Annotated in this window: 44 protein-coding genes, 1 tRNA gene and 8 pseudogenes (1 of these 53 running past the window's edge); 25 read left to right on the top strand and 28 right to left on the bottom strand. The window is 71.0% G+C overall.

Going from position 1 to position 57443, the window contains the following annotated elements; translation table 11 throughout:
- A protein-coding gene (locus tag ACFW6P_RS21185) for a hypothetical protein (RefSeq protein ID WP_386356581.1) crosses the window boundary here: on the top strand, positions 1-1218 show its 3' portion. The gene continues 429 nt to the left of window position 1, outside the view; 1218 of the gene's 1647 nt are visible here — the last part of the coding sequence; its start codon lies off the left edge, out of view; the stop codon is at positions 1216-1218.
- A 20-nt stretch (positions 1219-1238) separates the two neighbouring features.
- Here the strand turns inward: ACFW6P_RS21185 and ACFW6P_RS21180 are convergent, their stop codons facing one another.
- Positions 1239-1433 carry a DUF397 domain-containing protein gene (locus ACFW6P_RS21180; RefSeq protein WP_386424359.1) on the bottom strand — a complete coding sequence of 65 codons (195 nt, stop codon included), beginning with the start codon at positions 1431-1433 and terminating at the stop codon, positions 1239-1241.
- Positions 1430-2230, bottom strand: coding sequence for a helix-turn-helix domain-containing protein (locus ACFW6P_RS21175; protein ID WP_386424372.1), 801 nt, complete (start codon positions 2228-2230; stop codon positions 1430-1432). Before ACFW6P_RS21175 ends, ACFW6P_RS21180 begins: the two co-directional genes overlap by 4 nt.
- A gap of 187 nt (positions 2231-2417) precedes the next feature.
- Between ACFW6P_RS21175 and ACFW6P_RS21170 the strand changes: the two genes are divergently transcribed.
- The 3 genes from ACFW6P_RS21170 (at position 2418) to ACFW6P_RS21160 (ending at position 6946) form a co-directional block, all read left to right on the top strand.
- On the top strand, positions 2418-2846 hold the full coding sequence (locus ACFW6P_RS21170) for an ATP-binding protein (protein ID WP_386424358.1): 429 nt from the start codon (positions 2418-2420) through the stop codon (positions 2844-2846).
- A gap of 103 nt (positions 2847-2949) precedes the next feature.
- The gene (locus tag ACFW6P_RS21165; RefSeq protein WP_386356591.1) at positions 2950-3768 is read left to right on the top strand and encodes a hypothetical protein; all 819 of its coding nucleotides are present in this window, start codon (positions 2950-2952) and stop codon (positions 3766-3768) included.
- Entirely contained in the window at positions 3761-6946 is a 3186-nt protein-coding gene (locus ACFW6P_RS21160) for a DEAD/DEAH box helicase (protein ID WP_386424357.1), read from the top strand. Before ACFW6P_RS21165 ends, ACFW6P_RS21160 begins: the two co-directional genes overlap by 8 nt.
- Before the next feature lies 1 nt (position 6947).
- Here the strand turns inward: ACFW6P_RS21160 and ACFW6P_RS21155 are convergent, their stop codons facing one another.
- The gene (locus ACFW6P_RS21155; RefSeq protein WP_386356596.1) at positions 6948-7139 is read right to left on the bottom strand and encodes a hypothetical protein; all 192 of its coding nucleotides are present in this window, start codon (positions 7137-7139) and stop codon (positions 6948-6950) included.
- 233 nt (positions 7140-7372) lie between these two features.
- On the opposite strand from ACFW6P_RS21155, the gene ACFW6P_RS21150 reads away from it, so the two are divergent.
- The 7 genes from ACFW6P_RS21150 to ACFW6P_RS21120 all read left to right on the top strand — a co-directional run bounded on the left by ACFW6P_RS21150 (position 7373) and on the right by ACFW6P_RS21120 (position 13531).
- Positions 7373-7519 (top strand): hypothetical protein, encoded by a 147-nt coding sequence (locus ACFW6P_RS21150; RefSeq protein WP_386424356.1) that lies wholly within the window; start codon positions 7373-7375, stop codon positions 7517-7519.
- Between the two features lie 165 nt (positions 7520-7684).
- A complete protein-coding gene (locus tag ACFW6P_RS21145; protein ID WP_386424354.1) occupies positions 7685-8062 on the top strand; it encodes a DUF4357 domain-containing protein in 378 nt (125 codons plus the stop codon).
- Positions 8063-8132: 70 nt separating this feature from the next.
- Positions 8133-8642: a hypothetical protein gene (locus ACFW6P_RS21140; RefSeq protein WP_386356605.1), complete on the top strand. Its 510-nt coding sequence runs from the start codon at positions 8133-8135 to the stop codon at positions 8640-8642.
- Positions 8643-8724: 82 nt separating this feature from the next.
- On the top strand, positions 8725-10017 hold the full coding sequence (locus tag ACFW6P_RS21135) for a hypothetical protein (protein ID WP_386424352.1): 1293 nt from the start codon (positions 8725-8727) through the stop codon (positions 10015-10017).
- Positions 10018-10114: 97 nt separating this feature from the next.
- Positions 10115-11422, top strand: a complete 1308-nt coding sequence (locus ACFW6P_RS21130) for a hypothetical protein (RefSeq protein WP_386356611.1) — start codon at positions 10115-10117, stop codon at positions 11420-11422.
- Positions 11423-11460: 38 nt separating this feature from the next.
- Positions 11461-12225: an McrB family protein gene (locus tag ACFW6P_RS21125; RefSeq protein ID WP_386356614.1), complete on the top strand. Its 765-nt coding sequence runs from the start codon at positions 11461-11463 to the stop codon at positions 12223-12225.
- Entirely contained in the window at positions 12218-13531 is a 1314-nt protein-coding gene (locus tag ACFW6P_RS21120) for an McrC family protein (protein WP_386356616.1), read from the top strand. The genes ACFW6P_RS21125 and ACFW6P_RS21120 overlap by 8 nt, the downstream gene beginning before the upstream one ends.
- A gap of 8 nt (positions 13532-13539) precedes the next feature.
- Here ACFW6P_RS21120 and ACFW6P_RS21115 read toward each other — a convergent pair whose 3' ends face one another.
- The 7 genes from ACFW6P_RS21115 to ACFW6P_RS21085 all read right to left on the bottom strand — a co-directional run bounded on the left by ACFW6P_RS21115 (position 13540) and on the right by ACFW6P_RS21085 (position 20912).
- Positions 13540-14481, bottom strand: a complete 942-nt coding sequence (locus ACFW6P_RS21115; protein WP_386356619.1) for a hypothetical protein — start codon at positions 14479-14481, stop codon at positions 13540-13542.
- A gap of 16 nt (positions 14482-14497) precedes the next feature.
- The gene (locus ACFW6P_RS21110; RefSeq protein WP_386356622.1) at positions 14498-15607 is read right to left on the bottom strand and encodes a DUF3696 domain-containing protein; all 1110 of its coding nucleotides are present in this window, start codon (positions 15605-15607) and stop codon (positions 14498-14500) included.
- Positions 15604-16767, bottom strand: coding sequence for a DUF262 domain-containing protein (locus ACFW6P_RS21105; protein ID WP_386356625.1), 1164 nt, complete (start codon positions 16765-16767; stop codon positions 15604-15606). Before ACFW6P_RS21105 ends, ACFW6P_RS21110 begins: the two co-directional genes overlap by 4 nt.
- On the bottom strand, positions 16764-17882 hold the full coding sequence (locus tag ACFW6P_RS21100; RefSeq protein WP_386356627.1) for an ATP-binding domain-containing protein: 1119 nt from the start codon (positions 17880-17882) through the stop codon (positions 16764-16766). The genes ACFW6P_RS21105 and ACFW6P_RS21100 overlap by 4 nt, the downstream gene beginning before the upstream one ends.
- A gap of 47 nt (positions 17883-17929) precedes the next feature.
- Positions 17930-19126 carry a DrmB family protein gene (drmB, locus tag ACFW6P_RS21095; RefSeq protein ID WP_386356630.1) on the bottom strand — a complete coding sequence of 399 codons (1197 nt, stop codon included), beginning with the start codon at positions 19124-19126 and terminating at the stop codon, positions 17930-17932.
- 625 nt (positions 19127-19751) lie between these two features.
- The gene (locus ACFW6P_RS21090) at positions 19752-20288 is read right to left on the bottom strand and encodes a hypothetical protein (RefSeq protein ID WP_386356633.1); all 537 of its coding nucleotides are present in this window, start codon (positions 20286-20288) and stop codon (positions 19752-19754) included.
- Between the two features lie 539 nt (positions 20289-20827).
- Positions 20828-20912, bottom strand: a tRNA-Leu gene (locus tag ACFW6P_RS21085).
- Positions 20913-21054: 142 nt separating this feature from the next.
- Here ACFW6P_RS21085 and ACFW6P_RS21080 point away from each other — a divergent pair.
- A pseudogene (locus ACFW6P_RS21080) lies at positions 21055-22212 on the top strand (DUF2254 domain-containing protein); the annotation flags it as partial.
- A gap of 235 nt (positions 22213-22447) precedes the next feature.
- Here ACFW6P_RS21080 and ACFW6P_RS21075 read toward each other — a convergent pair.
- The 9 genes and pseudogenes from ACFW6P_RS21075 to ACFW6P_RS21035 form a co-directional block, all read right to left on the bottom strand.
- The gene (locus ACFW6P_RS21075) at positions 22448-23446 is read right to left on the bottom strand and encodes a sugar phosphate isomerase/epimerase family protein (RefSeq protein WP_386356636.1); all 999 of its coding nucleotides are present in this window, start codon (positions 23444-23446) and stop codon (positions 22448-22450) included.
- A gap of 13 nt (positions 23447-23459) precedes the next feature.
- Positions 23460-24668: a Gfo/Idh/MocA family protein gene (locus tag ACFW6P_RS21070; RefSeq protein WP_386356639.1), complete on the bottom strand. Its 1209-nt coding sequence runs from the start codon at positions 24666-24668 to the stop codon at positions 23460-23462.
- A gap of 56 nt (positions 24669-24724) precedes the next feature.
- Positions 24725-25771, bottom strand: a complete 1047-nt coding sequence (locus ACFW6P_RS21065; protein WP_386356642.1) for a substrate-binding domain-containing protein — start codon at positions 25769-25771, stop codon at positions 24725-24727.
- Positions 25772-25788: 17 nt separating this feature from the next.
- The gene (locus ACFW6P_RS21060; RefSeq protein WP_386356645.1) at positions 25789-26808 is read right to left on the bottom strand and encodes an ABC transporter permease; all 1020 of its coding nucleotides are present in this window, start codon (positions 26806-26808) and stop codon (positions 25789-25791) included.
- A complete protein-coding gene (locus ACFW6P_RS21055; protein WP_386356648.1) occupies positions 26805-28322 on the bottom strand; it encodes a sugar ABC transporter ATP-binding protein in 1518 nt (505 codons plus the stop codon). Before ACFW6P_RS21055 ends, ACFW6P_RS21060 begins: the two co-directional genes overlap by 4 nt.
- 145 nt (positions 28323-28467) lie before the next feature.
- Positions 28468-29649, bottom strand: coding sequence for an ROK family protein (locus tag ACFW6P_RS21050; RefSeq protein WP_386356651.1), 1182 nt, complete (start codon positions 29647-29649; stop codon positions 28468-28470).
- A 324-nt stretch (positions 29650-29973) separates the two neighbouring features.
- A pseudogene (locus tag ACFW6P_RS21045) lies at positions 29974-30388 on the bottom strand (FCD domain-containing protein); the annotation flags it as partial.
- Between the two features lie 3 nt (positions 30389-30391).
- Entirely contained in the window at positions 30392-31330 is a 939-nt protein-coding gene (locus tag ACFW6P_RS21040) for a beta-ketoacyl-ACP synthase III (RefSeq protein ID WP_386356654.1), read from the bottom strand.
- A gap of 263 nt (positions 31331-31593) precedes the next feature.
- Positions 31594-32103, bottom strand: a pseudogene (locus ACFW6P_RS21035) (MFS transporter); the annotation flags it as partial.
- On the opposite strand from ACFW6P_RS21035, the pseudogene ACFW6P_RS21030 reads away from it, so the two are divergent.
- Positions 32104-32546, top strand: a pseudogene (locus ACFW6P_RS21030) (Fe-S-binding domain-containing protein); the annotation flags it as partial. It lies immediately after the preceding pseudogene.
- 7 nt (positions 32547-32553) lie between these two features.
- Complete coding sequence (gene fdhD, locus ACFW6P_RS21025; protein ID WP_386356657.1) at positions 32554-33402, top strand: formate dehydrogenase accessory sulfurtransferase FdhD; 849 nt, start codon at positions 32554-32556, stop codon at positions 33400-33402.
- A 112-nt stretch (positions 33403-33514) separates the two neighbouring features.
- Here fdhD and ACFW6P_RS21020 read toward each other — a convergent pair.
- Positions 33515-33733: pseudogene (locus tag ACFW6P_RS21020) on the bottom strand (MarR family winged helix-turn-helix transcriptional regulator); the annotation flags it as partial.
- A 2-nt stretch (positions 33734-33735) separates the two neighbouring features.
- Here ACFW6P_RS21020 and ACFW6P_RS21015 point away from each other — a divergent pair.
- The 3 genes and pseudogenes from ACFW6P_RS21015 to ACFW6P_RS21005 form a co-directional block, all read left to right on the top strand.
- Positions 33736-34062, top strand: a pseudogene (locus ACFW6P_RS21015) (zinc-binding dehydrogenase); the annotation flags it as partial.
- A gap of 163 nt (positions 34063-34225) precedes the next feature.
- Entirely contained in the window at positions 34226-36094 is a 1869-nt protein-coding gene (locus tag ACFW6P_RS21010) for an exo-alpha-sialidase (RefSeq protein ID WP_386356660.1), read from the top strand.
- An 11-nt stretch (positions 36095-36105) separates the two neighbouring features.
- Entirely contained in the window at positions 36106-37344 is a 1239-nt protein-coding gene (locus ACFW6P_RS21005) for a DUF4185 domain-containing protein (protein ID WP_386356663.1), read from the top strand.
- Here ACFW6P_RS21005 and ACFW6P_RS21000 read toward each other — a convergent pair.
- Positions 37280-38350: a bile acid:sodium symporter family protein gene (locus ACFW6P_RS21000; protein WP_386356678.1), complete on the bottom strand. Its 1071-nt coding sequence runs from the start codon at positions 38348-38350 to the stop codon at positions 37280-37282. The genes ACFW6P_RS21005 and ACFW6P_RS21000 overlap by 65 nt on opposite strands.
- A gap of 161 nt (positions 38351-38511) precedes the next feature.
- Between ACFW6P_RS21000 and ACFW6P_RS20995 the strand changes: the two genes are divergently transcribed.
- The 3 genes from ACFW6P_RS20995 to ACFW6P_RS20985 all read left to right on the top strand — a co-directional run bounded on the left by ACFW6P_RS20995 (position 38512) and on the right by ACFW6P_RS20985 (position 42480).
- A complete protein-coding gene (locus ACFW6P_RS20995; RefSeq protein WP_386356665.1) occupies positions 38512-39390 on the top strand; it encodes a LysR substrate-binding domain-containing protein in 879 nt (292 codons plus the stop codon).
- Positions 39391-39703: 313 nt separating this feature from the next.
- Positions 39704-41530 carry an AMP-dependent synthetase/ligase gene (locus ACFW6P_RS20990; protein WP_386356667.1) on the top strand — a complete coding sequence of 609 codons (1827 nt, stop codon included), beginning with the start codon at positions 39704-39706 and terminating at the stop codon, positions 41528-41530.
- A gap of 158 nt (positions 41531-41688) precedes the next feature.
- Positions 41689-42480 carry an aldo/keto reductase gene (locus ACFW6P_RS20985; protein ID WP_386356681.1) on the top strand — a complete coding sequence of 264 codons (792 nt, stop codon included), beginning with the start codon at positions 41689-41691 and terminating at the stop codon, positions 42478-42480.
- A 112-nt stretch (positions 42481-42592) separates the two neighbouring features.
- Here ACFW6P_RS20985 and ACFW6P_RS20980 read toward each other — a convergent pair whose 3' ends face one another.
- Positions 42593-43498 carry a class I SAM-dependent methyltransferase gene (locus ACFW6P_RS20980; protein WP_386356670.1) on the bottom strand — a complete coding sequence of 302 codons (906 nt, stop codon included), beginning with the start codon at positions 43496-43498 and terminating at the stop codon, positions 42593-42595.
- A gap of 149 nt (positions 43499-43647) precedes the next feature.
- Positions 43648-45372 (bottom strand): glycoside hydrolase family 6 protein, encoded by a 1725-nt coding sequence (locus tag ACFW6P_RS20975; protein ID WP_386424351.1) that lies wholly within the window; start codon positions 45370-45372, stop codon positions 43648-43650.
- Positions 45373-45769: 397 nt separating this feature from the next.
- On the opposite strand from ACFW6P_RS20975, the gene ACFW6P_RS20970 reads away from it, so the two are divergent.
- Both ACFW6P_RS20970 and ACFW6P_RS20965 read left to right on the top strand, forming a co-directional pair.
- The gene (locus ACFW6P_RS20970; protein ID WP_386424349.1) at positions 45770-48688 is read left to right on the top strand and encodes a glycoside hydrolase family 48 protein; all 2919 of its coding nucleotides are present in this window, start codon (positions 45770-45772) and stop codon (positions 48686-48688) included.
- A gap of 382 nt (positions 48689-49070) precedes the next feature.
- Positions 49071-49533 (top strand): annotated as a pseudogene (locus ACFW6P_RS20965) (hypothetical protein).
- 22 nt (positions 49534-49555) lie between these two features.
- Here ACFW6P_RS20965 and ACFW6P_RS20960 read toward each other — a convergent pair.
- Together ACFW6P_RS20960 and ACFW6P_RS20955 are read right to left on the bottom strand one after the other, a co-directional pair.
- Positions 49556-50299, bottom strand: coding sequence for a class I SAM-dependent methyltransferase (locus ACFW6P_RS20960; RefSeq protein WP_386359959.1), 744 nt, complete (start codon positions 50297-50299; stop codon positions 49556-49558).
- 4 nt (positions 50300-50303) lie between these two features.
- Positions 50304-50609 carry a 4a-hydroxytetrahydrobiopterin dehydratase gene (locus ACFW6P_RS20955; RefSeq protein WP_386359956.1) on the bottom strand — a complete coding sequence of 102 codons (306 nt, stop codon included), beginning with the start codon at positions 50607-50609 and terminating at the stop codon, positions 50304-50306.
- Positions 50610-50739: 130 nt separating this feature from the next.
- Between ACFW6P_RS20955 and ACFW6P_RS20950 the strand changes: the two are divergent.
- The 3 genes and pseudogenes from ACFW6P_RS20950 to ACFW6P_RS20940 all read left to right on the top strand — a co-directional run.
- Positions 50740-51175 (top strand): annotated as a pseudogene (locus ACFW6P_RS20950) (helix-turn-helix domain-containing protein); the annotation flags it as partial.
- 51 nt (positions 51176-51226) lie between these two features.
- Positions 51227-52090, top strand: a complete 864-nt coding sequence (locus tag ACFW6P_RS20945; RefSeq protein WP_386359951.1) for a helix-turn-helix domain-containing protein — start codon at positions 51227-51229, stop codon at positions 52088-52090.
- Positions 52091-52433: 343 nt separating this feature from the next.
- The gene (locus ACFW6P_RS20940) at positions 52434-52916 is read left to right on the top strand and encodes a nitrate reductase molybdenum cofactor assembly chaperone (protein ID WP_386424347.1); all 483 of its coding nucleotides are present in this window, start codon (positions 52434-52436) and stop codon (positions 52914-52916) included.
- A gap of 34 nt (positions 52917-52950) precedes the next feature.
- On the opposite strand, the gene dnaK is transcribed toward ACFW6P_RS20940, so the two are convergent.
- The 3 genes from dnaK to ACFW6P_RS20925 form a co-directional block, all read right to left on the bottom strand.
- Entirely contained in the window at positions 52951-54822 is a 1872-nt protein-coding gene (gene dnaK, locus ACFW6P_RS20935; RefSeq protein ID WP_386359945.1) for a molecular chaperone DnaK, read from the bottom strand.
- Between the two features lie 67 nt (positions 54823-54889).
- Positions 54890-55630, bottom strand: a complete 741-nt coding sequence (locus ACFW6P_RS20930) for a glycerophosphodiester phosphodiesterase family protein (RefSeq protein ID WP_386424345.1) — start codon at positions 55628-55630, stop codon at positions 54890-54892.
- A complete protein-coding gene (locus ACFW6P_RS20925; RefSeq protein WP_386424343.1) occupies positions 55627-57027 on the bottom strand; it encodes a hypothetical protein in 1401 nt (466 codons plus the stop codon). Before ACFW6P_RS20925 ends, ACFW6P_RS20930 begins: the two co-directional genes overlap by 4 nt.
- Positions 57028-57443 lie beyond the last annotated feature (416 nt).

Below are 57443 nucleotides of genomic sequence, written 5' to 3'. Positions count from 1 at the left end.
GTTCCGAAGTTCATCGAACAGGACGACGTGGAGGAGGTGATCGAGGAACTCTGCGAACAGGACCGCAGACTGCCGGTCGTCGTGGCAAGTGTTCCGTATGGGCAGGATGCGGAAGCCTGGACGAAGCGGGTCGTCGAACCGGTCTTCCGGCACCTCAGCGGTCTCGCCGTCATGTACGTCCTCCGGCCGGAGGCCCAGCAGTCCTTCAACACGGCCCTGGAACACCATCCCGTCTTCGGGGGCGGCGTTCGCACATACCTTCCCGGCATGGACCCGGCCTGGCAGCCCGACGCCCAGCGTCACCCCGTGATGTCCCGGTCCACCATCGAGGCGAACGTCAGACGAGCGGCGGCGATCCTCGCCTCTCTGCCTCAGCGCCTGGCGCTGAGCCACCCCCTCCCGGAACCGCTGGACACCCTGCCGTTCCAGCGCAGCCGCCCCCGCCCAGTCGTCGATACGTCCAGCCTGGAAGAGCTTCGCAAGGAGCTGCGCAAGGTCGACACCCAGCGCCAGGAGGCGGAGCAGCGCGAGGAGTCGAAGGACCAGCAGATCCGTGAGTTCCGCCTTCGTGTCAAGGAGGCGGATGACCGGGACTTCGAGCAGATCGTCGAGAACGACCAGCTCTACCGGGATTTCCAGGACGCCCACCGCAAGGTCCGCTTCCTGCAGAAGAAGCTCGAAGAGGCCGGCCTCCACGCGCTGGCCCACACACCGCCCCCGGAGCCCGAGGACCAGCCGGCCACCTTCGCAGAGATCCTCGACCGCATGGACGAGTTCACCCACCTGCGATTCACCGGGAACTCCAAGAAGACCAAGGATCTGGACGCCCAGTGCATCGTCAACTGGGTGACCGTCGCCTGGGACGCGTTGCGCACGCTGAACGACTACGCCGCCGCGTCCGCCGCGGGAACGACGGGCGGCGACTTCCGCCACTGGTGCGACAACCTTCCGGACGGATCCTCGAACCGCTTCCCGTCCGCCAAGGTCAAGATGAAGGAGTCCGAGACGGTCGGGAACAACGCGAAGTGGCGTCGCCAGCGCACGTTCCCCGTGCCGACGTCCGTCGCCAAGGAGGGCAAGCTCTTCATGCAGGCCCACCTGCGGATCGGCGGGGGCAACACGGTGTCGCCCCGGCTCTACTTCCATGACGACGGAGCCGGCACGGGGCTCGTCTACGTGGGGTACATCGGAGAGCACCCCGACAACACACAGACCTGAGCCGACGACCCGCGGGTGGGTCAGCGTTCGACGGCGAACCGTACGAACGCGGCCCACTCCGTGGCGGAGACGGTGAGTTCAGCGCGAGCGGGCACCTTGGAGTCGCGGACGTGGATGGCGCCGGGCGTGACGGCGACTTCGAGGCATGCACCGCCCTCGTTGCCGCTGTAGCTGCTCTTGAACCAGGTGAGGGGAGCGGATTCCGCAGTACTCATAGCTCTGCCACCATCTTTTCGATCAAGGCAAGGGACTCCTGCATCGTAAGCGCCTGTGCCCTGATGCTGCCGTACTGTGCGGCCAGGATACGGACTGCCTCAGCATCCGTGATCAGTCGGCTGGAGCTCTGCGCTTCGGTGTACCCAAGTTCGGTCTTCCCCTTGGGAGTCAGCAGGATGAAAGAGCCGCCCATCCCTGCGTGCTGAGTGCGATCGTTCGGCATCACTTGCAGCTCTACATTGCGCAGCTGAGCCAGTCGAAGCAGCTGCTCCAACTGCTCTCTGTGGACTTCTCGACCTCCGAGAGGACGCGTCAGCACGCGCTCCTCGATGACCGACGTGATCATCGGCAACGGCCAGTGGAGCAGGATCTCCTGTCGCGCCAACCGAGAGACAACCCGCTGCTCGATCGTCTCCTCGTCCAGGAGCGGCTTGCGCATCTCGTACAGCGCGCGAATCCTGCGCTCGGTCTGGAACAACCCCGGGATGTCATGGCAGTTGTAGTCGTTGATCTCAACCGCCTCCCGCTCCAACCGCGCATAGTCCCGGAACCAGGCAGGATGCCGGACCCGCGCCTTCGCCTTGGCCCTCTCCACGTCCTCGATCGTGGTCCGGAGCAGCCCACCCGCCCCCAGCAGCTCATCGGCCGCCTCCAGGAACTCCCGCTGCGGCGTCCGCCTCCCCCGCTCCAGCGAGGAGACGAGGTCCTCGCTGTACCCGAGCCGATCCCCCAGCTCCCGCTGCGTAAGCCCGGCCCGCTCCCGGAGCAGCTTGACCTGCTTGCCCACCGCCCGCATCAGGTCACCGCTCAACTCCCCCTCGTCGTAAACCCCCTGCGCCTCCACCACCGCCTCGGACACGACTGCCCCCTTCCTCAGGTCACGACCGACACCCCGCACATGACACCTTCCATGCCGGTACAGGCACCCTCCGTACTGAGGGATGTGCTGGTCAGAGTAGAGCGGGCCGACCACGCTCGGTGACGTGAAGACGCAGATCTCCTCCTTTCGATTCAGCCAGCTCCTCAGCCCCACCCCGCGCGGCGCCCGCCTGGCCCGTCTGCTGACCGTGCAGCAGCTCGACGCGTGGGGCTGGCCGCCGGCCTGCGCGGTGAGCGAGTCGGCCGCACTCGTCGTCGCCGAGCTGAGCGCCAACGCCGTGACCCACGGGGGCGCGCAGGGCCGCGGGTTCCGGCTCACGCTCACCGTCGAGACGCCCGACGCCGACACGCTCCGCGTCGAGGTCACCGACGCCCGGGGCGACCGCGCGCCCCGGCCCCGTACGACCGCCCCCGACCCCACCGCAGAATCCGGCCGCGGCCTGCTCCTCGTCGAAGCCCTGACCACCCGCTGGGGATGCGATCCCTACCCGCCCTCCGGGAAGACCGTGTGGGCATGTCTCCCGCTCTCCTGACGGGGAATGCGAGACAGTCCGTCCACAGACGGACACACACCGTGGACAACTCCCCGGGGAGGTGGAGAGAATTCCGATCACACTGTGGGGAGGGGACGTACGGGTGAGGGAGAACAGCGCGTTAGACGGTGCGGTGCCGCGCATCTCGCAGGGCATCGAGGTGTACGCCGGCAAGGACGGGGCCGTGTCGTGGAGCGGCGTCGAGCTGACGGCCGACGTGATGCGGGAGTTACGTGGGGGGCCGTGGGCCGAGCGGGTCGGTGATCTCGCCGCCACCCGCGACTTCCTGACCGAGTTACGGGGCCTCGCCACGACGGACATGGAGACCGACACCCTCAAGGCCCTCCTGGCGAGCGAACCGGAACCCCTCCCCTGGCAGGTCGGCGAGGCCCTCGCCGAGGTGCTGCTGGAGCACTGGCACGGGGCACTGTGGCTGTGGGACGGCGCCCGTGACCGGCGTACGCGCAAGGCGAGCCTCCCGGGCGCCGACCTGGTCGGTCTGTGCGTGGCGGACGGCTCGGCGCGGCTGCTGTTCGGCGAGGTCAAGTCGTCCTCTGAGGAGTCCAGCCCGCCGGGCGTCATGATGGGCTCGGACGGCATGATCCACCAGCTCAAGAAGCTGTCCGCGAAGGACGACCATCTCACGCTCATGAAGTGGCTGCGCTTCCGGTGCCTGACCCCCGAACACCAGGAGGCCTACCGGACGGCGGCCGGCCGCTGGGTGAAGTCGAAGGGCAAGGACATCCAGCTCTTCGGCTGCCTGGTGCGCGACACCGCCCCGGAGCCGAAGGATCTGAGCAACCGGGCCAAGGATCTGGCCAAGACGGTCGTGGAGCCGATGCATGCTCTGCTCACGGCCTGGTACCTCCCCGTGGCCATGTCTTCATGGCCCGACCACGTGGGGGTGCTCGACCATGGCTGACCTGGGCTGGCTGGACGACGTACTCGACCCGGCCCTCGTGGCCGAGGCCGGTGAGCGGGCGCACCGCGTACTCATCGGGTCCGCGCTGCGCGCGGTGGAGGGGGAGGTCCCGCCGGGCCCCGAGGAGGGGTACGAGGCGGTCGGTTTCGCGGTGGACGCCCTGGACCTGCTGGCCTGGGACGCGATCGCCGAGGACCCGAAGGCGGCGTCGACGCGGCGGCTGTGCGGGCAGATGTTCGCGCTGGCGCGGGCCCGGCTGCCCGCCTGGGACTCGCCGGAGGCCCGGCTGGAGCTGCTGCGCACGGCGTGCCTGGGCTGGATCGCGGACGAGACACCGCTCGCCGCCCGGCTGCTGGCGGACGTGGAGCTGCCGTCCGAGCCGCGGTTGGCCGACGACTGGGAGTCCCGGGTGCGGCGCGGCACCGCCGACGCGTGGCTGCTGCTGCTGCGCAAGCGCGGGTGGGACGACCTCGACGCGCTGGACCAGCTCCTGGTGCGGCTGCGGTGGGAGCAGGAGGGGCTGGAGGAGCCATACCTCTCGGCGGCGGGTGACGACGCGCGTCCCGCCGCCTGGTCGCTGGCGGCGCACTATCACCTGCTGAAGACGGCGGAGCTGCTCGCCGAGTACCTGGCGACGGGTGCGCTGATGCGGGGGCGGAGGTCGAGCCGTCACTACGGGGTGCGCGAACGCGTGCAGTCGCACTGCGACCGCGCGCTGGAGGCGGCCGTGGCCTCGGCCGACCCGGACCTGGAAGTCCTCGTCCGGCTGCTGACCGCGACCGCCGACCAGATCATCGACAACAGCCTGTGGACGGTGGCCCGCGCGGTCAGCCCGGAGGTGAACGCCTTCGTGGCCTCGCTGGTCGACCGGGACCGGCCGCGCCCGATCTTCGAGGTGCTGCCGCCGCAGCGGGTGGCCCTCGCGGAACAGGGTCTGATCCGCACGGCGCACCGCAGTGTGGTGGTCAGTCTCCCGACGAGTGCGGGCAAGACGCTGATCGCCCAGTTCCGCATCCTCCAGGCGCTCAACGCCTACGACAAGCAGCAGGGCTGGGTCGCCTACGTCGCCCCGAACCGGGCGCTGGTGAACCAGGTGACGCGGCGGCTGCGCCGCGACTTCGCGGTGCTCGGCATCGGGGTGGAACGGGTCAGTCCCGCCCTGGAGTTCGACGGCCTGGAGGAGGACATGCTCACGGACCGCGGCGAGGGGCGGTTCCGGGTGCTGGTGTCGACTCCGGAGAAGCTGGACCTGCTGCTGCGGTCGGGATGGCAGGAGAGGATCGGGCGTCCGCTCTGCCTGGTGGTGGCCGACGAGGCTCATCAACTGGGCGAGGGCAAACGCGCGATCAAACTGGAACTGTTGCTGGCGACCGTCAACCGGGAGGCTCTGGACGCCGGTTTCCTGCTGCTGACGCCGTTCATCGACAACGGGGACGTCATCGCCGAATGGCTGGACAGCGGCAGCCGGCAGTCTGTCGGGCTGTCCGTGGACTGGGCGCCGAACGACCGCATCCTCGCGCTCGCCCTGCGCGAGCGCACTCCAGGCGCCGGCGGTTTCCGGGTCGCCCTGGAGACCCTGGTCACCAGCCGCAGAACACTCAGCGTGCCCGACACCCTGCCGCTGGACGGCAACCGGCCGCTCGGACTGACCTGGTCGCAGGCGGGCAGCCCGACCAAGCTGGCCGCCGCTACGGCGTCCGTGCTGGCCGAGCGGGGTCAGACCATCACCCTGGCCGGACGGCCGGACTACGCCTGGTCGATCGCCAAGCTGCTCGCCGGTGGCCGGGAGGACGTGCTGGACCCCGGCGAGGATCTGCGGGCCGTCCAGGACGTGGTGGCGGAGGAGTTCGGCCCCGGCTTCCCACTGGTGGGGCTGCTGGCCAAGGGCATCGGAATCCACCACCGCGGCCTGCCCGACGACATCCGCACCCTCACCGAGTACCTGATGGAGGCCGGTGACCTGACCCACCTGGTCTCCACCACCACCATCGCCCAAGGCGTCAACTTCCCCGTGGCGAACGTCGTCCTCGCCTCCCACCAGTTCCCGTACGGGGAGGACATCCCGGCCCCGGACTTCTGGAACCTGGCCGGTCGCGCCGGCCGGGTCGAGCAGGGCGAGGTGGGGCTGATCGCGCTGGCGGCCACGGACGAGGTGCGGGCCGGGAAACTGCGGGCGTTCGTCGGCCGCCAGGTGACGGAGCTGAACTCCACCCTCGTCGAGATGGTGCGTACGGCCATGGACAGCTACGGTCACCTGGACCTGCGCACCCTCGCCCATCTCCCCCAGTGGTCGGCGTTCGTGCAGTACCTGGCCCACACCTACCGGCAGATCGGGGACGCCGAGGAGTTCGCGGAGGAGATCGAGCAGATCCTTCGCGGCACCCTGGGCTTCCAGGACCTGCGGCGAACGGACCGCGGCTGGGCGGCGGAACTGACACGCAGCGTGCGGACGTACGCGGAGCGGTTGTTCGGGCAGCCGCTGGCCCTTGTCGACAGTACGGGTTTCTCGTGGGAGAGCGTCTCGGCGACCCTGGGCCGGCTGAGCGACGCGCACCTCGGACGCGACGTGTGGGAGCAACCCCTCTTCGAGGGCGACCGCCGCCCGTTGGCCAAGCTCATCGGCGTCATGCTGGAGGTTCCGGAACTCAGGGACAACCTGGTCGAGGTGACCAACGAGCACGAGGGCCGCAGCGGGGATTTCGTCGCCCGCGTCATGCAGGACTGGGTGAACGGCGCGTCGATGCGGCAGCTCGCCGACGACCACTTCGCTAAGGCCGGCACGAGGGACGAGCTCAAGGCGATCACCAAGTGCTGCCAGCGCCTGTTCGGCGAGCTGGCTCCCACGGTCTCCTGGGGCCTGTCGGCGCTGCAGTCCCTCACCTTGGGCCGGGACTTCGCCATCATGCCGGCCGAGGTCCAGCGCGAGCTGCGCAACATCCCGTCGTACGCCTACTACGGCGTCCGGACCGAGGACGCCATCGCGATGCGGCTCGCGGGCGTACCGCGGTCGGCGGCGCCCCGCCTGGCCGCGACGCTCGCCTCCGAGGGCCTGACAAGCGGCCCCGCGGCGGCCCGCACCCGCCTCGCCGCGCTGCCCGAGACGGCCTGGCGGTCGGCTCTGGGTGCCAAGGGACCGGCCTACCGGACGGTCTGGCGGATCCTCGACGGCGTGCAGTGACTCACCGGACGCAGGACGCCCACAGCACGTACGCCCGACGAGCCTCCACGAGCAGTGCGGCCGTGGCGTCCGGAGTGCCGAAGGAGTCCACCGCCCTCGCGGTCACCGTGCGCAGGTGACCGGCGGCGATCCGGGTCCGCTCCCGCCGGACCTCGTGCTGGCGCGAGGCGAGCGCCTGGTCCCGCTCCCACATGTCCTCCAGCGTGCTGTCCCCGGGTCCTCCACGTCGTGCACCGTGGGAATCCGCGGCAAGTCGTCCGAGGTGAGGCGCGGAACAGCCTGTGCGCCGACGGCGTCGGCCAGTTCGCCCTCCTCGTCCGCGTCCGCGCCGAAGAGAATGCGCCGCACCACGGTGCGGTCCGCCTCCGACCTGGCCACCTCGGCCGCGAGCGCGTCCAGCCGGCCGAGGAGCACCGGGACGGCCGCGTGCTCGCGGCGGCGCAGCAACGCGTCGAGCTCGCGAATCGCCTCGTCACCGGATTCCTGCGCGTGATCGAGCAGTCGGTTGCACCGGCCGATCTCGTCGAATGCGCGCTGTGCGGTGCGCACCGCCTGCTCGAGGTTCCGCAGTGACTCGTCCAGGTCGTCGTCCCCGCGCTCGCCCGGAACCTCCGCATCGGGCGTTGTGCCGTACGTCGTGGTCACGTCGTTCCCCCTTGTGCTCGTTCCCGCGGCTGATCATAGGGAGCACCGAACAGCACCTTGACCTCATAACGCAGTTTGAACATTATTAGCACTATGCCGTCTATTGAACTCGATGAGCAGACTCACGAGAAGGTCGTCTTCGCCGCGCGTCTCATGGCGTGCACGCCGTCCGAAGTGGTCCGGCGGCTGGTGGAGTCATGGAGCACCCCCGAGGAGCCCGACGAAAAGCCGGACGGCGTCCGTGTCCACGCGGTGTACCGGGGCGAGCGGATCCAGGCACTCTTCCATCCGGACACGCGCACCCTGACCGTCACCCAGGGGCCGCAGGCCGGTAGGTCCTTCTCCTCGCCCAGCGCCGCCGCCATGGCGGTGATCCAGGAACTCAACCCAGACCGGTCCCCCAACACGAACGGCTGGCTGTTCTGGCGTGTCACGAGCAGTGGCGACGAACTGAAGTCCCTACGCAGGTAGCCGGACTCGCACAGCAGCCGATTCGCCGCAGCCCATCGCCAGGACCGCCTCCCACCAAGGACACACCTTCATGACCACCTCGGACGCACCCGCCACCCACCTGCTGATCATCAACGCCCACGAGCCCCTCGCCTGGGTCCTGGAAAACCAGCGGATGGCCTTTCCCGCCGGCCGCACCCAGCAGTCCCTCTCCCTCCGAAAGGGCGACGAGATCCTCCTGTACACCACACGCGGCTGCTTCGGGAACCCGACCCGGGACCTCGGACGCGTGATCGGCCTGGCCACCATCACCAGCGAGGTTCGCACCCTGGACACCCCCGTCCTCTTCCAGGAGCGCCGTTTCACCGAGGGGTGTCGGCTGCGCGTCCACGGTCTCACGCCCTTCCGTGAGGGCGTCGTCCTGCGCGATCTCGTCAGCGACCTCCGGGTCTTCCCCGACCCCGCTCACTGGAGCTTCCGCATGCGCCGGGCCTCGCTCCCCCTGCCGGACACCGACGCGGCGCTGATCAAGCGGGAACTTCAGCCGCTCCTGAAGCCCTACGGTTCCATGGTGGGCGACTACTCCCTCAAACGCCGTTGACGAAGCGGCCTACGCTACGACGAGGCGCCACGACACCGCCGCCCGTCGAGCGCGCGGCCCGCCCCGACAGGAGTTGAGTCCCTTGCCCTTCCCGCCCCGTGACATGGTCGCCGCCTTAGGCATACACATGCACTTCCAGACCCTGGAACGGACCATGCGCGAACGCCACCCCGAACTGGCCGAACGAGTCCGCTTCCACGACTCCGAGGGGTTGATGCTCCTCACGGTCCTCCTGTCCGGGGCTCAGTCGGTCGGCCTGGCCTTCGTACGCATGGGGCACAGCATCGTCTGGGGGGTGATGGATCCCGTCCTGAACAGCGAGCCGTCCCTCTGGCCGCTGAATACTCCCGACGATGTGCTCGTAGACGCCTTGCACGCCCATGCCTCGGCGCATCTCACCGGACAGCAACTCTCGTCCCCCTGGCGATGGAACGAGAGCGAGCCGTCTGAGATGACCGAGCTGGCCGACCTCCTGGACATGCGGGGTGTACGCGTGCGGCGGGTGGTCGCCGGGAACGGGTACTTCGCCTACGGGCCACGCCATGCGCCGAAGCTCGACATCTTCGGCGCGCGCGAGGGAGCTTTCCTGGAAGCCGAGTTTCCCGAGGCCTTCGTGCGCGTTTCACTCAAGCCCACTCTCGGATGGCTGGTGGACGTGCACATACCGCGATGGGGCGGGTGGGGCCGTGTCGATCTCGCGTGGTGCCTTCGCAGCACGTCCTCCCCCACACCGGGCGTGCCGCGCGCGGAAGCATCCCTGGAGGAGCTCGCCGACTTGTTGTGCAAAGGGCCGGACGCGTGGGACACGGAGCCACCGTGGGCGCCACCGGAACCCACCGCCCCCGCCTCTCAAAGACCCGGATCCGCCGTGCAGGACAGCCTCTTCGCAGTCCTGCCCGTGCAGAACGACGTACCCGAGTGGATGGAGGAGTTCTCCGATCTCCTGGACGGGCTCGAGGAGATCGCGCACGAACGCCGCCCGTACCCGCTGACCCCCTGGGAAATCAGAGGAGCGGTTCTCCATCAACTCACCATGCTCGGTTTCTCGGACCTCGTGGAAGGCGAGGCCGACATCCCGATCGAGTCCGACGTGTTCCACATCGAATGGCGCAGCACCGGCAAGAACGTGTCGGCTCCCGAGGTCCAGCGGCTGAACGGCATGGCCGCGGCGTCCGGCGAGGAGCTGCCCAAGCGTCTGATCCTCATCACGGGCGGTGGTCTGACCCGCCCGGCGGCGGAGTTCGCCGACAAGGCCAAGGCGTACACCTTTCATCTGGACCGGACGACAGGCAGGCTGACCCCCCTCAACTCCCTTGCCCTGGACGCGTCGCTGCCCGCCGATGTGCCTGGCACACGGGTGCTCGAACCCTGGTGACACCACAGCCGGGGCGGAACGGGTCACCACCGGGACTCCCCGGCGCCGGCCAGGGACTTCCCGAGGCCAGCCCTCCTGGTGCCGATGATCCGGCATCATGACCTTCATGGCGGACGAACCGGACCTGCAGGCGGCGGCAGCGCAATTCGACCGAAGCACCGTGACGGAGGCCGAGACGGCAGCCGATGACGAACGCAAGCAGGTACTGTCGCAGTTCCCTCTGGATGGGTGGGCGGCGATGCCGTTGTCGCGCTACGCCCTGGGGCGGCCGGCACCGCCCGCGGATGGACCGACGTACTGCAGGCTGATCGAGTTCGGTACCCCGAACCTCGGCAGCATCAAGGGTGGCAGCGCCGCAAAGCACATCATGTACCACCACAACTCCGGCGAGTGGCGACTGGCCGCCCCCTTGCGCGGGATGGAGCCGCAGGAAGCCTGGCAGGAACTGCGCGGACAGTTCGTGCGAGCCTTCGAGGCCGTGAGCGCCGGGGACTTCGACGCAGTGGACGATCTGGAGGTACTGCGCTTCGGACCGACACTGGTGACCAAGTCACTGGCCACCTACTTTCCCGAGCATTTTCTGCCCATCTACGCAGCCGAACACCTGCGCCGGTTCATCACTCTGCTGGGAGGCTCGCCACAGACCGACGCGCCGGCCTGGCGAAGGAACCGTCGTCTGCTAGAACTCGTCCGCTCGCGGCCGGAGTTCGACGGATGGAGCGGACAGGAGGTCATGCGCTTCCTGTACCTGAGATTCGATCCGCGCCCGCGGCAGAACACCATCTGGAAGATCGCACCCGGTGAGCGCGGCCGACTGTGGGAGGAATGCCGTGACGGCGCGGTGATTCGCGTCGGATGGGACGAGCTCGGTGACCTTGGTCAGTACCAGAGCGATACCGAGCTCAAGCAGGCGCTCGACGCGCGTTGGCCGCGCAGCAGCGGAGGCAGCCTGACGCTCGCCCGACGTCTGCTCGCCTTCCGGGACCTGGAGCCGGGGGACCGGATCGTCGCCAACCGCGGAACGGACGAGGTCCTCGCGACCGGCACCGTCAACGGGAGTTACCGCTTCGAGCCCGACCATGTCGAATACCGGCACGTCGTTCCGGTGACGTGGGACGTTTCGCACGCGCGGAAACTGTCGGAACCGCAACACGGTTGGCGGTCCACGTTCGCCAAGGTCGACGCGGCTCTCTTCGCGCAGATCTCTGCGGGTCTCACAGCCCCGGGTACACGAACCGCGCAGCCTCACACCGGTGATCCCGTCCCGCTGCCCGAGGACATCGAGAGCGTGCTGACGGCACTGGACCGCAAGGGACAGGTGATCCTGTACGGGCCCCGGGAACGGGTAAGACCCGGCTTGCGCTCGGCACCGCCCTCGCCCTCATCGGCCGGACGGATGCCCTGAGCTCTCCACCTGAGCAGCGTGCCGCCGCCCAAGCGAAGATGTTGCGGACCGGTCGCGTCCACATGGTCACCTTCCATCCCTCCTACGGATACGAGGACTTCGTCGAGGGCTTCAAACCGGACATGAACGTCACGGGCCCCGGACTGACGCTCGCGCTCACCAACGGTGTGTTCCACACACTGTGTGCCCAGGCCTCCGCCCACCCGGACGAGAAGTTCCTCCTGATCATCGACGAGATCAACCGAGGTGACCTGCCGCGCATCTTCGGCGAGTTGGTGACACTCCTCGAACTCGACAAGCGCGGACTGCCCCTCACCCTGCCCGTCAGTCGACGCACGTTCTCCGTACCGCCGAACGTGCGGATCATCGGGACCATGAACACGGCGGACCGCAGCATCAGCCATCTGGACGCGGCCGTACGCCGACGATTCTCCTTCCTTCCGGTCGGCCCCGACCCGGATGTCGTGTCCGGCACCGTCGGCCCACTGGATCTGGCACAGTTCTTCGAGTCCCTCAACACCCGCATCGCCCGGCATCTCGACTCCGACCACCAGATCGGACATGCCTACCTACTCCGCGGCGCCGAGCCGATCGCCACCGAAGACGATCTGGCTGCCGCCTTTCGCCATGAGGTGATCCCGCTGCTGGAGGACTACTGCCTCGGTCGCGCCGACCTGCTGCACCGCATTCTCGGCGGTCTCGTCGACGCAGACACCGGACGCCCCGCACTGATGTCGCCGCAAGACCTCGTCGCCGCGCTGGCGAGCGAATTCACCAGTGGCACACCGAGCCCCGATGCCTGATCGCTCCGAGGTACGAATCGGGGAGTACGGCTCAGCCCTGCTGAGGGACTCACAACTCACGCCCCGTGATGTCAACCGTCTGCGTGCCCTGCAGGCGCACGGTCGTCTCAGCCTGGAACAGACTCCGACAGGATGGCGGCTCAAGGCCGGTGCGACGGTCGGCCTACTGGTCCTCGACCGCATCCGTCTGGTCATGCAGCCCAAGTTCGCCATTCCCGGCGATCGGCTCATGGGCTGGCTCGCGTACGCCCTCGGTGCACCGGCTCCACTCCCGGTGACGTCGCGGCACTGGGCCACCGGCCCGGAAGGCTACGCCGACCTTGTGGCCGCGGCCCTACTGGAGCAGTGCCAGCAACTGCTGCGGGAGGGGCTGCGCCGGGACTACGTACGCCGCCAGAACCTGGAACCGGTCCTGCGAGGCCGCCTGGACGTCGCGGCCCAGACGACCCTCCGTTACGGACAACTGGACAAGCTGCACGTCCGTACCTTCGGCCGGGAGACGGACATCTGGGACAACCGTGTCCTGGGAACCGCCCTGCAAGTGGCCTGCGTCCTGACCACGAGTCCCGACTTGGCCCGCGACCTCCACACCGTCGCCGACGCGTTCCCGAATGCCACGCCTCCCGAGGCCGCCCTTCGGGCCCTGGACCGCACCCGGTACACCCGGTTGAACGCCCGCTACCGCGCCGCACACACCTGGGCCCGGCTGTTGCTACGCGGGGGCGGCGTGACGGACGTCCTCACCGACCACGGCACCGCGGCGGACGGCCTCCTGCTCGCCATGCCCGCCCTCTGGGAGGCCGTCGTCCGGCGCCTGGTCACCGATGCCGCCGGCGATCACGGCGGGCACGCCGTTGCCGGCGGCGGCGCAGCAGGCATCACCGTACGGGGCGACCTCGGTATCGGCTCGGCCTTCCGACCGGACGTCCTACTCGGCCTCCCCGACCGGGACCCGACCGCACGCACGCTGCTGCCGGTGGACGCGAAGTACAAGCGCTACGACCACCACAGCGTCAGCGCCGCAGATGTTCACCAGCTCCTCACCTACAGCGCCGGCTACACTCCGAGCGACGACAGGCGTGCCGTGATCGTCCACCCCCGCACCGGCGGGCATTCGTACCGCGTTCTCCAGGTCGACAGCCCGCGTGGACGCCTCGGAGATGTCCACGTCCTCGGCGTTGACACTCACACACACCCCCAGCAGGCTACGGCATGGTTGGGATCAGTGCTGCCGCTGACGAACGGTGACGGCCTTCCCTCCGACACCCCTGGGCAAGCACGAGGAAGGTGCCGGGGCGGACCATGAAACGCCGGTCACTCCGTGTCGAGATGGTCCACGAAGATACCGATCAGTACCCGGCCGCCGAGACGCTGCTCGGGCAGGCTGAAGTGCACCCGGTTGCGATGCGGGTCCTTCTTCGCGTGCCATTCGCAGTGGTAGGTCTCCCCCTCGTGCAGCACGTCCCGCTGCTTCATGATCTTGGGTTTCGACCGCGTCCGAGGGCTCTCCGGAGACAGCACGAGCCCGTGCCGGCCCAGTTCCGCCTGGACATACGCAGGTTGACCGCCATGCTTGGCCACGGCTTCCACGAAGTGGTCGTGCACCACGGACAGCACTTGGACGACCCAGTCCCGCATCTCCGAGTACTTCCCGTCGAACTTGCGGAAGGAGAGGGAGTCGGCGAGGACCAGTTGCGGAAACGCCTCCCGCGCCCGGTCGAAGAAGTCCGGCTCGGCCACGCTCTCACGGGCGAACATGGAACGCCAGAAGGAGGTCAGCGCCGACGGCTCCGCCAAGAAGAAGACCTTCACCTCCGCCGTTGCGCTGTTCGCCTGGTCCACGGCGGAGACGGGCTGCCAGTCTCGGCGCTCCACAGCCGGGAAGACGAGGCAAGCGACATGCCGCTGACGAACCGTGTGCCACCAGGCATACCCGATCGACCAGGCGAACTCCTGCCTGCTTTCCCCGAGTTCCACGTGATCGGGCAGGCCGGGTAGGGCTGTGTCCCAAGCCGGGCAGCGGTCCATCATGCGAGCCATTCTCACGCGGGCGTCGCGGCCAGCGCGCGGCGTACCCGCCTCGTAGAGGACGTGGAACAACTCGCGCCCGTCCGCGCACTCAGCTTCGGTCCACCACGGCGAGACTGCAACCTCATGCCGCTCTCGTAACTCCGCGAGGGTGTCGCTGAACTTCTCCATCAGATCTGTGAGCTCTTGCTCCGTCAGACCTCGGAAATTAAACGACGTCTCGTCCACAACGAACCGGTACCATTCATCGCCCCCTACGTCTGGCACGTGCCAGCCTCCCCAAATCCTGCTCGATCTGGTCGAAAAAGCCGAGGGGCCAGTTCGTCAGCTCACCCCGCTCGGTGAACCCGATCGGAACCGAGGCGGTCTCCTCGGCGCCGAAGAAGTGGACGACGCCGTCCTCCGGAGCCAGTACCCCATCGTCCGCCACGCCGAGTCGAGCACCATTTAGCACATGGTCGCTGTGCGTCTCGACGATCACCTGGGCGCCCGTGCCCGCCACCCGGGCCAGGAACCGTCCCAGCTTGGACTGGCCTCCCGGGTGCAGATGAGCCTCGGGATTCTCCACGATCAGCAGATCCCCCGGCCGGGCCAGCAGTCCGGCGACGATCACGGGCAGGGCGTAGGAGAAGCCGAAGCCCATGTTGGTCGGACGGATCGGCTCACTCAGCAGACCCGGCTCCTGGAACCGGATCGTGCTCGCGGTGATGCCGGGCGGCCACTGAGCGGTGATCTTGATCGGGCGGATGATGTCGGAAGCCCAGGTCTCGACCTGGGTTCGCAGGATGGTCACACCATGCGTCGCCTCGGTGTCCGGGTGGAGCAGCGCCTCGGGGACCTGATCGCTGTCGTGCAACGCCAGGATCTGCGCCGTGTATTCGCCCTGCACGCCCACGCCGATGGCATTGGGATGCTCCGCGGACACCCCGAGCTGGTCTCTGGGCCCCAGCCGCTCGGCACACAGGTACGAGAACTCGCTTCCCCAACCGCGCAGTTCTGGCAAGACCAGCTCGAAGTCGAGAACCTCCAGATAGAGAGCCTGATCGTCCGGCACAGCGAGACGGTACGCGACGGAATCGCCGCCATCGTTGTCAAGGCGGATCTCGATCACCGAGTCCGGCGCATCGGGATGCAGTACCTCGTGCGCCTCGCCCAGAGCCAGCCCGTACGGCCCATTGAGCTGCACCACACTGCTGCCGCTGTGCATGTCCGCCAATTGGCGGGCCAGCAGCAGAGCTTGAATGGCCGTGCTCTTCCCAGTGCCGTTGAGGCCCGTCAGGACGGTGAGCGGACGCAGCGTGAACGAGGCGTCGGCAAAACGCTTGAAGTGACGCACGCCCAGAAAGGAGATCACTCGCCGGCCTCCACCGCCTGCTCCGTGAGCCGGAAGCGGTACATGACGCGCCTGACGTCACCGGTAGACGATGTGATGGCTTCGAGGTACCTGAAGTCGCTCGTCATCAGGCTGCGGGCCTGTGACACGATCGCGCCCTTCCTGCGCTCCAAATCCTCAGCGTCGTAACGGGCAAGCGTGAGAGACCAGGTTTCGAAGAGGGGACGGTTGATCGGGTTCCGCCACGAAACCTCTTCCGGCCACTTCCTGAAGGCGTGATCACCGAAGACCAGACGGGCGTTTGTCATGGCCTTGCTAAAGTCCGCCTGCATGCGTGCAGCCTTGTCGTCGTCGACCTCGCCGACCGAGTCAAGCAGGCGGGTCGCCCGATGCAGAAAGGGATCCATAGCGGCGTCCTCCACATACCCCTCCAGGCCCATCAACCAGAAGGCCGCGAAACGCAGCGCCATTTCCCGGTCGTTCATCCGGATGTGGTTCCGGATGCTCGTCGCCTGGTAGAACGCGTCCGTCGACGTCATTTCCTTGAGGATACGACGGCTCCGGGGACGGCTCATGCAGTGCCGGATTTCCTGCGCGTTCAGCGGCGTGCCCAGAGTGTTGATCCGCCGGAAGATGTCATACATGACCTCTGGGGGGGTCGTCGGATCGATCACGTGCGCCATGATCTGCGCATTGTTGATACGCCGCTTCCAGGGCGCGGGAAGTTCATCGAACACCTTTCCTTCGACGTGAGCCAGATATTCGAGACCCCTGAGCGCGAACCCCGACTTCTCATCGCCACGGACGAAGTCATGAATGGTCGAGAGACGTTGCAGGCCGTCCACCACGCGCAGGAGCCCGTCCGCGTCCTCGGCGAAGTAGAACGCGGGCAGTGGAATCTGCAGCAGCACCGACTCGATCAGCTGGGATTTCTGGACGGGCTTCCAAACACGGCCCCGCTGGAAGTCCGGAGCGAGCTCGAGCGACGCGTCGTCGATCATGTCGAGCGCGTTGCGCAGCGAGAACTGCTTTGTGTTGACCCTGATCTGCTCCGGATTCCACGGCCTGTCGATCTCCGGCGGTTCCTCGTCCGCCTCGGTCTCGACCTCGACGTCCATACCTTTGTCGAGGAAGTACTCCTCATGAGCCGTCTGCGCCTTCTGGATCTCCGGGGTGGTCATGAGGCGATCGTATCCGTGCCCTGGCCCCGGACCAGCTCCGTCACTGGAACGTGCGCCACCGGCGGCGGCTCCTTCTCCCCGGTGTATCCCAGGAACAGCCGGGTGCGGGCCCGGGTGACCAGGACGTAGTAAAGCATCCGCAGACCCGCGCCGGTCGGGTCGTCACCCGCGTCGAGATGGGTGTCGGGCACGAACACCGTGTCGAACTCCAGGCCCTTGGCGCTCCTCCGGTTCAGGACGGTCACGCCGGGGCTGGTCAGGTCCAGCGTGCGGTAACGGCCGGCTCCCTCACCGACGTAGGTCTGGAGACGTGAGCGTGGTATGAGTCGCTCCAGACGCTCGGTCAGATCCATCTGGTTCCGGGTGTGGCGGAGGATCACGCCGACGCGGTCGTCAGGACGGATACCGGCGTGCTCGGCGATGTGTGCCGCCACCTGGTGCGCGTTGCCGTAGCGGCGCAGAGACGGCGTCGGGCCCGCACGGGCCGGGAGGGTCGGCCGGGCCCCGCCGACGTGAAAGCGGGCGGCCAGGGCTGCCACCTGGCGGGTCGTGCGGTGGGTTGCGGTCAGATCGTGGCGATTCGGGCCGGTGAGCAGAGAACCGATCTCGGCGAGCGTGGACTGGGTGTCCGTGATGCGCTGGCACTCGTCGGCGAAGACGGTCGTACGGGCGCCGATCAGCCGACACAACCGATAGAAGTCCAGCGGCAGGTCCTGCCCCTCGTCGATCACCAGGAGCGGTCCGGTGCCGTGGGATCGGGACGCGGCCACCTGGAAGACGGCCGCCCAGTCGAACCAGCCGTCGTCCGTCTGTGGTGCGGGGCGACCCGTCAGGGCGCGGTGCCAAGCGTGCAGCCAGCGGTGGACGGTCGACACGTCCAGGCCCTCCTCCGGACCGAGGGCCGTGGCCAGCGGCTCGAGTGACTGGCGGAGCAGGTTGGAGCGGGTCAGGAGAGTGACCGGCTGTCCGGTCAGGGCGAGCATCACCGCGCGCTGCACCGCGAGAACGCTCTTAGCCGATCCCGGTGGCCCGGTGACCAGGTGATGGCCGTCGAAGGGAAGGGAGGCCAGCACGTCCCGCTGGTCGGGAGCTAGCGAGAGGAAGTCCACTACCACCGGCCCTCACTCCTCCTGGTCCACCGCGGTCGCGCGGGCGGAGGTGATCACGTCCTCGAAGAAGCCGGAACCCCGCCGCCACCGACCACGAGCACCCGGTCCAGCAGGGTGTTACCCATCTCGCAACTGGTCTCCGGCAGCAGGGCGCAGGCGTGGCAGGCGCCCCGGTTGAGGTTGCCGAAGCCCTGCCCGGAGTGCTCGGCGCACAGCGGGTCGGCGGAGCACCAGGCCGCGGCCTCGATCATGCGCAGCAGGATCTCGGCGAGGTGCGGCGGCTCGCCCTGCTGGACCAGGCCACCAAGGGTGCCGGCCGCGTCACCGGCCGCCGTGTAGACGAGCAGCCCGGCCTGGTCGCGATCGGCGCGGGCGTAGACACGCTCGCGCAGACTCGCCGTGGTGTAACCGGACTCGAAGGACAGCTGCCGGATGAGCAGGTGCGCGAGCGTGTGGAGCAGGACGAATCGAGGGGCCATCACCGTGCCGGTGTGTGCCTCCAGCCGGTCCTTCTGGAAGCTGCGGTCCAGATCGGCACAGATGCCGAGCACCCTGTTGCGTACGGCGCCGCACCGCTCCCAGTCGGCGAGACGCCCGGCGTCGAGGGTGAGGAAGACGCCCTCGCCGTAGACCTCGACTGCCGGGAGCCAGCGCAGGCGGCGCGAGGTGTCGGCGGGCACGAAGGTGGCGTCGGGGGCGACCCGAGTGAACCCCTGCAGCGCCCGCACCTCTCGCAGCCGGTCGACGAGCACGACGTTGCCGATCCGCTCACGCAGGGTCGCCCACAGCGCCTGGTTCTCTCTGGACAGCCCCAGGTCGGTGTGCCGGACCACGAAGTCGCGGGTGGCCTCGGACGCGGGCGCGGTGAGCGCCGCCCATTCCTCGCTGCTGAGGTCCGGGTAGACCGGCTTGTCCAGCGCGGTGGCGGTGGTGACGGGTGTGCCGGCTTCCTCGGCCAGGAAAGTGCCGATGAGCGCGTCGTCGGCCTGGGTCTCCTGCTTGATCATCTGGCGCAGGGCCGGCGCGTTCGGGCCGTCCGGCGCGCTGCACAGGGCCAGCCACAGAGTGCTGGCCCGCACCCGCTCGGCAGCCTCGCCCTCCCAGGCCGGGGACCCCTCGGCCTCGGGAATGTCCAGTGCGGAGTGCACCACGGAGTAGTAGAGGTTTCCGGCGGTGCGCTGCACGACCTGGACGGTCTCGCGGCAGTCGACCCGCTCCGTCGCGCGCTGCCAGGGTTGCGTCCGGACCAACGCAGGCCGTGCGTGCCGAGGATGTCGAGGAGGTCCTGGGCGCCTCGGCACTTCGGCGCCGTGCAGACGACCGAGAGAGCCTCCAGGCCGGCGGCGCGCTGTTCGACGCAAAAACTCAACTGTGCCCGGGAGTTGCGGGCCTCCCGGGACGGGCATGCCTGACGGTCCTCCCGGTCGAGCCGGGAGTGCGCCCAGAACCACCAGTCGACGTCGGAGAGGTGTCTCGCCTTGCAGATCTGCACGAACCGCATCGGGACGAGCGGGCGCCTCGGTGAGCACTGGGGGCACTGCGGAGGCGTGCCCGGGGTCTCGTCGGCGATGCGCCAGCGCCGCATGCGCCAGCGCCGCATGCGGCGGCAGCTGCCACAGAAGAGCCACGTCGGAAACCGGATGTACGGGGCTCCGGGCGCGTCCTGGTTGTCGTAGCGGTCGTTCAGGGTCGGCGGGGCCGCGAAGAAACCGCTCACTCGCAGCCGTGCGGCCAGCCGGGGTGAGTCAACTGGCTGCCGTTTACGCGGCCAGTCCCCGATGCCCGTGGCGACGAACGATTCGCCCTGGATGTCCAGAACAGCCCCGACCCCGAACGGCAGCACGGTCTGCGCCTGGCGCACCCTCAGTTTGCGGCTCACCGGTCGGCTCCCTTCACCGTGACCTGGCATTCGCGGTCGACCGTGCGCAGGGAGTGCGGGGTCTGCCACAGGCCGCCGTACTGCTCGAAGTTCTTCAGCAGGTTCAGGTGCCCCTTGCCCTGGCCGCGGTAGTGCAGGGGCTTGTCGGCGTCCCGGGCCTCCTGGGCGAGCTGCTGCCATGCGGCGAGCAGCCCGTCGAGTTCGTCCTGCACCTCCTGCGCGGCACGCGGGTCGCTCGCCCGCACCCAGGCGACGAGCTCCTCGGCGAGCAGCACGGCCTTCGGCAGGTGGTCCAGCAGCTCACCCGCCTGGTCTTCCGCCGCGAGTCCGAGACGGTGCCGGATGAGCACCACCAGTACGGCATGCAGAGCGCGCCGACGGGCCGGGTCCGACCACGGCGTGACACTGGTCGGCTCGACGTGCCGGTACAGCGAGCGGTGGTAGACGCCGAAGGTCTCGTAGTGCGACCGGTCGCGCGGACGGGTGGCGTTGAAGAAAGTGACGACGAGACCGGGCACCTTGTCGCGTCCCACGCGGCTGGTGGCCTGAAGGTATCGGCAACGGCAACCTCAAGAAGTCCGCCCTCGACAGCATCGACAATCCCCAGCTCCGCCTGCCGCACGGACGCGTCGCGCAGACCCTGCTCAACGCCGTCATCATCTTCGTGGCGAACCTCAGAGCCATCCGACGGTTCCTCCGCGACCAGGGCATCCAGCCCCGCAAAGCCGGCACGCAGAGCGCCGCAACCCAACCGGGTGAGCCCTCCGACTCGCCCCAGGCGCGACCGCTTCCGACCGAGCAGGTCGAGCCCCCGCCACGAGAGTGACACACCTCCGCCGCGCTCTGCCCCCTGAAAACCCCACATGCCTGCGCCACGGCTACCAGCCGTCGCGCAGGCATGTCCTGTTTCCGCAGGTGAGAGGCGCAGTACCTGGACCGCCACCGCCTCACCCCCTCATCGAGCCGATCACGAGGCCTGAAGGCCCCAGAAACGACGAATTACCGGTGAGTCACACGACTCGACCGGTAATTCGTGAACGCTTCGGGACGATCTCGTGAACGTCCCTGTCTGTGTCCGAGGGGGGACTTGAACCCCCACGCCCGATAAAGGGCACTAGCACCTCAAGCTAGCGCGTCTGCCATTCCGCCACCCGGACGAGGTGTCCGCCGCCTTGCCAAGACTGCTCCCGGCGGCGACAGGGACAACCATACCAAGCTTTCGGAGCGCCTTTCACCTGCGTTTCCTTCCGTGGGGCGGGGGTCCGGGACCTCACGCGCGGATGCCCCTAGGGTCGCACCATGAGCGACTGGACGGTGACGCAGAGCCTTCCCGCGAGGCGCCGCCCGCGTGCCTTGTCGCCCCTGCGCGAGCACCCGCGGGACACGTTCTGGTTCGCGCCGACCGCCGCGACGGTGAGCGTCTTCGTGGTCTGGCTGGGGGCGCAGGCGCTCGACACGGCTGACGTCGAGGCACTGCGCGAGGACGGCGACCACAGGACACTGGAGGAGCTGCTGCGGTTCGCGGAGGACGCGAAGGCCGTGGTGAACGCGGCCGGCTCGGCGATGATGACCTTCATCGGTGTGGTCTTCAGCATCTCGCTGGTGGCCGTGCAGATGGCGAGCGGGCAGTTCGCCCCGCGCGTGGTGCGGCTCTTCGTCCGCAGCCGGATCACCAAGGCGACCTTCGCGGTCTTCCTGGCGCCGTTCGTGCTGACCCTGCTGGTCCCGACGCCCTTCGACACCGCGGACGACCCCCGGAGGGCGACGACACCGCCTCTGGTGCAGTCGGTCCTCACGCTCTGCATGGCCGCGCTGAGCCCGCTGCTCTTCGTGCTGCACGTGAACACCACCCCGCGGCTGATGCGGATCAGCCATGTGATCGCGCGGATCGCCACGGAGTCCTTCCGGGTGGTCGCCCCGCTGCCCGCGCCGGACGACCGGCCGGGCGCGCCGGGCCTGGGTCCCGTCACCGCGTGGGTGCCGCACGAGGGCGGGGCGGGAGTGCTGCGGGACGTGAACATCGCTCGGCTGGCGCGGGTGGCCCGTACGCACGGGGTCGCGCTGCGGCTGAAGCCTCGGATCGGGGACTTCGTGGTGCCGGGCACCCCGGTGCTCGCGGTCCACGGCGGGACCGCCCCGCCGCGTGGCGCGCTGCGCCGCACCGCCTCGGCCGGGGTGGAGCGGACCTACCACCAGGACCTCGGTTTCGGCCTGCGGCAGTTGTCCGACATCGCGCTGGCGCCCTGCCGCCCGCGATCAACGATCCGACGACGGCGGTCCAGACGCTGGACCGCGTCGTGCCGTTCCTCGCCGCGCTGAGCCGGCATCCGCTGGACCGCCCTGCACCGGGACCGGGACCGGGACCGGGCCGGGACGGTCCGGCTGATGCAGCCGGTGCCCGGGTGGGGCGAGTTGGTGGATCTGGGGTTCACGGAGGTGCGCGGGTGCGCCGTGGGCCGTACGGGTGGGTGCGAGAACGTGCGGTGCGGGCGCCGGGGTGCGCCGTTACCCCGGAGGGGTACATGACCTGAACACCTCAAGGACGGTAACCGTCTCCCTCCGGGGCGAACACCCTCTGGGCCGGCATCGCTTGCACTTTCTCCCATCACAGGACAAAGCCGGGTCCGGGCAGTCCGGAGAGGGGACCGGCGAGGGTGCCGGTCCCCTCTCCGGACTGCGCCGAGTCACGGCCTCAGCTGTTGAACGCGGCGTCGAAGGACGCGCTGGGCGGCTCGAAGTCGAAGGCCTTCAGCCTGGTCAGCGCCTCGGGCGCGCCCTGGAGCCGGTCCATGCCGGCGTCCTCCCACTCGACCGAGACCGGTCCCCGGTAGTCGATGGAGCGCAGCATCCGGAAGACGTCCTCCCAGGGGACGTCCCCGTGCCCGGCGGAGACGAAGTCCCAGCCGCGCCGCGGGTCGCCCCAGGGCAGGTGGGAGCCGAGCCGGCCGTTGCGCCCGTCGAGGCGTTTGCGGGCCTCCTTGCAGTCGACGTGGTAGATGCGGTCACGGAAGTCCCAGAGGAAACCGACCGGGTCGAGGTCCTGCCACACGAAGTGGGAGGGGTCGAAGTTGAGGCCGAAGGCGGGGCGGCGGCCGACGGCTTCGAGGGCCTTCTGGGTCGTCCAGTAGTCATAGGCGATCTCGCTGGGGTGGACCTCGTGCGCGAACCTCACGCCTTCGCTGTCGAAGACGTCGAGGACGGGGTTCCAGCGGTCGGCGAAGTCCTGGTAACCGCGTTCGATCATCGTGTCGGGCGCGGGCGGGAACATGGCGACCAGGTGCCAGATGGCGGAGCCGGTGAAGCCGACGACGGTGTCGACACCGAAGGCGGCGGCGGCGCGGGCGGTGTCCTTCATGCGCTGCGCGGCCCGCTGCCGGACTCCTTCCGCGTCCCCGTCGCCCCACACCGCGTCCGGCAGGATCGCTCGGTGCCGTTCGTCGATGATGGCGTCGCAGACGGCCTGGCCGACCAGGTGGTTGGAGACGGCCCAGCACTTCAGGCCGTACTTGTCGAGCAGGGCCCGGCGGCCGTCCAGATAGCCGGGCTCGGAGAGCGCCTTGTCGACTTCGAAGTGGTCGCCCCAGCAGGCGAGTTCGAGTCCGTCGTAGCCGAAGTCGCGGGCGAGTCGGCAGACCTCCTCCAGGGGCAGGTCCGCCCACTGGCCGGTGAACAGGGTGAAGGTGCGCGGCATCCTCAGGGCCTCCTCAGACCGCGATCGGCGTGTAGACGGAGTTCTTCCCGGCGCTCTCCTCGACCGCGGCGAGCACGCGCTGCACCTGCAGCCCGTCGGCGAAGGACGGCTCGGGGCGGCGGCCCTCGGCGACGGCGAGGACGAGGTCGCGGGCTTGGTGGACGAAGGTGTGCTCGTAGCCGAGGCCGTGGCCCGGCGGCCACCAGGCGTCGAGGTAGGGGTGGTCGGGTTCGGTGACGAGGATGCGGCGGAACCCCGCCTCCGTGCCCGGCTCGGTGCCGTCGTGGAAGGACAGCTCGTTGAGCCGCTCCAGGTCGAAGGCGAGCGAGCCGCGCTCCCCGTTGAGTTCGATGCGCAGGGCGTTCTTGCGGCCGGTGGCGTAGCGGGTCGCCTCGAAGGAGGCCAGGGCGCCGGAAGGGAAGCGGGCCGTGAACAGGGCGGCGTCGTCCACGGTGACCTCGCCGGCGCCGGCTGTCGGGACGGCGGACAGCCCGCTGGTGGCGCCGGTGGGCAGGGGCCGTTCCCGTACGAAGGTCTCGGTCAGCGCGGAGACGCCCGACAGCCGCTCCCCCGTCAGGTACTGCGCGAGGTCGATGATGTGCGCCCCCAGGTCCCCCAGCGAGCCCGAACCGGCCTGCTCCCTGCGCAGCCGCCAGGTCAGCGGGAAGTCGGGGTCGACCAGCCAGTCCTGGAGGTACGACACGCGCACGTGCCGCAGCCTGCCGATGCGCCCCTCGGCGACCATGCGGCGGGCCAGGACGGTGGCAGGCACCCGGCGGTAGTTGAAGCCGACCATCGCGGCCTGGCCGCGGCGGTGGGCCTCCTCGGCCGCCAGGGCCATGGCGGTGGCCTCCTCGACGGTGTTGGCGAGGGGCTTCTCGCACAGCACGTGCTTGCCGGCGGCGAGGGCGGCCAGCGCGATCTCGGCGTGGCTGTCGCCGGGGGTGCAGATGTCGACGAGGTCGACGTCGTCCCGCTCCACGAGGGTCCGCCAGTCGGTCTCGACGGACGCCCAGCCGTGCCGGTCGGCCGCCACCCGTGCGGCCGACCGGTCCCGGCCGCAGATCACCGCCTGCACGGGGGTCAGCGGCAGGTCGAAGACGCGGCCGGCGGTGCGCCATCCCTGGGAGTGGGCGGCGCCCATGAAGGCGTAGCCCACCATCCCCACGCGCAGGGGCGGCTTCCCTGCCTCGGTCCCTTCCGGCTGCGCTTGCTGTCCCATACGGGTGTCCTCCTCGTCCTGGTCGGGGTGGCGCACGTGCGGGATTACGGGCGGTATCACTTGAAGCCGGTGGGCATGTACTGGTCGACGTTGGTCTTGTCGACGACGGCCGAGTACAGCGTGATCGAGGCGGGGATCTCGAACTCGGCCATGCCGCCGACCCCCTTGCCCTGGCCGAGGGCGCGGGCCAGGTCGATCGCGGAGGCGGCCATGGTGGGCGGGTAGAGCACGGTCGCCTTGAGCACGCCGTCGTCCCGCTTGATGGCCTGGAAGGCGGACAGGGCCCCGGCGCCGCCGACCATCAGGAAGTCGTCGCGGCCGGCCTGCTCGATGGCGCGCAGCGCGCCGACGCCCTGGTCGTCGTCGTGGTTCCACAGCGCGTCGACCTTCGACTGGGCCTGGAGCAGCTGGGCCATCTTGGCCTGCCCGGACTCGACGGTGAACTCGGCGGCCTGGCGGGCGACCTTCTTGATGTTGGGGTAGTTCTTCAGGGCGTCGTCGAAGCCCTTGGTGCGCTGCTTGGTGAGCTCCAGGTTGTCCAGCCCGGCGAGTTCGATGACGCGGGCGTCGGACTTGCCCTTGAGCTTCTCGCCGATGTAGTGCCCGGCGTTGAGGCCCATGCCGTAGTTGTCGCCGCCGATCCAGCAGCGATAGGCCTGCGGGGTGTTGAAGATGCGGTCGAGGTTGACGACGGGGATGCCCGCGCGCATCGCCTCCAGGCCGACCTGGGTGAGGGCCTTGCCGTCGGCGGGGAGCACGACCAGGACGTCGACCTTCTTGTTGATGAGGGTCTCGATCTGGCCGACCTGCTGGGCGGTGTCGTTGGAGCCCTCGGTGATCTCCAGGGTGACGTCGGAGTACTTTCCGGCGCGGCTCTTGGCGTTGTCGTTGATGGCGTTGAGCCAGCCGTGGTCGGCCTGCGGTCCGGCGAAGCCGATGGAGACCCGCTTGCCGGGCTTGTCGTCGGCGGCCGGCTGGTTGTCGCCGGCCGGCCCGCCCCCGGACTCGGACGGCTCGTTGCCGGTGCACCCCGTGAGGAGGGCACCGGCGGAGACGGCGGCGGCCCCGAAGAGCAGCCCTCTGCGGCTCGTGATCTCTGACATGGCGGGGAACCCTTTCCTCAGGTCGTGCTCGCGGTACGGCGCTGGACCAGCACGGCGGCGACGATGATCGCGCCCTTGGCGATCTGCTGGACGTCGCTCTGCAGGTTGTTCAGGGCGAAGATGTTGGTGATCGTGGTGAAGATCAGGACGCCGAGGACGGAGCCGGTGATGGTGCCCCGGCCGCCGGTGAGGAGGGTGCCGCCGATGATGGCGGCGGCGATGGCGTCGAGTTCGTAGAGGTTTCCGTTGGTGTTCTGGCCGGAGCCGGACAGGGCGATCAGCAGGAAGGCGGCGATGCCGCAGCACAGCCCGGACAGCAGGTACAGGTAGAGCCGCTGGCGGCGGACGTCGATGCCGGCGAGCCGGGCGGCCTCCGGGTTGCCGCCGACCGCGACCGTGCGGCGGCCGAAGGTGGTGCGGTTGAGCACCAGCCAGCCGATGACCGTCACGACCGCGAAGACCAGCACCAGGGACGGGACGCCGAGCACGTAGGCGTCGCGCTCCCCCAGGTCGAGCACGGACGGCACGGTGACGATCTGCGTCCTGCCGTCGGTGATCTGCAGGGCGAGACCGCGGGCGGAGGCCAGCATGGCGAGGGTGGCGATGAACGGCACCATCGCGCCGTAGGCGATGAGCACCCCGTTGACCAGGCCGCAGCCGACGCCGACGACGACCGCCGTGAAGAGGATCCCGGCGAAGCCGAACTCCTGGGTGGCGACGGTGGTGGCCCACACGGAGGCAAGGGCGACGATCGCGCCGACGGAGAGGTCGATGCCGCCGGAGACGATGACGAAGGTCATGCCGACGGTGACCACGCCGATCACGGACGCCTGGGTGAGGACGAGTTGCAGGTTGCGGGTGTCGAGGAACTCGTCGGGCTTGGTGACGCCGCCGATGAGGACCAGCGCGGCGAGCACGCCGAGCAGGGAGACGGTGCGGATGTCGGCGCGGGCCATCAGGCCGCGCCAGGCGGGGGGCTGGGCCTGGGGCACCTTGCCGGTGCTGGTGTCCCGCGGCGGGGAGACGGGCTGCGTCATGACGCCGGGCTTCCTTCCATGACCAGGTCGAGTACGCGGTGTTCGTCGAGTTCGCGCGCGGGTGCCGTGTGGACGACACGGCCCTCGCGCAGCACCAGGACGCGGTCGGCGAGGCCGAGCACCTCGGGCACCTCGCTGGAGACCAGGAGCACCGCGAGGCCCTCGTCGGCCAGCCGGCGGATGACCGCGTAGAGCTCGGCGCGGGCGCCGACGTCGACGCCCCGGGTCGGTTCGTCGAGCAGCAGCACCTTGCAGCCGCGCAGCAGCCAGCGGGCGAGCACGGCCTTCTGCTGGTTGCCGCCGGACAGGGTGCGCACGGGCACCGCCGGGTTGTCGGGCCTCAGCGACAGCTCGCGGGTGGCGGCCCGGGCGGCGGCCCGTTCGGCACGCCGGTCGATCCAGCCGCCGCGAGCGAAACGGGACATGGAGGAGACCGACACGTTGCGGGTGACGGACTCCGGCATCAGCAGGGCCTGCGCCTTGCGCTCCTCGGGGGCGAGCCCGAGCCCGGCCCGGACGGCCGCACGGACACTACCCGGCCTCAACGGCTTTCCGTCGACCAGTACCTGACCGGACGTCGGTTTGCGCGCCCCGTAGACGGTCTCCAGGATCTCGGAGCGGCCCGAGCCGACGAGTCCGGCGAGACCGACGATCTCACCCGGCCGCACCTCCAGGTCGAGCGGCTCGAACTCGCCCTGGCGTGCCAGCCCTTGGACCTTCAGTACGGGTTCGCCGGGCGGCGGGGAGACGGGCCGGTCGGGGAAGACGTACTCGACGTTGCGGCCCGTCATCAGCGCGACGACCTCGCGGGTCGGGGTCGACTCGGCCGGGAGCCCGTTCGCCACGGCGCGGCCGTCCTTCAGCACGGTCACCCGGTCCCCGATGCGGCGGATCTCCTCCAGGCGGTGCGAGATGTAGACGACGGCGACCCCCGCGGCGGTCAGGTCGGCGACGATGCGGAAGAGGTTGTCCACCTCGTCCGGGTCGAGGGCGGCGGACGGCTCGTCCATCACGATCAGCCGTACGTCGTGGGAGAGCGCCCTGGCCATCGACACGATCTGCTGCTGGGCCGCCGACAGCTGACCGACGAGCCGGGCCGGGTCGATCCCGGCGTGCCCGAGCCGAGTCAGCAGCGCCGCTGCGGACGCCTTGGCGGCCTTGCCGCGCACGACGAATCCGGCGGCGGTCGGCTCGTGTCCCAGGTGTACGTTCTCGGCGACCGACAGATGCTCCACCAGGTCGAGTTCCTGGTAGATGGTGGCGATGCCGAGGCGCATGGCGGCGGTCGGCGAACGGAGGGCGACCTCCTCGCCACGCCAGCGGAGGCGGCCGCTGTCGGGCTGGTGTGCTCCGGCCAGGACCTTGATCAGGGTCGACTTCCCGGCGCCGTTCTGGCCGAGGAGGCAGTGCACCTCGCCGGCCTGGACGTCGAGGTCCACACCGTCGAGGGCCCGGACTCCGGGGAACGACTTGGTGATGCCGGACATGCTGAGCAGCGGTGATTCTGGTGCCATGAGGTCCCCTTGGCGGACGTGCGGGCCGGTTCAGGGCAGGGCAGGGCGTCGAGCTGGTGAGGCGCGCTGGTGCGGGTGAGCCGTACTGGGTGCGAGCCGTACTGGTGCGGGTGAGCCGTGCTGTCGAGCAGGACCGCGCGTCGGACTACGCGGGCGAGAACAGGTGGTCGCTGATGAGCCGGGCCGCGCCGGTGACACCGGCGGCGGGCCCCAGTTCGCCCAGGACGATGGGCAGGTTGCCGGTCGCCAGGGGCAGCGACTGACGGTAGACCTGGGTGCGGATCGCGGCGAGCAGGGGGTGGCCGAGGCCGGTCACCCCGCCGCCGATCACCACCAGGCCCGGGTTGAAGAAGCTGACCAGGCCGGCGATGACCTGGCCGGTGCGGTTGCCGCCCTCGCGGATCAGCTGCAGGGCGGTGGCGTCACCGGCGGCGGCCGCGGCGGCGACGTCGACGGCGCTCAGGGCGCCGTTCTTCTCCAGCCGCGAGGCCAGCTCCGCCGAAAGCCCCTGCTGGGCGGCCTCCATGGCGTCGCGGGCGAGGGCCGCCCCGCTGAAGTGGGCCTCCAGGCAGCCCCGGTTGCCGCAGGCGCACGGGCGGCCGTCGGGTACGGCCTGGATGTGCCCGATGTCGCCGGCGCTGCCCGTCGTACCGCGGTAGACCTCACCGCCGACGACGATGCCGCAGCCGATGCCGGTACCGATCTTGACGCAGAGGAAGTCGCCGACCGTGCGGGCGACGCCCGCGTGCTGCTCCCCCATCGCCATCAGGTTCACGTCGTTGTCGACCATGACCGGGCAGCCGAGTTCCTGGCTCAGCGCCTCCCGCACCGGGAAGCCGTCCCAGCCGGGCATGATCGGCGGTGCGACCGGGATGCCCTCGGGGAAGCGGACCGGGCCCGGGACGCCGATGCCGGCGCCGTCGAATCCCTCCGCGAGCCCGGAGGCCCTGAGCTTGGCGGCCATGGCCAGGACCTGTTCGAAGACCACGACGGGGCCTTCGCGCACGTCCATGGGCTGGTTGAGGTGCCCGAGGGTCTCCAGCTCGGCGTTGGTGACGGCGACGTCGACCGAGGTCGCGCCGATGTCGACGCCGAGGAAGCGCAGTTCGGGGTTGAGCCGGATGTTGTGGGAGCGGCGACCGCCGCGCGAGGCGGCGAGTCCGTCGGCCACGACCAGCCCCGTCTCCAGCAGCCGGTCCACCTCCACGGCGAGCTTGGAGCGCGAGAGGTCGACCTGGTCGCCCAGCTGGGCACGGGAGTTGGGGCCGCCGTCGCGCAGCAGCCTGAGCAGTCGGGCCTGATGGGCGTTTCCGGGTCGTGCGGTCATCCGTCTCACGAGCCCCTCCCCGCCTCGATCGGCCGGTGCGCGCCGGTTTTCCGCCACCCGCGGTGGCTTGCTTTCGGAGGGAACGTAGCAGCGGCTGCCGAGGGTGGGAAGAAGTCGCGCGGGAATTGCCCTCCACTTTTCCCACTCAGAGGACAAAGCCGGGGGCATGAGCCCTGCGCGGTCTGCACGGGGGTGGGCCGACGGCGCTTGCCGAGGCGGCCGGTTCGGTGCGCCCGTTCGGCAACCGGCCCCGGTCACGAGCCGGTTGAGGCGAGCCGGCCGGGCTGCCGCTGATCGGACGCCTACTGGACGCAGGGCCCGCTGGGAGCGCGTCCGCGCGTGGTACGACCGCTGTGTGTGCTCGGTGTGTTCGCGCATCAGCCGGGGGGGCGCGCTGCTCGTCCCGGTCGGTGATCGCGGCGATCAGTGCGCGGTGCTCGATCCACGACCGATGGCCGCGCTGCCGTGCCACCGGCGTGTAGTACCAGCGCACGCGCCGGTCGACCTGGGCGGCGAGTTCGGCCAGGACCGCGTTCCCGGCCAGCTCCATGATCTTGGCGTGGAAACGGGCGTTCACGGCGAAGGCCCCGTCGACGTCGACGGCCTCGCCGGCCTTCTCGCCCTCCGCGCACAGCGCTTCGAGGGCGGAGAGGCCGGCGCTGTCGGAGCGGGCGGCCGCGAGCCGGGCCGCCTCGGCCTCCAGCAGCGTGCGGACCGTGAGGAGCTGGTCGGCCTCCTCCGCTCAGGGGCAGCGCACGACCTGCCCCGCGTACGACAGGTTGCCGCCGAAGCCGAACAGCAGGACCGGGTCGCCGGTGGTGATCGCGCCCCGCTCGACCAGCTTGGACAGGGCCAGCGGGATGCTCGCCGCCGAGGTGTTGCCGGACTCGGTGACGTCGCGGGCGACGACCGCGTTCACGGCGCCGATCTTCTCGGCGAGGGGCTCGATGATGCGCAGGTTGGCCTGATGCAGCACGACCGCGGCGAGTTCGGCCGGTTCCAGCCCGGCCCGCTCGCAGGCCCGGCGCGCGATGGGCGGGAGCTGCGTGGTGGCCCAGCGGTAGACGCTCTGCCCCTCCTGGGCGAAGCGCGGCGGCGTGCCCTCGATCCGCACCGCGTGCCCCATCTCGGGCACCGAGCCCCACAGCACCGGCCCGATGGCCTGCTCACAGGATGCCTCCACCACGGCCGCCCCGGCCCCGTCGCCGACGAGCACGCAGGTCGTGCGGTCGCCCCAGTCGGTCACCTCGGACATCTTGTCCGCCCCGATGACCAGCGCCCGGGCCGCGCCCCCCGCGCGGACGGCGTGGTCGGCGGTGGCCAGGGCGTGGGTGAAGCCGGCGCACACCACGTTGAGGTCCATGGTGGCGGGCCTGGGCATGCCGAGGCGGGCCGCGACCCGGGCGGCGGTGTTGGGCGAGCGGTCGACGGCGGTGGAGGTGGCGACCAGCACCAGATCGATGTCGGCGGGGGTCAGTCCGGCCGCGGCCAGGGCCTTGGCGGCGGCGTGCGCGGCCAGCTCGTCGACCGGCTCGTCGGGTCCGGCGATGTGGCGGGTGCGGATGCCCACCCGGCTCCTGATCCACTCGTCACTGGTGTCCACCACACCCGCCAGGTCCTCGTTGGTGAGCACCTTGGCGGGCTGGTAGTGGCCGACGGCGGTGATGCGTGAGCCGTTCATCGAGTGGGTCCCCCTCGTTGCCTTGGGTAGCGTATCCACCAGTCTGATCAGTGACTCACGGGTACGACGGCAGGCAACGTGACAGGAATCCGGCGCCTGGGTTGTCAGCTTCGGTCAGCACCTCGCAGGCCCGGACACCTGTCGGACCGCTACCCGGTGAACAGCTGCGCCACCTTGCGGACCGGCGCGTACAGACCGTGGACGAGCGGCAGGCCCCCCAGAGCCGGGCCAGGGCGATCAGCCACCGGCGGTCCGGGCTGAACGGACTCTGGCTGCTGGGCGGCCTCCTTCGGTTCCGGGGCGTGGTGACGCTGAGCGACGGGCCGGACCAGTTCGTTGGCGGCGAAGCCGACGACGAGCAGCCCGATCATGATGACGAAGGACGGTCCGTACAGGGACGCGCCGTGCCGGCCGGCCTCCTCCTGCCGGTCGGCGATCCGGTTCACGACGAGCGGCCCGAGCACCCCGGCGGTGGACCAGGCGGTGAGCAGCCGCCCGTGGATGGCGCCGACCTGGCAGGTGCCGAACAGGTCCTTCTGATAGGCCGGGACCGTCGCGAAGCCGCCGCCGTGGAAGGAGAGGATGACCAGCGCGCACAGGACGGACAGCGGCTTGGAGGAGTCGCCGAACAGGGCGATGAGAGCGCACATCAGCGCGCCGGCGCCGAGGTGGAGGAGGTAGATGTTCTTGCGGCCGATCAGGTCGGACGTCGACGACCAGCCGATGCGGCCCGCCATGTTCGCCGCCGACAGCAGCGCGACGAAACCGGGATCGACGACGACGTGTACGTGCGCGACTACGGCAAGTGCGTCCTGAGCTGCGAGTGCGTCGACGCCTGCGGCGAGCAGGGGTAGAACACCTGCGCGATCTCCGTCTCCGGGCGGGGCTTCGACGCCCGGATCGCCGTCGAGCACGACGCCCCGCTGACCGACTCGGCGTGCGTGTACCGCGGCAACCGCATCGAGGTGTGCGCCCCACGGGCGCGCTGCCGTTCAAGTCGGAGTTCGACACGCGCGCCGCGGGTACCTGGGACGAGTCGGGGCAGAAGGAGACGACCAGGGTGTGCGCCTACTGCGGTGTGGGCTGCAACCTGACGCCGCACGTACAGGACAATGAGATCGTCGAGGTCACCTCGCCGCACGACAACCCGGTGACCCACGGCGACCTCTGCATCAAGGGCCGCTTCGGCTACCAGCACGTACAGAACCGGGACTGATGAGGACATGGGACGAGTCACGGAACGCCGCAGGGTCCTCCGCATCCGGGACGGAGCGGTCTCCAGCCGTCCGGACACGCTCGTCGCCGAGGAACCCCTGGAGATCAGGCTCGACGGCAGACCCCTGGCGATCACCATGCGCACCCCGGGCGACGACTTCGCGCTCGCGGCGGGCTTCCTGGTGAGCGAGGGGGTGCTGGGCGGGCAGCAGGACCTGCGGAACATCGTGTACTGCGCGGGAGCCGCCGTCGACGGCTCGAACACGTACAACATCGTCGACGTGAAGACGGCTCCCGGCGTGGTGATCCCGGACATCACGCTGGAGCGGAACGTCTACACGACGTCGTCCTGCGGGCTGTGCGGCAAGGCCTCGCTGGACGCCGTGCGGACGACGGCCCGCTGGCCCATCGAGGACACTCCCCCGGTGCGGATCTCGCCGGAGCTGCTGGCGAGCCTGCCCGACCGGCTGCGCGCGGCGCAGCGGGTCTTCGACCGGACCGGCGGACTGCACGCGGCGGCCCTGGTCTCCGAGGAGGGCGAGCTGCTGGACGTCCGGGAGGACGTGGGCCGGCACAACGCGGTCGACAAGCTGGTCGGCCGCGCCCTGCAGAACGGGGACCTGCCGCTGTCGCGGACGGTCCTGCTGGTCTCGGGCCGGGCCTCCTTCGAGCTGGCGCAGAAGGCCGTGATGGCCGGCATCCCGGTCCTGGCGGCCGTGTCGGCGCCGTCCTCGCTGGCGGTGGACCTGGCCGCCGAGGCGGGCCTGACGCTGGTGGGCTTCCTGCGGGGCAGCTCCATGAACGTGTACGCGGGAGAGGAGCGCATCGCCCTGCGGGCCGCGGCCGCCCAGGGCTGAGCAGGCTCCCCCTCGCGACACGGCGGCGTGGCCCCGGCCGGCGGGGAGCGCCCCCTGCTCCGCGGGGGACCCGTCTCGGCTGTCCGGTGTCCGGGCCCCGGCGCGCGGGCCGTCAGCCGGCCGTGCCGGATATCCGCAGCAGCATTCCGGTGAACTGCTCCCGTTCGGTCGCCGACAGCGGCGCGAGCAGCTCGTCGTTGGCGGCGCGTGCCGCCTTCTCGCAGCGCTCGAGCAGCCGGGTCCCCGGCGTGGTGAGGGACACCGCGTTCTTGCGGCGGTCCCTCGGGTCGGGTTCGCGCACGACCAGGCCCGCCGCCTGCAGGTCGTCGAGGGGACGCGGTCGGCGGCGCGCTGCTCACCCCCGCCCTGCACGCGCTCGTCCCCGGGGGACGGCTGGTGGCGTACGGCTCGGGCGGCGGCACCGTCCAGGCGTACGACCTGCTGGTGGGCGCGAAATCGGTGATCGGCTTCCAGGTGGCCCGGGTCGCCCGGTGCAGGCCGGAGCTGTACGAGCAGTGGCGCACGGAGCTGTGGCGGCTGTTCGCGGCCGGGGAGCTCAGGCCCGTGGTGCACGGGGAGTTCGCCCTGGAGGACGCGGCGAAGGCACACGGGGAGATCGAGGCGCGGTCCAACCTGGGCAAGGTCGTCCTGATCCCCTGACGCGGGTCCTTGTGAGGGTCCTGAGAGCCAAGTACCGTCTGTGGCCCGCACCTGGGACATGGGATGTCCGGTTGTCACGATGACGTCATGACGACCGCTCCCCGGGTCTCCGTTCCCATGCCCGGCGCTCCAGCCGACAGACGCATGAAGGGCAGGTCGCACCATGCCGTCAAGTCTTCGCGCACGTCTGAGATCCCCCCTGACAGCCGTACTCACCGCCGCCGCCCTCCTCACGCCGCTCGCCCCGGCCCATGCCCGACCCGCCACCGCCTTACCGGAGTTCGAGCAGCAGGTCCTCTTCAAGGCCTCCCGGGACCCGGGTTACGCCTGCTTCCGGATCCCGGCGATCGTGCGCACCGCCTCCGGCACGCTGCTCGCCTTCGCCGAGGGACGGGTCCTCAACTGCGGTGACGCCGCGGACATCGACATCGTTCTCAAGCGCTCCACCGACGGCGGCCGTACCTGGGGACCGCTCCAGGTCGTCACCGAGGGCGCGGGCGACACCCACGGCAACCCGGCGCCCCTCGTGGACGCGAGCACCGGCCGGATCCTGCTGGCGCAGACGTACAACACGGGCCGTACGGACGCCGGCAACTGCACCGTTCCCTGCGACCGCACGCCCCATCTGCAGCACAGCGACGACGACGGCCGGACCTGGTCGCCGCCGCGCGACCTGAGCGGCGAGATCCTCCCCGGACACTGGAACTCCTGGTACGCCACCGGGCCCGTGCACGGCATCCAGCTCACCCGCGGCGAGCACGCCGGGCGCCTGGTGTTCGGCGTCAACACCGAGACCTGGGACGGCAGCCGGGTCTCCGCCAACCACGCGGCGCTCATCGTCAGCGACGACGGCGGCGACCACTGGCGGATCGGCGCCACGGACTCCTGGCCGACAGCGCAGGACGGCACCTTCCGGCAGAAGCCCTCCGAGGTGACGCTCACCGAACGGGCCGACGGGGCCGTCCTGGTCAGCGGCCGCGAACAGGACGGCACCGACCTCGGCCACCGCTCGCAGACCCTCAGCCTGGACGGCGGTGACAGTTTCGCCACGCCGTTCCGGGCCCTGCCGGACCTCTACACCCCGCAGGTGCAGGGCGCGACCCTGCGGCTGGGCGACCGGATGCTGCTGTCCGCCCCGGCCGACCCCGACCGCCGCCGCACCATGATGGTCCGCTCCTCCTACGACGGCGGGCGCACCTGGGAGAGCGTGGACCGGGGCACGGTCGTCACCGAGGACTGGTCCGGCTACTCCGACATGACCGCCGTCGGCTCCTCGACGGTGGGCCTGCTGTACGAGGGCGGCGCGGTCGACGCCCGGGACGAGATCCGGTTCGCCCGCTTCACCGAGGACTGGCTCGCGCCCCGCCGGGGCCGCGACCCGACCACCCGGGACGCCGCGGCCGCCGGGCCCGCGGCCGTGCTCGGCGGCGCGGCACGCACGGCCGGTGTGCGCGGCGGCGCACTGTCCTTCGACGGCGCAGACGACGCCGTACGCCTGCCGTTCCGGCAGCGACTCACCCTCGGCGAGGGCGACTTCACGGCGTCACTGTTCTTCCGCTACACGGCCACGACCGGCGAGCAGCCGTTCCTGTGGATGGGCGGCATCGGCAGCGGCCAGCCGCAGATCTGGCTGCGCGGCGAGCCGGGGAGCGACCGGGTGCGCGGGCTCGTCACCACCCGCTCGGGCGCGACGGCCGTCCGGTCGGCCTCGGTGTCGGCCGGGGGCGCCCACAACGACGGCCGCTGGCACCACCTGGCCCTGCGCCGCGGCGGCGGACAGCTGACGCTCCTCCTCGACGGCACGGCCGTCGCCGCCCCGGACGTGCCGGGGTCGGTCAGCCGCAACTCCCCGTTCGGCGTGCACATCGGGCAGCGCATGGACAGCCGCGCGTTCCTCACGGGCGCGATCGACGAGGTCCGGGTGTGGAACCGGGCCCTGACCGACCGTGAGCTGGCCTCCGGCGCCTCGGGCGCGGCCTACCGGGGCACCGTGCTGTGGCTGCCCATGGACCGGGTGAGCGGCAGCGACTAACGTCACGGCACGTGCCCGACGACGCGCAGGCAGCACGAGCACGACAGCGCACCGGAACCGGGATCGGCCTGCTGCTGGTCCTGGTCCTGGGGGCCGCGCTGCTCATCGGCCTCCCGGGCGGCGAGGGCCCGGACGACGCCGGCGCCTGCCCGGCGGTCACGGTCGGCACGTGGAAGGCCGACGAGGAGCTCACCGCCGAGTTCGCCCGCTACGGCGACGACGCCACCCGCACCGACGACTGGACCGGCGGCGACGGCACCCACTCGGTGCGGCTGCCGGACGGCCGGGTGCTGTGGCTGTTCTCGGACAGCTATCTGGGCCGGGTGCACGGCCCGCCCAACCCGGCCGGCGAGCCGCACGCCTGGCGGGACGCCACCGCGCCGCTGGTGCGCAACTCGGCCGTGCTGATGCGCGACGGCCGGCTGGAGTCCACCCTGCCCGCCCCGCTCTTCCCGGACCCGGCGCCGAACCGGTGGCGCTGGCCGGTCGCCGCCCGCGTCGAACCCCGCTCCCCCGGCTCGGCGGAGCAGGTCGTCCGGGTGCTGCTGTGGGTGCGCGAGGCCGGCCCGTCCCCGTGGATCTACGGCGTGCCCACCGCCACCGAGGTCGCCACGCTCTCCCTGCCCGGCCTGCGCCTGGAGTCGGTCGTCGCCGTGCTCGACCAGCAGCGGGCCCCGGACCCCTCCCGGCGCGTGCTGTTCGGCACCACGCTCGTCGAGGAGGGCGGCTGGACGTACGTCTTCGGCGCCGACGACAGACAGGCGGTCTCCCGGCCCGCCTCGCACGCCCATGTGGCGCGCGTGCCCGAGGGCGGGCTCGCGGACCCTGCTGCCTGGCAGTACTGGAGCGGCTCGGCGTGGGTGCCCGGCGCCCGCCCCCGGCCGGTGCTCGGGGACGGGCGGCGCGCGGGCGTGGGCAGCGCCTTCTCGGTCGTCCGGCAGGGCGGGACGTACGTCCTGTTCACCATGGCCACGGGAACGAAGGGCCTGACCACCGTGGCGTCCTACTGGTCCTGCGCCCCGGAAGGGCCCTGGCACGGCCCGGCGCAGGCGTTCAGCCCCGCGCTGCCGTGGGACGGGGTGGCCGCCTACAACCCGCAGGCGCACCCGGTGCTGAGCGGCGGCGATCGGCTCGTGCTCAGCCACGACGTCAACTGGCTGGAGACGACGACCGCCGCCGACAGGCTCAGCCGGAACGTGTCCCTGTACCGACCGCGCTTCGTGTCGCTGCGGCTGACTCCCCGGCGCTGACCTCCTCGGTGCGGGGGTCGCGCGAGCGCCGCCCGGCGATGACCGCGCACACCATCAGCTGCATCTGATGGAAGAGCATCAGCGGCAGCACGGCCAGCGACGCCTGCGCGCCGAACAGGACGCTCGCCATGGGCAGTCCGGCGGCCAGGGACTTCTTCGAACCGGCGAACTGCAGGGTGATCCGGTCCTCCCGGACGAAGCCCAGCGCCTTGCCCCCGTACCAGGTCAGCAGCAGCATCACGGTGAGGATCAGCGCCTCGACCACGAGCAGGCCGCCCAGCCGCAGGGCGCTGACCTGGTGCCAGATGCCCTTGACCATGCCCTGGCTGAAGGCGGTGTAGACGACGAGCAGGATCGAACCGCGGTCCACCAGCCCGAGGACCTTCTTGTGCCGCGTGACGAAGCCGCCCTCCCGTCGCCCACCACCACCCTGCCCGACGCGCTTCGCGCGGCCCCTTCTGACTCCGCAACGCCGCAGCACCTGCCCGGCGAGGAACGGCACGAGCAGCTGCAGCACGATCTTCAGCACGGAGTCGGCCGAGAAGCCGCCGCCGCTGCCGCCGAGCAGCGAGGCCGCGAGCAGCGGGGTGGCGACGATGCCGACGAGGGAGGAGAAGGAGCCCGCGCAGATCGCGGCGGGCACGTTGCCGCGGGCGATCGAGGTGAAGGCGATCGAGGACTGCACCGTCGACGGGACGAGGGTGAGGAACAGCAGCCCCTGGTAGAGCGGGTCGGTGAGGATCACCGGCACCAGTCCGCGGGCCGCGAGGCCGAGGAGCGGGAAGACGACGAAGGTGGCGGCCAGGACCGCGACGTGCAGGCGCCAGTGGCGCAGCCCGTCCAGCGCCTCACGGGTGGACAGCCGGGCCCCGTACAGGAAGAACAGCACGGCGATCGCCGCCGTGGAGGCGCCGGACGCGACATCGGCCGCCGTCCCGCGCGCCGGGAGGAGGGCGGCGAGCCCCACGGTCGCGAGCAGCAGGAGGACGTACGGGTCGATCGGCATCCGGCGCGGCCGGCGCAGGCGTTTCACGGGGCTCCACGGGCTCGGTTCTGTCAGGTGCTCCGGGGCCGGGACGGCCCCCTTCCATCGTGATCCCCCGGTCGGCGATCGGGAATCCCGCACACCGCTCTGACTGCTATCACGAAACGCGATAGCCTCGGGGTGTGTACGAGCCCTCCCATCTGCGGACGTTCCTGTCGGTGGCGCAGACCCTGAGCTTCACCCGGGCCGCGCGACGGCTCGGGCTGCGGCAGTCCACGGTCAGCCAGCACGTGCGGCGGCTGGAGGACGCCACCGGACGGACGCTGTTCAGCCGTGACACGCACTCGGTGGAGCTGACGGAGGACGGCGAGGCCATGCTCGGTTTCGCGCGCCGGATCCTGGAGGTGCACGAGCAGGCGGCGGCGTTCTTCACGGGCACCCGGCTGCGCGGCCGGCTGCGCTTCGGCGCCTCGGAGGACTTCGTGCTGACCCGGCTGCCGGAGATCCTGGAGGGCTTCCGGCACGAGCACCCGGAGGTCGACCTGGAGCTGACGGTGGAGCTGTCGGGCACGCTGCACGAGCAGCTGGCCGCCGGGAAGCTGGACCTGATCCTGGCCAAGCGGCGCCCCGAGGACCCCCAGGGCGAGCTCGTCCGGCACGACCGGCTGGTGTGGATCGGCGCCGAACGCCTCCGGCTCGACCCGGACCGCCCGGTGCCGCTGATCGTCTACCCACCGCCGGGCATCACCCGCGCGCTCGCCCTTCAGGCCCTGGAGCGGCAGGGCCGCGAGTGGCGCGTGGTGTGCACGAGCGGCAGCCTCAACGGCCTCGTCGCGGCGGCCCGGGCGGGGCTCGGGGTGATGGCCCACTCCCGCGGCCTCGTACCGCCCGGGCTGGTCCGGGTCCCGGACCGTGCAGGGCTGCCGGAGCTGGGGCAGGTGGACTTCGTGGTGGTGCACGGCCGGCGCGGCCCCTCCGCGCAGGGCGCGGCGGACGCCCTGGCGGCGGCGCTCCTCTCCGGCGGGGACCGGCTGCGCGGCGGTCCGCGCAAGGGGCCGTGACAAGGGGCCGTGACCGCGGGAGTGACGGATTCTGTCGCCGCTGCGCTGGGACAAGAGAGCCTGCTCAGGCCATCTCCGGCCGTCGCCCGGAGTCGTACAGATTCGGTGGAGATTTACGGCACCGAAACTCGCTCAACCGTCAGGAATGTGTCCGACCCTTCCCCATGTGAGCGCATTTTCCCTCGCTGACCAGGGCGGACGAGAGCGCTGCTCACCTTCGGTCCCCCTCCCGGACCCCCGCCGGGTGGGGTAGCTTTCACGGCGCTGTGCGGAAGGTCACTCAACCGAAGCGCTGAGGAGCGGGGAGCGGGGTTTGCGCGAGTTCACCAACCCTCCGTCGGCGTCGGCACCTGCGGTGGGCGGTCTGGCCGATGTGGTCTTCCAGTATGCCGAGGAAGATCCGTTGCGTATCGCGCTGGGCCGCAAGGACGACTCCGGCCGGTGGCGGGACGTCACGGCCGCCGAGTTCCGCGACGAGGTGCTCGCCCTGGCCAAGGGGCTGCTGGCCGGCGGTGTCCGGTTCGGGGACCGGGTCGCGATCATGTCGCGGACCCGCTACGAGTGGACGCTGTTCGACTACGCGCTGTGGACGATCGGCGCCCAGGTCGTGCCGGTCTACCCCACCTCCTCGGCCGAACAGTGCTTCTGGATGCTCTACGACGCCGAGGTGTCGGCCGCGATCGTGGAGCACGAGGACCACGCGATGACGATCGCCACCGTCATCGACCGGCTGCCGCAGCTGCGCCGCCTGTGGCAGCTGGACTCCGGCGCCGTGCACGAGCTCTACGACGCCGGCGCGCACCTCGACGACGAGGTGGTGCACCGCCACCGGCAGGCCGTCACACCCGACTCGATCGCCACGGTCATCTACACCTCGGGCACCACCGGCCGCCCCAAGGGCTGCGTCCTGTCGCACGGCAACTTCATGTACGAGGCGGACACCGTCATCGAGCGCTGGGAGCCGGTGTTCCACTCCAAGCGCGGTGACGAGGCCGCGACCCTGCTGTTCCTGCCGCTCGCCCATGTCTTCGGGCGCATGGTCCAGGTCGCCGGGATCCGCGGCAAGGTGAAGCTCGGGCACCAGCCGCAGCTGAACACGGCGGCCCTGCTGCCGGACCTGGCCGCGTTCAGGCCGACCTTCTTCGTGGCGGTGCCGTACGTCTTCGAGAAGGTGTTCAACGCGGCCCGCCGCGAGGCCGAGAAGGAGGGCCGCTCCGGCCCGTTCGAGAAGGCCGTGGACGTCGCCATCAAGTACGCGGACGCGCTGGAGGCGAAGGCATGGGGCATCGGGCCCGGCCCCAGCGCCGGTCTGCGCATACAGCACCGGCTGTTCGACCAGCTCGTCCACTCCAAGATCAGGTCGGCGATGGGCGGCCGGATCCGCCACGCCATGTCCGGCGGCTCGGCGATGGACCGGCGGCTCGGACTGTTCTTCGCCGGCGCGGGCGTGCACATCTACGAGGGCTACGGTCTGACCGAGTGCACGGCCGCCGCCACCGCCAACCCGCCCGGCCGCACCCGCTTCGGCACGGTCGGGCAGCCCATCCCGGGCGTGACCGTGCACATCGCGGACGACGGCGAGATCTGGCTGCACGGCGAGAACGTCTTCCAGGGCTACCTCAACAACCCCAAGGCCACCGACGAGACCCTGCACGACGGCTGGCTGGCCACGGGCGACCTGGGCTCGCTCGACGAGGACGGCTTCCTGACCATCACCGGCCGCAAGAAGGAGATCCTGGTCACCTCGGGCGGCAAGAGCGTCTCCCCCGGTGCGCTGGAGGAACGCGTCCGCGACCACCCGCTGGTCAACCAGTGCATCGTCGTCGGCAACGACCGCCCCTACATCGCCGCGCTGGTGACCCTCGACCAGGAGGCCGTGGAGCACTGGCTGACGATGCGGAACAAGCCGCGGATGTCCCCCGCGGAGCTGGTGCGCGACGCGGATCTGGAGGCGGAGGTGCGGCGCGCGGTGGTCGCCGCCAACACGCTCGTCTCGCGGACCGAGTCGATCCGCACCTTCCGCATCCTCGCCCAGCCCTTCACCGAGGAGCACGGGCTGCTGACGCCGTCGCTCAAGCTGAAACGCAAAGCGATCGAAAGAGCGTACGAGAACGAGGTCGAGGCGCTGTACCGGGCGTGACGTCGCCCCGTCGGGGCAGGTGAGGGGGGTCGAGTCCTCCCGTCAGGAATGCATCACCCCGCGTGATCGTTGACGATGGCAGCACATCTGACCACTTACCGAAGGATCGAGAGCTCGTGAGCAAGGTCCCCACGATCAAGCTGAACAACGGCGTCGAGATGCCCCAGCTGGGCTTCGGCGTCTGGCAGGTGCCGGACGACGAGGCCGAGACGGCCGTCGCGACGGCGCTTCAGGCCGGGTACCGCAGCATCGACACAGCGGCGATCTACGGCAACGAGGAGGGCACCGGCAAGGCCATCGCCGCGTCCGGTCTGCCCCGTGAGGAGCTCTTCGTCACCACGAAGCTCTGGAACTCCGACCAGGGCTACGACTCCACGCTGCGCGCCTTCGACACGTCGCTGGGCAAGCTCGGCCTGGACCACGTCGACCTGTACCTGATCCACTGGCCCACGCCGGAGCGCGGTCTGTACGTCGACACCTACAAGGCGTTCGAGAAGCTGCACGCCGACGGCCGGATCCGGGCCATCGGCGTGTCGAACTTCCTCCCCGAGCACCTGGAGAAGCTGATCGCCGAGACGTCGGTCGTCCCCGCGGTCAACCAGATCGAGCTGCACCCGCACCTGCAGCAGCAGGCCTCCCGCGAGTACCACGCGGAGCGGGGCATCGCGACGGAGGCCTGGTCGCCGCTTGGCCAGGGCAAGGGCCTGCTCGAGGTCCCGGCGATCGTGGCCATCGCCCGCAAGCACCACCGCAGCCCGGCCCAGGTCGTGCTGCGCTGGCACGTCCAGCTGGGCAACGTGGTGATCCCGAAGTCCGTGACGCCCTCCCGGATCAAGGAGAACATCGAGGTGTTCGACTTCGAGCTGGACACCGAGGACCTGGCGGCGATCAGCGCCCTGAACGAGGACCGCCGCCTGGGCTTCGACCCGGCGGAGTTCAACGGGGCCTGACCCCCGCGGCGGCGCCCCGGTCCCGGACACGCCCCGCGGGGGCGGGACCCGGGCGCCGTCGTATCCGGCGTCCGGCGCGGTCGGTCGGTCGGTCGGTCGGTCGGGAGGTCGTTCACCCGGCCCTGACCGCCGTGTGGACGGTGTGGGCCTCCAGGACGAACACGTCCGGACGGTGGTGCAGGCCGGCCTCGTCGTCGGGGTCGAGGAGCCGGTCGACGGTCGCGAGGTCCTCGGCGTCGAGCCCCTCGGTGAGCCTGTCGCGCATGTGGGTCAGCGAGGCCACGACGTACGCCCGTGCCCGGTCGGAGGCCGGCGCCGGGAGGTCGAGCAGGAAGCTGTGCGTCCTCGTGTGCTTCAGGCCCGTCGCGCTCAGCAGGGCCGGCCAGTCCTCCGTCACGGCGACGTGACCGGGCAGGTCGGTGCGCATCCGGGTGAACCACTCCGCCTGCACCGCGTCGATCCGCGCCTGGAGCCCGGGCCGGCCGATGCCGATGTCGCGCGGCAGGAACCGCGCGGGCAGACCGCCCTCCATCAGGGCGAGCGTGCCGCCGGGTGCCAGCCGGGCGGCGAAGGCGGCGAGCGCGGCCCGCTGGTCACCGAGGTGGTGCAGGCTGCGGCTCGCCCAGAGCAGATCGGCCGGGTAGTCCAACTCCTCCAGCACAGAAGGCAGTTCGCCCGCCAGCGTGCCGAAGCGGTCGGCGACCCCCTGCCGCTCGGCCCGCGCCCGGGCGCGTTCCAGCAGCGGCTCGGAGCCGTCCACGGCCACGATGCGCGCCCCCGGGAACGTCTCCGCGAACAGGCCGGACACCACGCCCGGCCCGCTGCCCGCGTCGACGATCAAGCCCGGCTCGGTCACCTCCTTCGCCAGCCAGCCCAGGAGCTGCTCGTACAGCGGCGTGAACAGTTCCGCCTGGGACTCCAGCAGCGGTCCCATCTCGGCCCAGTCCAGGTCCGTGTGGTCGGGGTGGTGGCCGTGCCCCGGCCGGTGCGTGTGCGGGTGCTCTTCCTGGTGCGCCATGATGGTCAGCCTCTCGCTCGGATGCGGTCAGCGTGCGCCGACGCACCGCGAAAGGGCAACCGCTGTTGCCGCTCCCGCACATGCCCCGCGCACGGATCCGCCGGGGCGCGAAGCCCCGGCGGACCCGTGGGGGCGGGACGTTCAGCCGGTCACGACAGCGGCGGGTACGCGTTCTGCATCAGCTGCCGGAACTGGGCCGAGAACCAGTGCCCGGACACCGGCGCGTCCGGCAGGGCACCGGACTTGTTGTTGTTGTTGCGCGGGTTGCCCGTGTAGGTCGGGTCGCACATGCGGTCGAAGCCCTTGCCCTCGTCGTTGTCGATGGCCTTGCTCGACCCGTCGGACTCACCCGGCGGCTTCATCCAGACGTAGGCGTCGATCCCGGCGGCCGGGTTGGCCCGCGGGCGTTCCCCGAGGCCGGCTCCGGCCTGGTTGCACCAGTTGCCGGTGTTCAGACGGCGGTCGAGGCGGCCGCCGTCGACATAGGCGTCGACGGAGGTCTGCGGACCGGGACCGGCGGGCCGGGCGGTGCCGCCCCAGCCGTTGCGGGAGGTGTCGATCAGCATGCCGATGCCGGACGGGAAGCCGACCGAGACCAGCTGGTTGCGGAAGGCCTGGGCGAAGGACAGCTCGTCGGTGTAGCGGTTCCAGCCCACCCACTTGGACTCGCGGACGGACTTGCCGGCGACGTTGTCGGTGATGGAGAAGTTCACCTCCTTCAGCGCGCTGTAGTTGGCCGTGTTGGTGATGAAACCGTGGACGTCGTTGACGGTCGCGCCCTCGGCGGTCGCCGCCTGCTTGAACAGGGTCGCGGAGGGGCCGAAGTTGTCGTCCCAGCCGATCCAGCCGTGGTGGCCGGCGTCGACGTAGTTGTAGACGTTCGGCACGTCGCCGAGCTTGTTCAGCGCGTAGCCGACGCCCTTGACGTAGTTGCCGTTGGCCTTCATCACGTCGCACTGCGGGGTGGCCGTCGGACGGCTGCCGGTGTTGGTGACGAGGTTGGGCAGCGAGTCGATCTCGACCGTGGTGACGATCCGCAGCGAGGCGTACTTCGGGTCGGCGAGGATCGCCTTGATGGGGTCGATGTACTCGGTCTTGTAGCGGCCGATCTCGGCGTCCTTCAGCTCACCGTTGGAGGCGAGGGCGGCGCAGTCGCGGCCGGGCAGGTTGTAGATGACGAACTGGACGACGAGTTCGCCGGAGCCCTTCTGGCGCAGCGCCTCGTCGAGGTGGTCGCGCAGGCCCATCGTGCCGCCGGCGCCGTTGATCGCGGCGATCCGGTCCAGCCAGACGCCGGTGGGCTGGTTGGCGACCCGGCTGCCGCCCGGCTCGGCGGCGGCGTTCGCGGACCACTCGGGGTTCACGTACACCTTGGCGCCCTGGTAGGGGTTGTTCACCCGGTTGCCGGGGCCGCCCGGGTCCGGCGGCGGGTCCGTGGGTCCTCCCGAACCACCGTCGTCGACGTTGCAGGTCACGCCGTCGAGCGTGAAGGTGGCGGGGATCGCGTTGCTGCCGCTGTAGCTGCCCTGGAATCCGAAGCTGACCGAACCGCCGGTGGCCAGCTGGGCGTTGTAGCTCTCGTTCGCGGCGGTGACGGTGGCACCGCTCTGGCTGAGCTTGGCGTTCCAGCCGCTGGTGACCTTCTGGTTTCCGGCGTAGGACCACTTCAGCGACCAGGAGGACTTGGCGGCGCTGTTGTTGGTGAGGGTCACGGCGGCGGTGAAGCCGGTGCCCCACTGGTTCTGGATCTTGTAGTCCACGGTGCAGGGGACGGCGGCGGTGCCGACCCCGCCGGGGGCGACGGCGAACGCGGTGCCGGTCCCGCCGGCGACCAGGGCCATGGCGGCGAGTAACGCTGTTCTCGTACGGCTCATGAGTGCGTGTTTCCCTTTCGGTGATGTGGGGTGTCAGCCGTTTGGGGGACGCTCCGGCAAGGACGGGGGAACCCGCCGCCGGCGTTCGCGCAGCCGGGGGCGGCCGCGTCGGCGGCTCCAAGTACTGAACGCGAGAGGTGTTGCATGAGCGAGTCCTTGCAGGTCGGGTCCGTCGTGACGGAGGCGTCGACTGATGGAATCGCTCCCACTGGTGTCAAGGAAGGTAGCGCCAAGCGCCGGCGAAGAACAGGGGAGCAGCCGACTTTCGCTCCACAGAGGCGTCGAAGTTTTTCGACTCTCCGCGCCTCTTGACCGAGACCTGACACGACAGCACGATGGGAGCGCTCCCACTGGTTCAAGCCTTGACATCTCCGAGCCGCAAGGAGGAACCAGCACCATGCATCCCCCACCCCGGAGACGCGGGGTGGGGCGGCGCCTGTGGACCGCCGCCCTCGCCGCGCTCGCGCTTCCGTTGGCGATGCTCTCCTCAGGGTCGACTCCCGCTCGGGCGGCGGCACTCCAGTGCAGCGTCGACTACAAGACGAACGACTGGGGCTCCGGCTTCACGGTGGACCTGACCCTCACCAACCGCGGCACGGAAGCCATCGACGGCTGGACGCTGACCTACACCTACTCCGGCAACCAGAAGCTGGGGAGCGGCTGGAACGGCACCTGGTCGCAGTCCGGCCGGAACATCACCGTGAAGAACGCCGCCCACAACGCGCGCGTCGCCCCGAACGCGGCCGCCTCCACCGGCGCCCAGTTCACCTACAGCGGCACCAACACCGCGCCGACCTCCTTCTCCGTCAACGGCACCCCCTGCACGGGCGCCCACCAGCCGCCGATCGCCGTGCTGACCAGCCCGGCCGCCGGCGCCGTCTACACCCAGGGCCAGGCGGTCCCGCTGGCGGCCACCGCGGCCGCCGCGGACAACGCGACGATCAGCAAGGTGGAGTTCTACGACGACACCGAACTGCTCGGCACGGACACCAGCGCCCCCTACGCGCTCTCGGTCCCCGACCTGGCCGCGGGCAGTCACTCGCTGGTGGCCAAGGCCTACGACAGCCTGGGCGCCTCCGCCGACTCCACGCCGGTCGGCATCACCGTCACCGCCGGTCCGACCGTCGTCGCCGCACCGCTGCAACTGGGCGTGCAGTCGGGCAAGTCCGGCACGTACGAGGTGAAGCTGTCCAAGCAGCCCTCGGCCAACGTGACGGTCACCTCGGCCCGCGCGAGCGGCGACACCGGCCTGTCGGTCACGGGCGGGGCCTCGCTCACCTTCACCCCGCGGAACTGGAACGCCGCGCAGAAGGTGACCGTGACGGCGGACGGCTCCGGCACCGGCTCGGCCGTGTTCGAGTCGACGGCCGCGGGCCACGCCAAGGCGTCGGTGACGGTGACGCAGCTGGCCGCGGCCAAGGCCTACGAGGCCCGCTTCCTCGAGCTGTACGGGAAGATCACCAACCCGGCCAACGGCTACTTCTCCCCCGAGGGCATCCCCTACCACTCGGTCGAGACACTGATCGTCGAGGCGCCCGACCACGGCCATGAGACCACCTCCGAGGCGTACAGCTACCTGCTGTGGCTGCAGGCCATGTACGGCAAGGTGACCGGCGACTGGTCCACGTTCAACGGCGCGTGGGACCTCATGGAGAAGTACATGATCCCCACGCACGCCGACCAGCCGACCAACTCCTTCTACAACGCCTCCAAGCCGGCGACCTACGCGCCCGAGCTGGACACGCCCGGCGAGTACCCGGCCAGGCTCGACACCGGGGTCCCGGCCGGCCCGGACCCGATCGCGGCCGAGCTGAAGAGCGCCTACGGCACGGACGACGTCTACGGCATGCACTGGCTGCAGGACGTCGACAACGTCTACGGGTTCGGCGACGCGCCCGGCACGTGCGAGGCGGGGCCCTCGGACACCGGCCCGTCGTACATCAACACCTTCCAGCGCGGTGCGCAGGAGTCGGTGTGGGAGACCGTGCCGCAGCCGACCTGCGACGCCTTCAAGTACGGCGGAAAGAACGGCTACCTGGACCTGTTCACCGGTGACGCCTCCTACGCCAGGCAGTGGAAGTTCACCAACGCGCCGGACGCCGACGCCCGTGCCGTGCAGGCCGCCTACTGGGCGGACCTGTGGGCCAAGGAGCAGGGCAAGGGCCCGGACGTCTCCGCGACGGTCGCCAAGGCGGCCAGGATGGGCGACTACCTGCGCTACTCCATGTTCGACAAGTACTTCAAGAAGGTCGGCAACTGCGTCGGTCCCACCACCTGCCCGGCGGGCACCGGCAAGGACGCCTCGCACTACCTGATGTCCTGGTATTACGCCTGGGGCGGCGCCACGGACACCAGCGCGGGCTGGGCCTGGCGCATCGGCTCCAGCCACGCCCACGGCGGCTACCAGAACCCGCTGGCCGCCCACGCGCTCGCCAACTACGCCCCGCTGAAGCCGAAGTCGGCGACGGGCGCGGCCGACTGGGCCAAGTCCCTCGAGCGGCAGCTGGAGTTCTACCGCTGGCTGCAGTCCGACGAGGGCGCGATCGCGGGCGGCGCGACCAACAGCTGGGCGGGCCGCTACGCGACGCCGCCGGCCGGGAAGTCGACGTTCTACGGCATGTACTACGACGAGAAGCCCGTGTACCACGACCCGCCGTCCAACCAGTGGTTCGGCTTCCAGGCGTGGTCCATGGAGCGGGTCGCCGAGCTGTACCAGCAGACGGGGAACGCCAAGGCCAGGACGGTCCTCGACAAGTGGGTCGACTGGGCGCTGTCCGAGACCACGTTCAACCCGGACGGCACCTTCCGGATTCCGTCGACGCTGCAGTGGTCGGGCCAGCCCGACACCTGGAACGGCGCCGGTCCCGGCTCCAACGGCTCCCTGCACGTCACCGTCGCCGACTACACCAACGACGTGGGGGTGGCGGCCGCGTACGCCAAGACACTGACGTACTACGCCGACCGCTCGGGTGACACCGAGGCCGCGGCGGCCGCGAAGAAGCTGCTGGACGGCATGTGGGACAACCACCAGGACGCTCTCGGGATCGCGGTCCCGGAGAACCGGGCCGACTACAACCGGTTCGACGACCCGGTGACCCTCCCCGGCGGCTGGACGGGCACGATGCCGAACGGCGACGCGATCAACTCGTCGTCGACGTTCGACTCGATCCGCTCCTTCTACGAGGACGACCCCGCCTGGTCGAAGATCGAGAGCTATCTCGCGGGCGGCGCGGTGCCGTCCTTCACGTACCACCGGTTCTGGGCCCAGGCGGACATCGCCCTGGCCATGGGCTCGTACGCGGAGCTTCTCGAATAGCCCCCGCCGGGCGCTCCGCGACAGGCGCGTCCGAAGCCCCGCGTACGCGGCCCCGCACCTGACGCGGGGCCACCCCGGCCGGGCGGTTCCACCCGCACGGGAGCCGCCCGGCCCTCGCACGTTCGCCCTGGTAGGGAACGAACACGCAACCGGCCGCGTCCACCCTGGCCGGCCGGACCCGCACCGCGGGGTGTGCGGCGGGCGTGGGGTGCGGGCCGGGCCCGCACCCCACGCCCGGGTGCGGACGGTCCCGTAGCGCTCCGCCGGTTCGGCCGCGGTGAGGGCGATCCTCTCGCGCAGTTCGGGTGGTTCGAGCACCTGGACGCCGGTGCCGAGGCGCAGGAACCCGCCGTGGGCGTGATCGACGTCCTTCAGCGAGAATCTGCTCACCGTACCGCCGTCCGTCGAGAACGCCGGGCGGCACGTCCAGCGCTACCACGTCACCGCCGACCCGGCGGGCATCGAGCCCGAGGTGGAGAAGGCGGCCCACGCGATCCTGCCGGAGCTGCTGACGGAGGCGGACGGCACTCCCCCCGGCGGCCTTCGTCGTCCTGCACCGCGGCGGCGACGACGGCGCCTACCTGAACGCCTGCAGCTGGGTGTGGGACACCGTCCTGCACTTCCGGGGCGTCTCGGCCGGCCAGCCCGTGCTGGGCTGCCCGGACCGCGACCCGGCCCACTTCATCGTTCCCGATCTGCCGTGGATCGGCTCTGTCTGGGAGCTGCCGCCGATCCTGCACGACGGGGACGCCTGGGTGCGGCACCTGCTCAGGCCCGAAGTGCCGGATCCGGACGGCTGCTTGGCGGACTCCCTGCCCGAGGGGAGCACCGGGGACCGCGCCTGAGCGGCCGGACGCGCGCGGGAGGTCACCCAGGCTTCCGGAACGCCCGCAGGGTGAACTCCGGGTCGGGACGGGGGCGGTCCTGGTCCGGGAGCCGGGTCAGGCGGGTGGCGAAGTCGTCGGCCAGCGGATCGCCGGGGGGCAGGGTGACGAACCAGCCCCGGCGCAGGTCGGCGATCGTGCGGCGGGGACTGCGGCCCTGTCCGTGCCCCCGGAAGCGGGCCCGCCCGGCCGGGGCCAGTCCGTGGGCGGCGGCATGGGCCTCGACGTCCGCCGCCGCGTCCCGGACCGGGCTGGGCGGGCGTGACGACAGCACGACATCGATGTCGCTGCCCACGTTGTGGGAGGCGGCCTTGTCGACCGTCGTGACGTACACCCCGCCGGGCCGCAGCACCCGGGCGCACTCGCCGACGACGGCCCGCACCTCGGCGGGCCCGGCGGCCAGGTGCAGCAGCCAGACGCTGGTGACGGCGTCGAACTCGCCGTCCCGGAAGGGCAGCCTGCGGCTGTCGGCGAGCACCACGGCACCGGGCAGCCGGGCGGCGGCCTGCCGGGCCATGGCGGGCGCGAGGTCGGCCCCGGTCACCCGCATGCCCCCGCGGGCGGCCGCGAGCCGCCGGGTCACGATGCCGGTGCCGCAGGCGACGTCGAGCAGACTGCGGGCGGTGTCCGGTACGAGGCTCAGCACCGCCTCCGCGGCGGCCGTCGCCCTGGGCTCGCCGCCGCGCGAGGCGTCGTAGCGCTCCGCTTCCTTGTCGTAGTCGAGCACCCGGTCAGTCTGCACCGTGGCCGGGTGCCAGGTCCTCCACCCTGCGGGCGAGCTCGAAGTCCTTCCCGGTGACGGCGCCGCCCGCGCTGTGGGTGTGCACGGACAGGGCGACCGTGTGGTAGCCGAGGGTGAGGTCGGAGTGGTGGTCCAGTTCGTCCTGCACCTGGGCGATGTGGACGACCATCACCGCCGCGGCGATGTGCGAGCCGAGCCGGTAGGTGCGGGTGAGGCGGTCCCCGTCGAGCGCCCAGCCGGGCAGCTCGGCCAGCCGGTCCCCGATCTCCTTCTGCGACAGCGGTGCGACGGGCATGAGCTGCGCTCCTTCCCTTGCGCCGGTACGTTCCCGCATGTCCTCCCAGCCTGTCACAGGTGAACGCCGCGGGCCCCGGCGGGAGCCTTGCGCCTGTCCGGTCCGGCCGGTTCTCGACTACGGTCCTGGCATGACCTCTCACCCGTCCACCGCCGGTCAGGGCGTGGGCCCGCTGCTGCGGGCCTGGCGGGAGCAGCGGCGGGTCAGCCAAGCTGGAGCTGGCCCTGCGCGCGGACTCCTCGGCCCGCCACATCAGCTTCGTCGAGACGGTCCGGTCCCGGCCCAGCGAGGAGATGGTGCTGCGGCTGGCCGAGCACCTGGACGTGCCCGTGCGGGAGCGCAACGCGCTGCTGCTGGCGGCCGGTTACGCCCCGCGCTACCCGGAGACGCCGCTGGACGACCCGGCGCTGGGCGCCCTGCGCGAGGGCGTCGAGCGGCTGATCGGCGGCTACGAGCCGTATCCGGCGCTGGTGGTGGACGCGCTGTACGACGTGGTCGCGGCCAACCGCGGGGTCATGGCGCTGGTCGACGGCGTGTCCGAGGCGCTGCTGGAGCCGCCGCCGAACGTGGCCGGCGTGTCAGACTGATCGCCGGGCCGGGAGCGTGGGGAGGCGGGCGTGAGTGAACGGCGGGCCGCGCCCACCGTGGGCCAGGTGGTGCTCGGCAAGCGGCTGCAGGAACTGCGCGAGGCGGCGGGCCTCAGCCGTGACGAGGCCGCCCGGGTGCTGCGCGTGGCCCCGGCGACCGTACGGCGGATGGAGACCGCGGACGTCGCCCTGAAGATCCCCTACGTGCAGATCCTGCTGACCGCGTACGGGGTCGCAGAGGAGGAGGCCGGCGCGTTCGTCGAGCTCGCGGAGGAGGCGAACCGGCCGGGGTGGTGGCAGCGGTTCCACGACGCGCTGCCGGAGTGGTTCAGCCTGTACGTGAGCCTGGAGGGCGCCGCCCGGATCATCCGGTCCTACGAGCCGCACTTCGTGCCCGGGCTGCTGCAGACCGAGGGGTACGCGCGGGCCGTGCTGGAGGCCGGGACCATCGCGAACGCCGGCCCGGAGGCGGTGCAGCGGCACGTGTCGCTGCGCATGGAGCGGCAGCGCCTGCCGGAGCGCGCGAACCCGCCGCACCTGTGGGTGATCATGGACGAGACGGTGCTGGCCCGGCCGGTGAGCGACGACGGCGGGGTGATGCGCGAGCAGCTGGACAAGCTGCTGCGGTTCTCCGCGCGCGACCGCGTGACGCTCCAGGTGGCCGAGTTCCGGGACGGACCGCACCCGGGGACGTACGCGCCGTTCTCACTGTTCCGCTTCGCCGAGCCGGAGCTGCCCGACATGGTCTTCACCGAGTATCTGACCGGCGCCCTGTACCTCGACTCGCGCAAGGAGGTCTCCGCGCATCTGGAGGTCCTGGACCACATGACGGCCCGGTCCGCCTCCGCGCGGCGCACGCAGGAGCTCCTTCGGGAGTACCGCGACCGGTTCTGAGCCGTCCCGGGGGCGGACCGGCCGCGCCGGCCACTGGGCGACCGCCTCGAGCCACCGGCGCCCAGGCCGTCGAGCCGAGCGGCCAGCGTGGCGAGGACGACCGCCTCGGAGCGGATGCTGGGACGCCCTACCGACTGCGGGGATCAGGTCCGTGCCGCTGCTACCTCCCCCTCCCCGGTTGCGTGTGTGCTCACCTGCGCCCCCGCCGGAGCGGTTCCCGCGGTCGCCGCGACTCACTCCTTCGGCGGTTCTCAGCCGCCCTGACCCGTACGGCCCCCGTCGAGGGGTGTGCCCTCCTGCCCGCCCCTAGCGTCGGCTCCACGGGGCTCACGAAGGAGGTCCGATGCCCGGATTCGAGGTGCTGTACCAGGCCGCCGCACTGTGCCTGATGTTCCCCGACGACGACTTCCGCGCCAGGCTGCCGTTGCTGCGCGAAGCCGCCCCGCCGCTACGGGAGTTCGCCGACCACGCGGCGCTCACCCCGCTGGCCGAGCTCGCGGCGCACTACGTCGAGGTCTTCGAGGCGGAGCCGGACCACAGCCTGTACCTCAGCGCCTGGCGCGGGGCGGCACCGGCGCCCTCCGAGGAGCTCTACCGCTCCCACGGCCTGGAGACGACCGGCGAGGAACCGCCGGACTTCCTCCCCGCCGTCCTCGAGTGCGCGGCCCGCACCGGCGACACGGAACTGCTGGCGGAGCACCGCGACGGCCTGGACCGGCTCCGCTCCCGGCTCACCGCCTTCGGCACGCCGTACGCGACCGTCCTGGAGGCGGTGTGCGTGACCCTGCCGCCCGCGGCGCCGGGGCGCCGGGCCCGGCCGTCGTAGGCCCTCGCGGTCCGTGCGGCGGCGCTCGGTCCCCTCAGGCGGCGCCGCCCTTGTCGTCCCGGCGGTCCTTCTCCTCGTCGACGATCTCCGCGTCCACCACGCCGTCCTCGTCGCGCGGGGCGTGGTGCCGCTCCTCCTCGCCGGGAGCCGTCTGCTGGGCCTGGGCGTACATCGCCTGGCCCATCTTCTGGCTGACCGAGGCGAGTTTCTCGACGCCGGCACGGAGGGCGGCGGTGTCCGCCTGCTGCTCCAGCTGCGTCTTCACCTCGGCGAGGGCCGCCTCCACCTCGGACGTCGTGTCGGCCGGGATCCTGTCGGGGTTGTCGCGCAGGAACTTCTCGGTCTGGTAGACGAGTTGCTCGGCCTGGTTGCGGGTCTCCGCGGCCTCGCGGCGCTTGCGGTCCTCCTCCGCGTACTGCTCGGCCTCGCGCATCATGCGGTCGATGTCGCCCTTGGGCAGCGCCGAGCCGCCGGTGACGGTCATCTTCTGCTCGCGGCCGGTCGCCATGTCCTTCGCGGAGACGTGCATGATGCCGTTGGCGTCGATGTCGAACGCCACCTCGATCTGCGGCACTCCGCGCGGCGCCGGCGGCAGGCCCGTCAGGTCGAAGACGCCGAGCTTCTTGTTGTAGGCGGCGATCTCCCGCTCGCCCTGGTAGACCTGGATGCCGACCGAGGGCTGGTTGTCGGCGGCGGTGGTGAAGATCTCCGAACGCCGGGTCGGGATCGTGGTGTTGCGCTCGATGAGCTTGGTCATGATGCCGCCCTTGGTCTCGATGCCCAGGGACAGCGGGGTGACGTCGAGCAGCAGCACGTCCTTGACGTCGCCGCGGATGACGCCCGCCTGGAGCGCGGCGCCGACCGCCACGACCTCGTCGGGGTTGACGCCCTTGTGGGGTTCCTTGCCGGTCAGCTCCTTGACCAGGTCGGTCACCGCGGGCATCCGCGTGGAGCCGCCGACCAGGATCACGTGGTCGATCGCCGACAGCTTCACGCCCGCGTCCTCGACGGCCTGGTGGAAGGGCTTCCTGCAGCGGTCCAGCAGGTCCCGGGTCAGGTCCTGGAACTGGGCCCGGGTCAGCTTCTCGTCGAGGTGCAGCGGCCCTTCGGCGGAGGCGGTGATGTAGGGCAGGTTGATCGTCGTCTCGGTGGAGCTGGACAGCTCGATCTTGGCCTTCTCGGCGCCCTCCCGCAGCCGTTGCAGGGCCATCTTGTCCTTGCCGAGGTCGACGCCGTACTGCCCCTTGAAACGCTTGACCAGGTGCTCGACGATCCGCTGGTCCCAGTCGTCCCCGCCGAGGTGGGTGTCGCCGTTGGTGGCCTTCACCTCGATGACGCCCTCGCCCATCTCCAGCAGCGACACGTCGAAGGTGCCGCCGCCCAGGTCGAAGACGAGGACCGTCTGGTCGTTCTCCTTGTCCAGGCCGTAGGCGAGCGCGGCGGCGGTCGGCTCGTTGATGATCCGCAGGACCTTCAGGCCCGCGATCTCCCCCGCCTCCTTCGTCGCCTGCCGCTGGCTGTCGTCGAAGTACGCCGGGACGGTGACCACCGCGTCGGTGACGTCCTCGCCGAGGTAGGACTCCGCGTCCCGCTTGAGCTTCTGCAGCACCCGCGCGGACAGTTCCTGCGCGCGGTAGCGGGTGCCGTCGATGTCGCCGTGCTCGGGGAAGCGCCAGCCCGCGTCGCCCATGTACCGCTTGACCGAGCGGGCGGTGCGCTCCACGTTCGTCACGGCCTGCCGCTTGGCGACCTCGCCGACCAGCACCTCGCCGTTCTTGGCGAACGCCACGACCGAGGGTGTGGTCCTGGCCCCCTCCGCGTTGGCGATGACGGTGGGCTCGCCGCCCTCCAGCACCGCGACCACCGAGTTCGTGGTTCCGAGGTCGATCCCTACCGCTCGTCCCATCGCTGTCCCCTTCCGCCAGGGCGACGACTCTCCACACACTCCAGCACAAAACTTGAGTGCGCTCTTGTCAATGCCGCGTCGGGGTGAAGGGGCCGCGCAGCGCCACGGCGCGCCGGGGCCGGTCGGTGACGAGCACGTCCACCCGCGGGTGGGCGAGGAAGGCCCGCATGAGGGTGTCCTCGTTGACCGTCCAGACCATGGTGAACAGCCCGTGCCGGCTCGCCGCGCGCAGCACGCTCGTCCTGGCCAGCCGCTGGTGCACGGCCACGCCGTGGGCTCCGCACGCCCGGATGCGGCGGAGCGGGAACAGCTCCCTCAGCCGGGTCCCCGGCAGCGTGTTAAGGGCCACCTCGCTGCGGGCCCGGCCCAGGGACAGCGCGGTGCGCACCCCCGGGTACCTCTGGGTGACGGCGGCGACGGAGCGGTCCTCCAGGGTCGTCACGATCAGGCCGTCCGTGCCGAGCAGGGCGACCGCGCGGTCGATCACCTGCCGCTCGTAGCCGGCCTCCTTCAGGTCCAGGTGGGCCACGAGCCGCCCGGCGATCAGCTCCATGACGTCGTCCACCACGGGCACGGCGTAACCGGCCCGTCCGCTCAGCTCCGCGTGGGTGAGTGCGGACAGCGGCGGGCCGGCGGGGCCGACCCGGGCGTCGTGGTAGACGACGAGGACTCCGTCCGCCGTGCGGCGGATGTCGAACTCGACGTACTCGGCGCCGGAGGCGAGCGCGTCCTCGTACGCCTCCCAGGTGGCGGCCCCGGCGCGCTCGGAGCCGCCGCGGTGGGCGGAGACGGCGGGGCGCGGCGTCATGAGCGCGGACTTCCGGAGGGCGCGCGCGGGGGCGGTACGGGGGTGAAGCCGTCGTCGGCGAAGCCGTCGTCGGGCGCGGGCAGCAGCGAGCCGGAGCGGGTGCGGATCCGCCGGAGCAGGAGCCGGCCGATCAGGACGAGGACGACGAAGGGCAGCCACGCGAGCGCGTACGCCGCTCCGTAGGCGCGCAGGTCGAGGATGGAGCGGTGCTCGTCGACGTCGGTGCCGTTGACGCCGAAGAAGGCCAGCAGCAGGGTCGGCGGCAGCGCGATCAGGGTGGCGGCGGCGACGAGGCCGGAGACGGTGCGGTCGCGGCGCTCGTCGCGCTCGGCGAGTTCGGCGTCGAGCGCGGCGGAACGGGCGCTGATCACCGAGGTCAGGCGCTCGACCATGCGGGCCGAGTTCTCCAGGCTGTCGCGGATGCCGAGCGCGTCGCGCAGCGAGGACTGGAACGCCTCCGTGACCATCTCGGGGATCAGCAGGCTGTCGACGTAGGCCTCGACGCCGAAGGCGAGGTCGAGCTGGAGTTCGTTGACGCCCGCGGACAGGCGCGAGATCAGGGTGCGGATCTCGGTGGGCGAGTCGGTGAGGGCCTGTTCGTTGGCCTTCATCATGGCGAAGGCCGCGAGACGGGTGCGCTGCAGCACCGACAGCGCGGAGATCATGCCGACGGCGACGAGTGCGAGGCCGTTCTCGACGTGCGGGGCCCAGCCTGCCTGGACGGAGACGCCGCGGCCGAGGGCGGACAGGGTGAGGCCGTGGTTCCTGAAGTGCGGTGCGAGGCCGGCGTCATGGGACGTGGCGGGGTTCCCGGGCATCCGGCCGCGGTAGACGATCTCGTTGAGCAGGACGGACCTGCGGGCCTCGTCGGCCCCGAGCAGCTCGTGCTGCAACCGGCCTCCGGGGAAGACGAGCTGGTGCACGTTCTGGCCGAGGGCGAGCGGGCCGCCGCCGAGCCGCGCTGCCAGGGCCTGCGGGAGCGGGCGGTCGTCGAGTTCGATGCCGTCGCGGTCGAAGCAGGTGCCGGCCAGCCAGGCGGCGAGGTCGCCGGCCGTGGTCTCGCCGGCGAAGGCGCAGTCCACGACCAGGGTGGCGTCGCCGCGCGGGGTGGTGACGACGAGGATCCGCACCGAGGCGAGGGCCGGGCCGTGGTCGCCGTGCGGCAGCCGCAGCCGCCGGGGCGCCACCCGCTCGTCGAGCACCGGCACGGGGAGCATGTCCCGGCTGGTGACGAGGTGGGAGGCGAACCGGCCGTAGTCGTAGCGGTCGACGAGGGCGCCGAGGTGGGTGTGCCGGTGGCGCAGCCGTCCGGAGAGACCGAACAACAGCAGCACCCGTGTCCGGTCCCGCCCGCCGGAGTCGAGCACGGTCGCGTTCGCGGACGTTCCGGGCTGCATCGCGTTCCTTTCCGGCCGGTCACTGGTGGGAGAGCGTCTGGTTGATACCCCGGAGGGGGGTGGCGAACCGACGGGGTGCGCGGGGGCGGGCCAGGACTCGTGTGCCGCGGGGGCCTGGCCTGTGCGGGCCGAGGCCCCACACAGGCCCCGCGACCGGTCGACGCCGCCCGCGCGCACGTCGGCGACAAGCCGAAGACACCGCGCCGGCCGCCGCGGAGACGGGCGGGCGGGCGAGCCACCGGGCACGCGGTCCCGGCGGGGCCGCCGCCGTGGCGGGCGGGCCGTCCCGCCGGCCGACGCGCGGGGGGGCGGGGGGGCCCCGGGGGGGCGGGTGGGCTGGGCCGTCTCGGGCACGGGCCGGGCGGGCCCGCCCGGGCCCGCGGCCGACCGGTCCCGCCTCCGTGCCCACCCCCGAG

This window comes from Streptomyces sp. NPDC058741 (genome assembly GCF_042746715.1).
Lineage (GTDB): Bacteria > Actinomycetota > Actinomycetes > Streptomycetales > Streptomycetaceae > Streptomyces.
Note: the sequence above shows the minus strand (reverse complement) of the source record. Positions and strands in the feature narration are given on the sequence as shown.

What these genes read in the sequence shown, in the direction of transcription:
- ACFW6P_RS21125 (WP_386356614.1), top strand. Translation starts at nt 11,461, where the DNA reads ATGTTGCGGACCGGTCGCGTCCACATGGTCACCTTCCATCCCTCCTAC.
- ACFW6P_RS21075 (WP_386356636.1), bottom strand. Translation starts at nt 23,446, where the DNA reads ATGCCGCGCACCTTCACCCTGTTCACCGGCCAGTGGGCGGACCTGCCC.
- ACFW6P_RS21055 (WP_386356648.1), bottom strand. Translation starts at nt 28,322, where the DNA reads ATGGCACCAGAATCACCGCTGCTCAGCATGTCCGGCATCACCAAGTCG.
- ACFW6P_RS21040 (WP_386356654.1), bottom strand. Translation starts at nt 31,330, where the DNA reads ATGAACGGCTCACGCATCACCGCCGTCGGCCACTACCAGCCCGCCAAG.
- ACFW6P_RS21160 (WP_386424357.1), top strand. Translation starts at nt 3,761, where the DNA reads ATGGCTGACCTGGGCTGGCTGGACGACGTACTCGACCCGGCCCTCGTG.
- dnaK (WP_386359945.1), bottom strand. Translation starts at nt 54,822, where the DNA reads ATGGGACGAGCGGTAGGGATCGACCTCGGAACCACGAACTCGGTGGTC.
- ACFW6P_RS20985 (WP_386356681.1), top strand. Translation starts at nt 41,689, where the DNA reads ATGCCCCAGCTGGGCTTCGGCGTCTGGCAGGTGCCGGACGACGAGGCC.
- ACFW6P_RS20975 (WP_386424351.1), bottom strand. Translation starts at nt 45,372, where the DNA reads ATGAGCCGTACGAGAACAGCGTTACTCGCCGCCATGGCCCTGGTCGCC.
- ACFW6P_RS20940 (WP_386424347.1), top strand. Translation starts at nt 52,434, where the DNA reads ATGCCCGGATTCGAGGTGCTGTACCAGGCCGCCGCACTGTGCCTGATG.
- ACFW6P_RS21130 (WP_386356611.1), top strand. Translation starts at nt 10,115, where the DNA reads ATGACCTTCATGGCGGACGAACCGGACCTGCAGGCGGCGGCAGCGCAA.
- ACFW6P_RS20970 (WP_386424349.1), top strand. Translation starts at nt 45,770, where the DNA reads ATGCATCCCCCACCCCGGAGACGCGGGGTGGGGCGGCGCCTGTGGACC.
- ACFW6P_RS20925 (WP_386424343.1), bottom strand. Translation starts at nt 57,027, where the DNA reads ATGCAGCCCGGAACGTCCGCGAACGCGACCGTGCTCGACTCCGGCGGG.
- ACFW6P_RS21175 (WP_386424372.1), bottom strand. Translation starts at nt 2,230, where the DNA reads ATGCGGGCGGTGGGCAAGCAGGTCAAGCTGCTCCGGGAGCGGGCCGGG.
- ACFW6P_RS21120 (WP_386356616.1), top strand. Translation starts at nt 12,218, where the DNA reads ATGCCTGATCGCTCCGAGGTACGAATCGGGGAGTACGGCTCAGCCCTG.
- fdhD (WP_386356657.1), top strand. Translation starts at nt 32,554, where the DNA reads ATGGGACGAGTCACGGAACGCCGCAGGGTCCTCCGCATCCGGGACGGA.
- ACFW6P_RS21140 (WP_386356605.1), top strand. Translation starts at nt 8,133, where the DNA reads ATGACCACCTCGGACGCACCCGCCACCCACCTGCTGATCATCAACGCC.
- ACFW6P_RS21145 (WP_386424354.1), top strand. Translation starts at nt 7,685, where the DNA reads ATGCCGTCTATTGAACTCGATGAGCAGACTCACGAGAAGGTCGTCTTC.
- ACFW6P_RS21060 (WP_386356645.1), bottom strand. Translation starts at nt 26,808, where the DNA reads ATGACGCAGCCCGTCTCCCCGCCGCGGGACACCAGCACCGGCAAGGTG.
- ACFW6P_RS21000 (WP_386356678.1), bottom strand. Translation starts at nt 38,350, where the DNA reads ATGCCGATCGACCCGTACGTCCTCCTGCTGCTCGCGACCGTGGGGCTC.
- ACFW6P_RS21105 (WP_386356625.1), bottom strand. Translation starts at nt 16,767, where the DNA reads ATGACCACCCCGGAGATCCAGAAGGCGCAGACGGCTCATGAGGAGTAC.
- ACFW6P_RS21050 (WP_386356651.1), bottom strand. Translation starts at nt 29,649, where the DNA reads ATGACCGCACGACCCGGAAACGCCCATCAGGCCCGACTGCTCAGGCTG.
- ACFW6P_RS21070 (WP_386356639.1), bottom strand. Translation starts at nt 24,668, where the DNA reads ATGGGACAGCAAGCGCAGCCGGAAGGGACCGAGGCAGGGAAGCCGCCC.
- ACFW6P_RS21065 (WP_386356642.1), bottom strand. Translation starts at nt 25,771, where the DNA reads ATGTCAGAGATCACGAGCCGCAGAGGGCTGCTCTTCGGGGCCGCCGCC.
- ACFW6P_RS20980 (WP_386356670.1), bottom strand. Translation starts at nt 43,498, where the DNA reads ATGGCGCACCAGGAAGAGCACCCGCACACGCACCGGCCGGGGCACGGC.
- ACFW6P_RS20930 (WP_386424345.1), bottom strand. Translation starts at nt 55,630, where the DNA reads ATGACGCCGCGCCCCGCCGTCTCCGCCCACCGCGGCGGCTCCGAGCGC.
- ACFW6P_RS21155 (WP_386356596.1), bottom strand. Translation starts at nt 7,139, where the DNA reads ATGTGGGAGCGGGACCAGGCGCTCGCCTCGCGCCAGCACGAGGTCCGG.
- ACFW6P_RS20955 (WP_386359956.1), bottom strand. Translation starts at nt 50,609, where the DNA reads ATGCCCGTCGCACCGCTGTCGCAGAAGGAGATCGGGGACCGGCTGGCC.
- ACFW6P_RS21010 (WP_386356660.1), top strand. Translation starts at nt 34,226, where the DNA reads ATGCCGTCAAGTCTTCGCGCACGTCTGAGATCCCCCCTGACAGCCGTA.
- ACFW6P_RS21180 (WP_386424359.1), bottom strand. Translation starts at nt 1,433, where the DNA reads ATGAGTACTGCGGAATCCGCTCCCCTCACCTGGTTCAAGAGCAGCTAC.